The organism is Petrotoga sp. Shatin.DS.tank11.9.2.9.3, from assembly GCF_003665005.1.
GTDB classification, from domain to species: Bacteria; Thermotogota; Thermotogae; order Petrotogales; family Petrotogaceae; genus Petrotoga; species Petrotoga mobilis.
Map to the genome: position 1 here is coordinate 57,672 of NZ_JGVT01000007.1, position 57,671 is coordinate 115,342.

General features: G+C 32.5%; 58 protein-coding genes and 5 tRNA genes (2 of these 63 cut by a window edge). 40 read left to right on the forward strand and 23 right to left on the reverse strand.

Annotated elements, in window-relative coordinates:
• Both BZ25_RS08390 and BZ25_RS08395 read right to left on the reverse strand, forming a co-directional pair.
• On the reverse strand, positions 1 to 832 hold the 5' portion of the coding sequence (locus BZ25_RS08390) for a glycoside hydrolase family 57 protein (protein WP_233546318.1). It extends 761 nt beyond the left edge of the window; the window shows 832 of its 1,593 coding nt (coding positions 1-832); it begins with the start codon at positions 830 to 832; the stop codon falls past the left edge of the window.
• A 28-nt stretch (positions 833 to 860) separates the two neighbouring features.
• The gene (locus BZ25_RS08395) at positions 861 to 1,631 is read right to left on the reverse strand and encodes a DUF4912 domain-containing protein (protein WP_121514694.1); all 771 of its coding nucleotides are present in this window, start codon (positions 1,629 to 1,631) and stop codon (positions 861 to 863) included.
• A 175-nt stretch (positions 1,632 to 1,806) separates the two neighbouring features.
• Between BZ25_RS08395 and BZ25_RS08400 the strand changes: the two genes are divergently transcribed.
• The 4 genes from BZ25_RS08400 (at position 1,807) to BZ25_RS08415 (ending at position 2,130) form a co-directional block, all read left to right on the forward strand.
• Positions 1,807 to 1,882, forward strand: a tRNA-Pro gene (locus tag BZ25_RS08400).
• A 13-nt stretch (positions 1,883 to 1,895) separates the two neighbouring features.
• Positions 1,896 to 1,971, forward strand: a tRNA-Gly gene (locus BZ25_RS08405).
• A tRNA-Arg gene (locus BZ25_RS08410) sits at positions 1,972 to 2,047 on the forward strand.
• An 8-nt stretch (positions 2,048 to 2,055) separates the two neighbouring features.
• Positions 2,056 to 2,130, forward strand: a tRNA-His gene (locus tag BZ25_RS08415).
• Between the two features lie 16 nt (positions 2,131 to 2,146).
• Here BZ25_RS08415 and BZ25_RS08420 read toward each other — a convergent pair.
• Genes BZ25_RS08420 through BZ25_RS08460 form a run of 9 tightly spaced genes read right to left on the reverse strand, consistent with a single transcriptional unit; the run spans position 2,147 to position 9,933 of the window.
• Positions 2,147 to 3,355 (reverse strand): L,D-transpeptidase family protein, encoded by a 1,209-nt coding sequence (locus BZ25_RS08420; RefSeq protein ID WP_049755234.1) that lies wholly within the window; start codon positions 3,353 to 3,355, stop codon positions 2,147 to 2,149.
• Positions 3,288 to 4,487 (reverse strand): bifunctional phosphopantothenoylcysteine decarboxylase/phosphopantothenate--cysteine ligase CoaBC, encoded by a 1,200-nt coding sequence (gene coaBC, locus BZ25_RS08425; protein ID WP_012208429.1) that lies wholly within the window; start codon positions 4,485 to 4,487, stop codon positions 3,288 to 3,290. Before coaBC ends, BZ25_RS08420 begins: the two co-directional genes overlap by 68 nt.
• Before the next feature lie 7 nt (positions 4,488 to 4,494).
• Positions 4,495 to 5,898 carry a glutamate--tRNA ligase gene (gene gltX / locus BZ25_RS08430; RefSeq protein WP_012208430.1) on the reverse strand — a complete coding sequence of 468 codons (1,404 nt, stop codon included), beginning with the start codon at positions 5,896 to 5,898 and terminating at the stop codon, positions 4,495 to 4,497.
• Entirely contained in the window at positions 5,898 to 6,422 is a 525-nt protein-coding gene (locus BZ25_RS08435; RefSeq protein ID WP_012208431.1) for a TIGR00725 family protein, read from the reverse strand. Before BZ25_RS08435 ends, gltX begins: the two co-directional genes overlap by 1 nt.
• A 5-nt stretch (positions 6,423 to 6,427) precedes the next feature.
• The gene (gene lptB, locus BZ25_RS08440) at positions 6,428 to 7,138 is read right to left on the reverse strand and encodes an LPS export ABC transporter ATP-binding protein (protein ID WP_103065083.1); all 711 of its coding nucleotides are present in this window, start codon (positions 7,136 to 7,138) and stop codon (positions 6,428 to 6,430) included.
• Positions 7,139 to 7,149: 11 nt separating this feature from the next.
• Complete coding sequence (locus BZ25_RS08445) at positions 7,150 to 7,632, reverse strand: OmpH family outer membrane protein (RefSeq protein ID WP_012208433.1); 483 nt, start codon at positions 7,630 to 7,632, stop codon at positions 7,150 to 7,152.
• Between the two features lie 32 nt (positions 7,633 to 7,664).
• Positions 7,665 to 8,387, reverse strand: a complete 723-nt coding sequence (rlmB, locus tag BZ25_RS08450; protein ID WP_103065081.1) for a 23S rRNA (guanosine(2251)-2'-O)-methyltransferase RlmB — start codon at positions 8,385 to 8,387, stop codon at positions 7,665 to 7,667.
• Positions 8,360 to 8,779, reverse strand: a complete 420-nt coding sequence (locus tag BZ25_RS08455; protein ID WP_103065080.1) for a Mini-ribonuclease 3 — start codon at positions 8,777 to 8,779, stop codon at positions 8,360 to 8,362. The genes rlmB and BZ25_RS08455 overlap by 28 nt, the downstream gene beginning before the upstream one ends.
• Positions 8,776 to 9,933 (reverse strand): glycosyltransferase family 4 protein, encoded by a 1,158-nt coding sequence (locus BZ25_RS08460; protein WP_121514695.1) that lies wholly within the window; start codon positions 9,931 to 9,933, stop codon positions 8,776 to 8,778. Before BZ25_RS08460 ends, BZ25_RS08455 begins: the two co-directional genes overlap by 4 nt.
• A gap of 127 nt (positions 9,934 to 10,060) precedes the next feature.
• On the opposite strand from BZ25_RS08460, the gene mutL reads away from it, so the two are divergent.
• Entirely contained in the window at positions 10,061 to 11,926 is a 1,866-nt protein-coding gene (gene mutL, locus BZ25_RS08465; protein ID WP_121514696.1) for a DNA mismatch repair endonuclease MutL, read from the forward strand.
• A gap of 153 nt (positions 11,927 to 12,079) precedes the next feature.
• Here mutL and BZ25_RS08470 read toward each other — a convergent pair whose 3' ends face one another.
• The 3 genes from BZ25_RS08470 to BZ25_RS08480 all read right to left on the reverse strand — a co-directional run bounded on the left by BZ25_RS08470 (position 12,080) and on the right by BZ25_RS08480 (position 16,556).
• Positions 12,080 to 13,972 carry a 5'-nucleotidase C-terminal domain-containing protein gene (locus BZ25_RS08470; RefSeq protein WP_121514697.1) on the reverse strand — a complete coding sequence of 631 codons (1,893 nt, stop codon included), beginning with the start codon at positions 13,970 to 13,972 and terminating at the stop codon, positions 12,080 to 12,082.
• A 135-nt stretch (positions 13,973 to 14,107) separates the two neighbouring features.
• A complete protein-coding gene (locus BZ25_RS08475; protein WP_121514698.1) occupies positions 14,108 to 15,619 on the reverse strand; it encodes a bifunctional UDP-sugar hydrolase/5'-nucleotidase in 1,512 nt (503 codons plus the stop codon).
• A gap of 37 nt (positions 15,620 to 15,656) precedes the next feature.
• A complete protein-coding gene (locus BZ25_RS08480; RefSeq protein WP_121514699.1) occupies positions 15,657 to 16,556 on the reverse strand; it encodes a DUF89 domain-containing protein in 900 nt (299 codons plus the stop codon).
• 294 nt (positions 16,557 to 16,850) lie between these two features.
• Between BZ25_RS08480 and rpmH the strand changes: the two genes are divergently transcribed.
• From rpmH to BZ25_RS08510, 6 genes are read left to right on the forward strand one after another with little or no spacing between them, the layout of a single operon-like run.
• Positions 16,851 to 16,985 (forward strand): 50S ribosomal protein L34, encoded by a 135-nt coding sequence (rpmH, locus tag BZ25_RS08485; protein WP_012208441.1) that lies wholly within the window; start codon positions 16,851 to 16,853, stop codon positions 16,983 to 16,985.
• Complete coding sequence (gene rnpA / locus BZ25_RS08490) at positions 16,985 to 17,341, forward strand: ribonuclease P protein component (protein ID WP_121514700.1); 357 nt, start codon at positions 16,985 to 16,987, stop codon at positions 17,339 to 17,341. The genes rpmH and rnpA overlap by 1 nt, the downstream gene beginning before the upstream one ends.
• On the forward strand, positions 17,338 to 17,607 hold the full coding sequence (gene yidD / locus BZ25_RS08495; protein WP_012208443.1) for a membrane protein insertion efficiency factor YidD: 270 nt from the start codon (positions 17,338 to 17,340) through the stop codon (positions 17,605 to 17,607). Before rnpA ends, yidD begins: the two co-directional genes overlap by 4 nt.
• 1 nt (position 17,608) lies before the next feature.
• Positions 17,609 to 18,997, forward strand: coding sequence for a membrane protein insertase YidC (gene yidC, locus BZ25_RS08500; RefSeq protein ID WP_049755240.1), 1,389 nt, complete (start codon positions 17,609 to 17,611; stop codon positions 18,995 to 18,997).
• Between the two features lie 8 nt (positions 18,998 to 19,005).
• The gene (gene jag, locus BZ25_RS08505) at positions 19,006 to 19,659 is read left to right on the forward strand and encodes an RNA-binding cell elongation regulator Jag/EloR (RefSeq protein ID WP_121514701.1); all 654 of its coding nucleotides are present in this window, start codon (positions 19,006 to 19,008) and stop codon (positions 19,657 to 19,659) included.
• 58 nt (positions 19,660 to 19,717) lie between these two features.
• Positions 19,718 to 20,545: a hypothetical protein gene (locus BZ25_RS08510; RefSeq protein ID WP_121514702.1), complete on the forward strand. Its 828-nt coding sequence runs from the start codon at positions 19,718 to 19,720 to the stop codon at positions 20,543 to 20,545.
• Positions 20,546 to 20,653: 108 nt separating this feature from the next.
• Here BZ25_RS08510 and BZ25_RS08515 read toward each other — a convergent pair.
• Positions 20,654 to 20,728, reverse strand: a tRNA-Glu gene (locus tag BZ25_RS08515).
• 87 nt (positions 20,729 to 20,815) lie between these two features.
• Positions 20,816 to 22,096 carry a sigma-70 family RNA polymerase sigma factor gene (locus BZ25_RS08520; RefSeq protein ID WP_121514703.1) on the reverse strand — a complete coding sequence of 427 codons (1,281 nt, stop codon included), beginning with the start codon at positions 22,094 to 22,096 and terminating at the stop codon, positions 20,816 to 20,818.
• Positions 22,097 to 22,442: 346 nt separating this feature from the next.
• Between BZ25_RS08520 and rsxC the strand changes: the two genes are divergently transcribed.
• The 5 genes from rsxC to rsxA are packed head-to-tail and all read left to right on the forward strand — an operon-like array spanning position 22,443 to position 26,635.
• Positions 22,443 to 23,765: an electron transport complex subunit RsxC gene (gene rsxC / locus BZ25_RS08525; RefSeq protein ID WP_121514704.1), complete on the forward strand. Its 1,323-nt coding sequence runs from the start codon at positions 22,443 to 22,445 to the stop codon at positions 23,763 to 23,765.
• Position 23,766: 1 nt separating this feature from the next.
• Positions 23,767 to 24,747: an RnfABCDGE type electron transport complex subunit D gene (locus tag BZ25_RS08530; protein WP_012208449.1), complete on the forward strand. Its 981-nt coding sequence runs from the start codon at positions 23,767 to 23,769 to the stop codon at positions 24,745 to 24,747.
• Positions 24,740 to 25,438, forward strand: coding sequence for an RnfABCDGE type electron transport complex subunit G (locus BZ25_RS08535; RefSeq protein ID WP_103065067.1), 699 nt, complete (start codon positions 24,740 to 24,742; stop codon positions 25,436 to 25,438). Before BZ25_RS08530 ends, BZ25_RS08535 begins: the two co-directional genes overlap by 8 nt.
• A gap of 4 nt (positions 25,439 to 25,442) precedes the next feature.
• Positions 25,443 to 26,063 carry an electron transport complex subunit RsxE gene (gene rsxE, locus BZ25_RS08540; RefSeq protein WP_012208451.1) on the forward strand — a complete coding sequence of 207 codons (621 nt, stop codon included), beginning with the start codon at positions 25,443 to 25,445 and terminating at the stop codon, positions 26,061 to 26,063.
• Positions 26,060 to 26,635 carry an electron transport complex subunit RsxA gene (gene rsxA, locus BZ25_RS08545; protein WP_012208452.1) on the forward strand — a complete coding sequence of 192 codons (576 nt, stop codon included), beginning with the start codon at positions 26,060 to 26,062 and terminating at the stop codon, positions 26,633 to 26,635. Before rsxE ends, rsxA begins: the two co-directional genes overlap by 4 nt.
• Positions 26,636 to 26,656: 21 nt before the next feature.
• On the opposite strand, the gene BZ25_RS08550 is transcribed toward rsxA, so the two are convergent.
• Positions 26,657 to 28,699, reverse strand: coding sequence for a metallophosphoesterase (locus BZ25_RS08550; RefSeq protein ID WP_121514705.1), 2,043 nt, complete (start codon positions 28,697 to 28,699; stop codon positions 26,657 to 26,659).
• Positions 28,700 to 28,811: 112 nt separating this feature from the next.
• Here BZ25_RS08550 and frr point away from each other — a divergent pair, with 112 nt between their 5' ends.
• The 13 genes from frr (at position 28,812) to BZ25_RS08615 (ending at position 39,786) form a co-directional block, all read left to right on the forward strand.
• Positions 28,812 to 29,375 carry a ribosome recycling factor gene (gene frr, locus BZ25_RS08555; protein ID WP_012208454.1) on the forward strand — a complete coding sequence of 188 codons (564 nt, stop codon included), beginning with the start codon at positions 28,812 to 28,814 and terminating at the stop codon, positions 29,373 to 29,375.
• 17 nt (positions 29,376 to 29,392) lie between these two features.
• On the forward strand, positions 29,393 to 30,115 hold the full coding sequence (gene uppS / locus BZ25_RS08560; protein ID WP_369973674.1) for a polyprenyl diphosphate synthase: 723 nt from the start codon (positions 29,393 to 29,395) through the stop codon (positions 30,113 to 30,115).
• Positions 30,112 to 30,957 carry a phosphatidate cytidylyltransferase gene (locus BZ25_RS08565; protein WP_121514706.1) on the forward strand — a complete coding sequence of 282 codons (846 nt, stop codon included), beginning with the start codon at positions 30,112 to 30,114 and terminating at the stop codon, positions 30,955 to 30,957. The genes uppS and BZ25_RS08565 overlap by 4 nt, the downstream gene beginning before the upstream one ends.
• A 10-nt stretch (positions 30,958 to 30,967) precedes the next feature.
• Positions 30,968 to 31,363 (forward strand): type II secretion system protein, encoded by a 396-nt coding sequence (locus BZ25_RS08570; protein WP_121514707.1) that lies wholly within the window; start codon positions 30,968 to 30,970, stop codon positions 31,361 to 31,363.
• A 122-nt stretch (positions 31,364 to 31,485) separates the two neighbouring features.
• Entirely contained in the window at positions 31,486 to 34,116 is a 2,631-nt protein-coding gene (gene alaS, locus BZ25_RS08575) for an alanine--tRNA ligase (RefSeq protein WP_121514708.1), read from the forward strand.
• A 2-nt stretch (positions 34,117 to 34,118) separates the two neighbouring features.
• On the forward strand, positions 34,119 to 34,922 hold the full coding sequence (locus BZ25_RS08580; RefSeq protein WP_158584888.1) for a patatin-like phospholipase family protein: 804 nt from the start codon (positions 34,119 to 34,121) through the stop codon (positions 34,920 to 34,922).
• Positions 34,919 to 35,557 (forward strand): hypothetical protein, encoded by a 639-nt coding sequence (locus BZ25_RS08585; RefSeq protein WP_121514710.1) that lies wholly within the window; start codon positions 34,919 to 34,921, stop codon positions 35,555 to 35,557. Before BZ25_RS08580 ends, BZ25_RS08585 begins: the two co-directional genes overlap by 4 nt.
• A 13-nt stretch (positions 35,558 to 35,570) precedes the next feature.
• Positions 35,571 to 36,719, forward strand: coding sequence for a type II secretion system F family protein (locus BZ25_RS08590; RefSeq protein WP_121514711.1), 1,149 nt, complete (start codon positions 35,571 to 35,573; stop codon positions 36,717 to 36,719).
• Entirely contained in the window at positions 36,697 to 37,122 is a 426-nt protein-coding gene (locus BZ25_RS08595) for a hypothetical protein (protein ID WP_121514712.1), read from the forward strand. Before BZ25_RS08590 ends, BZ25_RS08595 begins: the two co-directional genes overlap by 23 nt.
• A 28-nt stretch (positions 37,123 to 37,150) precedes the next feature.
• Positions 37,151 to 37,600 carry a hypothetical protein gene (locus BZ25_RS08600; protein ID WP_103898320.1) on the forward strand — a complete coding sequence of 150 codons (450 nt, stop codon included), beginning with the start codon at positions 37,151 to 37,153 and terminating at the stop codon, positions 37,598 to 37,600.
• The gene (locus BZ25_RS08605; protein WP_012208464.1) at positions 37,581 to 37,991 is read left to right on the forward strand and encodes a hypothetical protein; all 411 of its coding nucleotides are present in this window, start codon (positions 37,581 to 37,583) and stop codon (positions 37,989 to 37,991) included. The genes BZ25_RS08600 and BZ25_RS08605 overlap by 20 nt, the downstream gene beginning before the upstream one ends.
• Positions 37,988 to 38,572 carry a hypothetical protein gene (locus tag BZ25_RS08610; protein WP_012208465.1) on the forward strand — a complete coding sequence of 195 codons (585 nt, stop codon included), beginning with the start codon at positions 37,988 to 37,990 and terminating at the stop codon, positions 38,570 to 38,572. The genes BZ25_RS08605 and BZ25_RS08610 overlap by 4 nt, the downstream gene beginning before the upstream one ends.
• A 230-nt stretch (positions 38,573 to 38,802) precedes the next feature.
• The gene (locus BZ25_RS08615) at positions 38,803 to 39,786 is read left to right on the forward strand and encodes an Rpn family recombination-promoting nuclease/putative transposase (RefSeq protein ID WP_121514713.1); all 984 of its coding nucleotides are present in this window, start codon (positions 38,803 to 38,805) and stop codon (positions 39,784 to 39,786) included.
• A gap of 50 nt (positions 39,787 to 39,836) precedes the next feature.
• Here the strand turns inward: BZ25_RS08615 and BZ25_RS10330 are convergent, their stop codons facing one another.
• On the reverse strand, positions 39,837 to 41,951 hold the full coding sequence (locus BZ25_RS10330; RefSeq protein WP_158584890.1) for a hypothetical protein: 2,115 nt from the start codon (positions 41,949 to 41,951) through the stop codon (positions 39,837 to 39,839).
• A gap of 696 nt (positions 41,952 to 42,647) precedes the next feature.
• Between BZ25_RS10330 and BZ25_RS08625 the strand changes: the two genes are divergently transcribed.
• Together BZ25_RS08625 and BZ25_RS10335 are read left to right on the forward strand one after the other, a co-directional pair.
• Complete coding sequence (locus BZ25_RS08625) at positions 42,648 to 44,810, forward strand: P-loop NTPase fold protein (protein WP_121514714.1); 2,163 nt, start codon at positions 42,648 to 42,650, stop codon at positions 44,808 to 44,810.
• Between the two features lie 540 nt (positions 44,811 to 45,350).
• Positions 45,351 to 45,518, forward strand: coding sequence for a hypothetical protein (locus BZ25_RS10335; protein ID WP_158584891.1), 168 nt, complete (start codon positions 45,351 to 45,353; stop codon positions 45,516 to 45,518).
• A 308-nt stretch (positions 45,519 to 45,826) separates the two neighbouring features.
• Here BZ25_RS10335 and BZ25_RS08630 read toward each other — a convergent pair whose 3' ends face one another.
• The 3 genes from BZ25_RS08630 to BZ25_RS08640 all read right to left on the reverse strand — a co-directional run bounded on the left by BZ25_RS08630 (position 45,827) and on the right by BZ25_RS08640 (position 51,017).
• Positions 45,827 to 48,397 carry a UvrD-helicase domain-containing protein gene (locus BZ25_RS08630; protein WP_121514715.1) on the reverse strand — a complete coding sequence of 857 codons (2,571 nt, stop codon included), beginning with the start codon at positions 48,395 to 48,397 and terminating at the stop codon, positions 45,827 to 45,829.
• A 76-nt stretch (positions 48,398 to 48,473) separates the two neighbouring features.
• Entirely contained in the window at positions 48,474 to 49,724 is a 1,251-nt protein-coding gene (locus tag BZ25_RS08635) for a hypothetical protein (RefSeq protein ID WP_121514716.1), read from the reverse strand.
• 114 nt (positions 49,725 to 49,838) lie between these two features.
• On the reverse strand, positions 49,839 to 51,017 hold the full coding sequence (locus BZ25_RS08640) for a hypothetical protein (protein WP_121514717.1): 1,179 nt from the start codon (positions 51,015 to 51,017) through the stop codon (positions 49,839 to 49,841).
• A gap of 177 nt (positions 51,018 to 51,194) precedes the next feature.
• Here BZ25_RS08640 and BZ25_RS08645 point away from each other — a divergent pair, with 177 nt between their 5' ends.
• The 6 genes from BZ25_RS08645 (at position 51,195) to BZ25_RS08665 (ending at position 55,095) form a co-directional block, all read left to right on the forward strand.
• A complete protein-coding gene (locus BZ25_RS08645) occupies positions 51,195 to 52,037 on the forward strand; it encodes a hypothetical protein (protein ID WP_121514718.1) in 843 nt (280 codons plus the stop codon).
• Between the two features lie 408 nt (positions 52,038 to 52,445).
• Positions 52,446 to 52,652: a hypothetical protein gene (locus tag BZ25_RS10385; RefSeq protein ID WP_199676878.1), complete on the forward strand. Its 207-nt coding sequence runs from the start codon at positions 52,446 to 52,448 to the stop codon at positions 52,650 to 52,652.
• Entirely contained in the window at positions 52,630 to 52,773 is a 144-nt protein-coding gene (locus tag BZ25_RS10690; protein ID WP_199676879.1) for a hypothetical protein, read from the forward strand. Before BZ25_RS10385 ends, BZ25_RS10690 begins: the two co-directional genes overlap by 23 nt.
• A 204-nt stretch (positions 52,774 to 52,977) precedes the next feature.
• The gene (locus tag BZ25_RS08655; protein WP_233546320.1) at positions 52,978 to 53,208 is read left to right on the forward strand and encodes a DUF4351 domain-containing protein; all 231 of its coding nucleotides are present in this window, start codon (positions 52,978 to 52,980) and stop codon (positions 53,206 to 53,208) included.
• Positions 53,209 to 53,419: 211 nt separating this feature from the next.
• Positions 53,420 to 54,292: an ABC transporter ATP-binding protein gene (locus BZ25_RS08660; protein ID WP_103065048.1), complete on the forward strand. Its 873-nt coding sequence runs from the start codon at positions 53,420 to 53,422 to the stop codon at positions 54,290 to 54,292.
• On the forward strand, positions 54,289 to 55,095 hold the full coding sequence (locus BZ25_RS08665; RefSeq protein WP_103065047.1) for an ABC transporter permease subunit: 807 nt from the start codon (positions 54,289 to 54,291) through the stop codon (positions 55,093 to 55,095). The genes BZ25_RS08660 and BZ25_RS08665 overlap by 4 nt, the downstream gene beginning before the upstream one ends.
• Positions 55,096 to 55,100: 5 nt before the next feature.
• Here the strand turns inward: BZ25_RS08665 and BZ25_RS08670 are convergent, their stop codons facing one another.
• A complete protein-coding gene (locus BZ25_RS08670; RefSeq protein ID WP_121514720.1) occupies positions 55,101 to 55,541 on the reverse strand; it encodes an IS3 family transposase in 441 nt (146 codons plus the stop codon).
• The gene (locus BZ25_RS08675; RefSeq protein WP_158584892.1) at positions 55,538 to 55,936 is read right to left on the reverse strand and encodes a transposase; all 399 of its coding nucleotides are present in this window, start codon (positions 55,934 to 55,936) and stop codon (positions 55,538 to 55,540) included. The genes BZ25_RS08670 and BZ25_RS08675 overlap by 4 nt, the downstream gene beginning before the upstream one ends.
• 241 nt (positions 55,937 to 56,177) lie before the next feature.
• Between BZ25_RS08675 and BZ25_RS08680 the strand changes: the two genes are divergently transcribed.
• The 3 genes in view from BZ25_RS08680 to BZ25_RS08690 are tightly spaced (at most 14 nt apart) and all read left to right on the forward strand, a layout consistent with a single transcriptional unit that may run on beyond the window.
• Positions 56,178 to 56,396 (forward strand): 2-oxoisovalerate dehydrogenase, encoded by a 219-nt coding sequence (locus BZ25_RS08680; protein ID WP_103065044.1) that lies wholly within the window; start codon positions 56,178 to 56,180, stop codon positions 56,394 to 56,396.
• Entirely contained in the window at positions 56,389 to 56,640 is a 252-nt protein-coding gene (locus BZ25_RS08685; protein ID WP_103065043.1) for a type II toxin-antitoxin system HicA family toxin, read from the forward strand. Before BZ25_RS08680 ends, BZ25_RS08685 begins: the two co-directional genes overlap by 8 nt.
• A gap of 14 nt (positions 56,641 to 56,654) precedes the next feature.
• Positions 56,655 to 57,671: the 5' portion of an aldose epimerase family protein gene (locus BZ25_RS08690; RefSeq protein ID WP_121567517.1), read on the forward strand. The gene runs 54 nt beyond the window's last position; the window shows 1,017 of its 1,071 coding nt (coding positions 1-1,017); its start codon is at positions 56,655 to 56,657; its stop codon lies off the right edge, out of view.

The following is a 57,671-nucleotide window of genomic DNA, read 5'->3' on the forward strand; positions in this document are numbered from 1 at the left end:
TGTATGGCTTAATGTAGTCATCTTCTCTGTCGTAACCTATATCTCTGTAAAATTCACGATATCTTGAATCGCCTGGATAACCAACTTCAGAACTCCATATCTGCTCGCTTGATTCAGGATCTCTGGCAAACACAAAAACTTTATTCGGGGTGATTATGGGTCTATACAAACCATACCTTGGCTGACTGTCTGCATAAGTAAAACCATGTGTACCCACAAAAAAGTATCGTATACCTTCGTCTGATAAATATTTGTCAAGGCCTTTAAAATAAGCACATTCCGCCAACCATATACCCATAGGATGCTCACCAAAGTATTTTTTGAAGGTTAACACGGCTGATTTTATTTGAGCTCTAATAGCCTCTGGATAATCCCGATAAAAAGGTAGATACCCATGAGTGCCATTAGATGTTATCACTTCAATGTAACCTTTATCTTTAAATTCCTTGAAAGCTTTTAATATATTTTGATTATATTCTTCACAAAAAATATCTAAATCTTCTATCAATTCTCGCCTATAATGTTGGGCGAGTTGGTGTATCCTAGGGTCTTCATCTTTTGTCCTAATTATCTCTTTTTCGGTTAATTCTATCAAATTTAATAAATACTTGTGATATTTTTCTCTTAAATCCTTTAAATTAAACATCTCCATCAAAGTTGGAGAAAGGCTTATTGTAAGCTTAAATGGAATTTTATCTTTTTCTAAAGATTTAAAAATTTTTATTAAAGGAATATATGTCTCAGTTAACGTCTCAAAAAGCCATCTTTCTTCCATAAAGTTTTCAAAGTCCGGATGGTGAACATACGGCAGATGAGCATGCAATATGAGCAAAATTTTTCCTTTTTTACTCTTAATAATTTCAATCACTTCCAAAATCGGTATCGTTTAATTTTCTTTTGTTTGTAAACATTGTTTCGCTACTCACCGAGTATTTTTCAACCTTCCAAAACGCAGGTTCTTCTTTTCTATCTTCTTTGATGATTTTTCCATCTTCTATCAAAAACCATTCTTCTTTATCTGAACTTTTAATGGATGAAGAGGGTGTTGTAATTTCATTAGATTCTATCAAAGGAGTAAACTTTCCCTTTTTATCTTCTACTCCAAGGAAAGCAATATAGGTGGAATTGTCTTTTGGGAGGTGGAAATAAGCATTGCCGTTTTGGTCTAATTTTAAATCTGTTTCAATAACTTTTTTTTCTACTTCTTGATCCTCTTTTGATTTTTTTATGACCCTGATTGTAATATTAGAGTTTTTTGATAATTTTTTTAGTTTTTTTCTGCTTTTTTCAGAAATGTTCCAGTAAACATATACCCAGCTGGGATTGACTGGCATTATTTTTAGTTTTTCCCTTTCGTACTTTTGAGGAAGCTCTTTTGATTCATTTGATTTTGGAAGTTTTTGTGGATTCTTTGGTAATTTTGTATAATCTGAAATCTCTTCAACTTTGTTATCTGAAGATTCCTCTAACCTTTTAATCTCTTTTCTAACCACTTTTAAAATCTCTTTTTTATTCATATTTCGTTTTAGTTTAACTCCTAAATTTTTTGCAATATTTCTCAATTCCTGTATTGTAGGTTCATCTGCCCTAAATGTATCTAACAATTTTTTATCCAATTTCTTTACTTTCATAAAACACCTCCCATCCTAATTGCTGCAACGTTTAAGAACGTCCCATTCCCCTTGATATAATTTTATCATAAAAAAATTGAATAGTAGAGATTTGATTTTTAGAAGAATTAAAAAGAAATTAAATATTGACAAAATAGATTCCTTGTGATATTATATATTTTGAAAAGTAAGGCAGCGGAGCGTAGCGCAGTTGGGAGCGCGCCGGTCTTGGGCACCGGAGGTCGCTGGTTCAAGCCCAGTCGCTCCGACCATTAATGTATTAATGCGGCCGTAGCTCAATTGGTAGAGTATTGGCCTTCCAAGCCAAGGGTTGCGGGTTCGACTCCCGTCGGCCGCTCCAGCGCCTGTAGCTCAACGGATAGAGCATTGGATTTCTAATCCAAGGGTTGAGGGTTCGATTCCCCCCAGGCGCACCAAATTTTTGGTGGCTGTAGTTCAGTGGAAGAACGCCTGACTGTGACTCAGGATGTCGTGGGTTCAAATCCCACCAGCCACCCCAGCCATAAGAATCCTATTCAGGATTCTTTTTTATTTTCTCCATTGTACACATAAACCTCGGTCCCTAAAGATGCCAAAAAGTCTATAACTTCCACATCAAAGTTGAACATCCTTATACATCCATGAGATATCCTTTTACCTATTTCCCATGGCTTTGTTGTGCCATGAATCCCATATTGAGGATTTGAAAGTTGTAACCATCTTGTTCCCATTCCATTCATTAAAGATCCAGGAGGTATATATTCATCGTACCAATACAACGCAGGATCTTTCTCTTTGTATGAAATTCGATAGTAACCCGGTGGTGTGTAATCACTCATACCAACCGCAACTATATAAGTTTTTAACAACTGATCATGAAAATATAAGTACATCTTATTTTGTGAAAGGTTTATTTCTAAGCGTAAAGGACTTTCTTCGTATTTTACTTTTCCTATTTTTAAAGCTTGCCCTGGATATATCAAAGAAGGATCTTTTAGATCGTTCATATTAACTAAATCTCCAGGAAGAACTTTGTATTTTTCAGCGATTTTGTATAAACTCTCACCTTTTTGTACGATATGGTAACCATATACTTCATATCTTTGCTTTGGTTTTAAAACGTTCTCAGTGGCAACAACATTCGCCACTTTCAAAAAGGTAACTTTTCGCTCAAAATGTATTCCATATCTATTTCTAAAAGTAAAAACAGAATCATGAAACCCCTCTTCAAAGTTACCCAGCAACCTTAAGAACTCATTCGGATCTTCAAAAACGGTATTTTCTACCTGTACTTTCACTAATTCCAAATTTTCTTCTGGATAATAATCCAAATAATATTGATACCCATTTTCCACAACAGAGGTAGTTATTTCAACTTCTATATTTGGAGCAAATAAGGCTTTTTCCAAAAAATTTGCAAAAAACTGTGACACATAACGCCCTTCTTTATCTGTAGAAGTTACTAAGAATGAATAATAATTGCCTTTAAAAGCATTTAAATTAACATAAAAGAAGAATTCACGGTCTTCTTTTTCATACAAAGTTAATTTCTTTCTATCTCCCCCATCATATATGTATACATTTGGTTTTTGCGTGATATTTATATAACTTTCTAAATTAATTTTCACAGTATTTTGAGTTTGATCATATTCAGCAGGATACAAATGAAAATAATCTTCAGAAAAAAGTACTGAAAATAAAGTCACAAATATTATTAGCGATAATCCTTTTGTGATTTTTCTCAAGTCGAAGCTCCTCCTTACTAGTAAAAATGGTCACCTCGTTTTCCTCTTTTTCAAACCCTATATCTTTTCTTGAAACGTCGTTCAAAATTATCATGTCCATCTTTTTTTCTTTTAATTTCTTTATGGCATTCTCTTTTAAGTTCTCTGTTTCTGCAGCAAATCCAACAAGTATTTGACCAACTCTTTTTTTCCTTCCTAATTCTTTTATTATATCAGGGTTTTTCTCAATCTCTAGATTAACTATTGTATCTTTTTTTAACTTTTGTTCAGAATAATTTTTTATTCTTAAATCACTTACTGCAGCTGTCATAACTATTATATCATTATCTTCAAAATCCTCTAATACCTTTTCTCTTAATTCTTCCGCACTTTCTATTCTTATGATTTTTTTTACAATAGATGGTGGTCTCAAGTTTGTGGGCCCCGATATTAACGTAACCTCAGCTCCTCTGTTTGCAAATTCTCTTGCCAATTCGTAACCCATTCTTCCGCTGGACCTGTTTGACAAAAACCTTACAGGATCAATATTTTCGACCGTGGGACCGGCTGTTACTAAAACTTTCTTATTCATGAAATCCTTTTTGGAAAGTAGGTATTCACTGTATTCTAATATTTCACTATTATCCGGATACCTTCCTTTACCAAATTCTCCGTCTGCTAAGTGACCTTCTTCTGGTTCTATTATAGACCAACCATTTTGTTTCAATATTTCTAAATTCTTTTTATTAACGGGATTTTCATACATCCTAACGTTCATTGCAGGGACAATTAGTTTAGGAGCTTTCGAATAAGCTAAAGCGGTACAAGAAAGTAGATCATCGGCAATTCCATGTGATATTTTGGCTATTATATTTGCGGTCGCAGGGGCGACGATAAACAGTTCTGCCCATCTAGAAAGCTCTGTATGGGGTATCCAACCGCTTTTAACATCGAAAGTTTCATAGTAAACCTCACAGTTACCTACTGCAGAAAAAATCTGGTCGGATATCCACCTTTGGGCATTTTTTGTCATGATAACTTTTGGATTACATTCAATCTGTCTCATCTTAGAAATTAGATCTACCGCTTTATAGATGGCGATTCCACTTGTTACACCGAGTAAAATATTTTTTCCTTTTAAGTAAGGATACACAGAGAATTCACCTTCTTGGATTAATATCCAAAGTATTTGAGAATTCCAAAGCTCTTTTTAACCTTTTAATGCTCTCATTTTTTCCTAAAATAATTATAGATTCGTACAAACCAGGAGTTACTAATCTTCCTAAAAGAGAGCCTCTTATTGTCTGAAAAACATTTTTTCTACTAGTTATATTTAGATCCGCTATTTCTTTTAAAGTATTTTCTACATTTGCAAGGTTGTACTCATCAATTTCTGAGAGTTTTCTTATCGTTGCCTCGATGACTTGCTTAAACCAAGGTTTTTTCATGTATTTTTCGATAAATTCCTCTTCGTATTCGAATTCTTCAACAAAGAAATTTTTGGAAAATTCATAAAGTTGTTTTAATGTTTGAACTTTAGCTCTGGAAGCTTCTATAATTTTTTTCACAAAAGAATCTTCATTGTCTATCTTGACGGTTGTATATTTAGCCCATTCAGTAAAACTTTTGTGTACTTCTTCAATTGGATCGTTTCTCAAATGTACTTCATTTGTCCATAGAAGTTTGGTGTAATCAAAAATGGAAGGATTTCTTGAAACTTTTTTCAGATCAAATTCCTGATATTTTTCCGTATAATCAAATATCTGTTCGTTGGCATTCCAACCTAACAAACTCAAGTAATTCAATATAGCTTTAGGAAGATACCCTTCTTCTCTAAAATAAGTTATAGAAACCTCTCCGTGCCTTTTAGACAAAGGAGACTTGTCTTCACCCAAAATCAAAGGCAAATGGGCAAATTTTGGAAGTTCAAAAGATAAAGCATTATATATTAAAATTTGTTTGGGTGTATTAGAGATGTGGTCTTCTCCCCTTATAACATGACTTATTTTCATCAGATAATCATCTATCACAACTGTGAAATTGTAAACAGGAATTCCGTTTGATCTTAGAATAACAAAATCATTTATATTGGATGTATCAAATTGTATGGTTCCTCTAACATCGTCCAAAAAAGATATTTTTTGATCATTATTAACCTTAAACTTTACAACCACAGAATAATCATTGTTTTTTTTATATTTGTCTAGAAGATTATTACCTTCAAAAATTATTTCATCGTTTTTAGTAACTGAAAAATAAGCCTTTTCTTCATTTAAAAGTTGATCTATATAATGTTTGTATATGTCTAGTCTTTCACTTTGTCTGTATGGCCCATATTCACCAGGTTTATCTACACCTTCATCGTAATCTAAGCCTACCCATTTCATTTCTTCTAAAATGGCATCCTCGTACTCTTTTTTGGAACGTTCCATATCGGTATCTTCAATTCTTAGAATAAACTTCCCATTATTTTTCTTGGCAAAGTACCAATTAAACAAGGCTGTTCTTAAACCCCCAACGTGTAGATGACCCGTGGGACTTGGAGCAAATCTTACTCTTATCATTAGTTGTTCACCTCTTCAATACCTTTCAAAATTCTTTCAAGTTCATCAATAGAAGATACTTGTTTTACCTCTACTAATTTTCTATTATCAAGAAACTTACCTTCTATCAAAACTTCAGTTATCCTATCTGTCCATCCGCCTGAATTTTTCATTAACAATATCGGTTTTTTGTACGAATAAGCCCCCAAAATTTCTATAGCCGTGCCGATTTCCCCTCCTATACTTACGACCACATCGACATTTTTTAACAAAACAAAAGAACGCATATTAAGATCAAGCCCTGTTTTTATAGGAAAGTCCAAATAACCGTTCCCTTCTTGTTCCCACGGTAAAAAACCAATAACATGCCCACCATTATTTTTTACGGCCTTTGAAACTAGTTGCATTATTCCATCACGTCCGCCGTTCACTAGAATCCAATTATTCTCTGCTATAATTCTACCGACATCATAACAAAGTGAAGCTAACGATTTAATTGGATCTTTAAAGATATTTCCAGAATACCCGATAACCCCTACATTCAAACCGATCACCAACCCAAATAACTTTCTTTGACCTTTGCGTTATTCAAAACATCTTTTGGAACACCACTAGCTATAACTTCACCTTTGTGTAAAACATAAAGTTCATCAACTACCTGAGCAATTTCATCGACACTGTGATCCGTAACAATTATTGAAATCCCACTTTTTGCAAGTTTTCTAATTATTTGTTGTATATCCTTAACTGTTATGGGATCTATACCAACAAAAGGCTCGTCCAAAAGGATTACTTTTGGATTCGTTATCAACGTTCTAGCAAACTCTAATTTTCTTTTTTCTCCACCGGATAAAGAATAAGACTTTTGGTGAATTAAAGTATCTAATCCAAAATCTTCCATTATACTCTTAATTTTTTGATTCGCATCTTCAATTTTAAGAAGATCGGCGATCATTTCAAGATTATCTCTTACAGATAAGTTCCTAAAAACAGACGGTTCTTGAGGTAGATAAGCCAATCCATTCAACGCTCTTTTGTGTATAGGAAGATGGGTTATATTTCTACCATCGAGGAAAACATCCCCAGAATTGGGAACAACTAACCCTAAAATTATCTTAAAAAGAGTTGTTTTCCCTGCACCATTTGGCCCAAGTAATCCTGTAATTAAACCGGCTTTTGATTGAAATTGAACATTATTCAATACCATCTTTTTTCCATATGTTTTGCTAATGTTTCTACAATCAATAATAACCCTTTCCATATTATTTATTTTTAATTCTCATTCAAATATTGAATAATTTTTTCCGTTAAATCTAATTCTGGATTGTAATAAACTACACCAATTTCATTTAAAATTAAATCGTACCCATTTTCTTTTGCATACTGAGCTATCTTCACTGTTACTTCCGAAGTGATATTTGCCATTTTCTGTTGATACTCATTTTGCAATTCCTGTTGATATTGATTTACACGAGTTTGTAATTGTTGAAGATTTTGTTGCAGGACTTCCTCAGTTGCCCCCGAACTCTGTAAATCCTTGAACTGTTGTTCCATTTCATTGATTTTTCCTTGATAATATTGTAGATCAATTTGATACATTGATTCCAAATCCTTCCATTTGTAATAACTTTCTACTGTCTTTTCAAAATTCACATAACCAATTTTGAGAGTTGAATCCGTTTGAGAAAATGAAATAACAGCAAACAGTATGCTAAATACCATCACAGTAAAAACTTTTCTTGTTGTATTACTCACAACATACACCTCCATAAAATTTTGAATTATAATTACATATTAAAAATTCTTTGTTTCTTCGCTTCAAAAAGTATAATTCCTGCACTAACCGATACATTTAAAGACTCAACGTTGTTAAACATCGGAATGCTTACTAATTCATCACAATGGTTTTTAACGTTTTTTCGAATGCCGTTTCCTTCATTTCCAAAAACCAAGCATATTTTTCCTTGCCAATCGATTTCATAATAAGGTTTACCCTCAACATCTGCTCCATAAACCCAAACATTTTCCTTCTTTAATGTCTCTATTGTATTTGAAAGATTGGTTACTTTAATTATCGGTATCTTAAATATTTGACCAGAAGATACTTTTATAACAACAGGGGTGACTTCAACAGCATTATCTTTTGGTATTATAATGGCGTCAACCCCCGCGGCCACCGAAGTCCTTACAATAGCTCCAAAATTATGCGGATCTTGAATCTGATCCAAGATTACTAAAAACAGTTTTTCCTTTCCTTCTATAATATCCAAATTTTCATATTTAAAATCGTTCCCCATATCAATTACGATTCCCTGATGTTTGTTTGTTAAAGCCATCTTTTCCAAAACTTCATTGGGGGAAAAACTGTAGGAATATCCTAAATTTGCAACATCTTCGACGATTTCTTTTAAAGATCCTCTTTCTGTTTTAGAACTACTGAAAAAAATATGCTTTACAGGGTAACGAGCTTCAATAATCTCTTTTAATATGTTTTTTCCGTATATATACAATTATCGATCACTCCCAATAATTCCTCGATTCTTGAGTAACTTTTAGTCAAAAAAAGATATCCAATGACCGCTTCAAATCCTGTAGATTTCCTATAATCATTATCGTTGCCTCTTTTCTTGGCACCGTTGGAATTTTCCGCACGCTTGTAATACTGCATTTCTATTGGAGTTAAATGATCTAACACAATATCAACAAACTTCGAATGAGCTTTTGCACTTAAAAAATCTTTTGTTTTTTCATAAAGGTCTCTTGTCTTTATCCTTCCATCCTTTAGCAATTTCACCTTGTAAATCAAACCTATAACAGCATCTCCAATATAGGAAAAGTTCTCGATAGGTATTTCACGCAGATCCGCAAGTTGGAGATTTATTATTTCCTCAAATTCTTTCATACACTTACTATCTCCCTTTTATATAGTTCCAAAATCATATCTACACACTTTTCGATGGAATAATTATCTTTCACAAAAATTTCAGCTTTCTTTTTTATTCCTTCGTATGACGATAAATCTCTTAATAGTTTAAGTATCTCATGAGAAAAATCATCTTCATTTAAATCTTTGATCATAATTCCACCTGCACCTTCTTGAGAAAGTATATCATAAACACCTAATTTACCCAAAGCCACTACCGGCGTACCAGCAGCCATAGATTCAAGAATAACTAATCCCTGTGTTTCCGTGTAAGAAGCAAAAATAAATAAATAAGCTTGTTTGTAGGCATCTATAACCTTTTCTCTTGGTTGTGGACCTGTAAAAATAACATTTTCAGTGATATTTAAGTCCATAGCTAACTTTTCCAACTCTTCTTTTTCAGGCCCTCCACCAACAATAACGAATTTTACCTTTGGTTCATCCAAAAGCACTTTCTTAAACACCTTCAAAAGAAAACTTATGTTCTTTTCCTTTCCCAACCTACCTACAAATAAAAGAATTCTGTCATCTTCTTTTATTTGTGGATATTCTTTTTTCAAATCCCAGTTAATAGGTTTATCAAAAGAAGCTAGGTCTATCCCAGTTGGGATAGTTACTATATGTTCGGAAGGTACACCATATTCAACAAGCGTCTCTTTTATATTCTCAGTAGGAGCGATTATTTTATCTGTTTTTAAACACCAATTTTTTATAAGTCTTTGAACAAATTCAGGTTGGGGTCTAACTATCAATGGTAGATAGTGCAAATAATAATCATACATGGTATGGTGTGTTGCTACGTGTTTTAACTTCAACATGCGTGAAACAACCCTTGCAAGAATTCCCATAGAAAAAGGATCATGAGAATGTATTATATCCAAGTTTAACTCTTTAATTTTAAAAATTTCTGGAGAAAATGGTAGTGCAATCCTCTGCTCTTTCTCAAAGAGGAATTTAACAGCCGGAAATTCAAAAATTTTATCATCGTTCCTTTTGTAGTCAAATTTATATTTTGGAACAAATAGATATACATTGTGTCCCCTTTTTTCCATTTCATCCTTATAGAGTTTTATAGCTGTGGCAACTCCATTTTTTTGCGGTAAATAAGTATCGGAAAACATTCCTATATTCAATTGCATTTCCCCCTTATAAAATTCCTATACGTATTTATTATAACAAAAATTCGCTATTTTTTGAGGTTGAGTTTTTAAAGATGATATAATAATATATGAACTGTTATACTTTGAAGAGGTGTTTTTTATGAGAATAAAAGTACTTAATCCTGAAGTGGTAATGAAAATAGCAGCTGGAGAAGTTGTATCCGGCCCAAGCTCAGTAGTAAAAGAATTGGTAGAAAATTCTTTAGATGCCCAAGCAGATAGTATAACTGTTGAAATACTTGATGGCGGCAAATCGTTAATAAAAGTCGATGATAACGGAATTGGGATGGAAGAAGAAGAATTAGAATTATCTATACTTCCTCATACCACAAGCAAAATTTTCTCTATTGAGGATCTTTATCAACTAAAAACATTTGGTTTTAGAGGTGAGGCCCTATCTTCAATTTCAAGGGTTTCTAGAATGAAAATGACCTCCAAACCACCTGAAAAAGAAGTTGGAACAATGTTAGAAATATTAGGTGGAAAAATAATAGAAAAAAAGAGGGTTAATTCATCAAATGGAACGAAAATAGAAATTATGGATCTTTTTTTTAACATTCCTGCACGTAGAAAATTTCTTAAAAGTGATTCTGCTGAAGGAAGATACGTTACAGAGATTATAGAAAAGTTTGCTTTCACCAACAACATTAACTTAACATACATAAGAGAAAACAAAGAAATCTACAAATTTTCTTCGGATATGGATCTAATTACAAAATGTTTAAAAATATATCCCGAGTTAAAAAGAGATGATCTCATAGAAATTGAACACAACGACTCATTATGCAAAATATCTGGAGTTATTTCACAACCCAAAGTTGGAAGAAATAACAGAACTGCCCAACATTTTTTTGTAAACAACAGATACATCAAGGCTGCCTCACTCTACTCCGTTTTAGAAACAGGTTACGGTGAAATGCTTGAAAAATCAGTTCATCCTTATGGAATAATATTCATAGAAATACCACCGGATATGGTTGATGTAAACGTTCATCCTCAAAAATTGGAAGTAAAATTCACTGACGAACAGATGATAGCTTCTTTACTTAAAAAAGTTGTAAGAGAGACCCTGAAGAAAAACATTCACTTTACGGTGGAATTTATAGGTAGTAACGATACAATTGATTCAAATAAAAAAACTTCTTCGTTTTCTGTTCAAAATTTATACAACAAGAACGAAAATTCTCAAAAAGTTGATTTTTCACAAAACAATACAAATAAAGATTATTTTGAAATTACAGACAAATTTTTTAATAACTCTGAAATAGAAGATCTTCAAGAAGAACATAATCATTTTGATAATAATTATAAACTTTATGAACCTTCAAAAACCTTTGATTTTAAAGGGTTTGAATATCAAAAGAGTCAGCCGTTTACTCCTGTTGAAAAAATTAATTCTTTAGAAAAGTTAAGAATTTTGGGCATAGTTGCTGAAAGATATCTCGTAGTTGAAGATGAAGACAAATTACTTTTAGTAGATTTTCATGCCGCACATGAACGTTATATATACGAAATTTTAAAGGAAAATCTATACGAAAAAGGTGGACTTACTTCCGACCTTCTACTTACCCCTGTTAAAATAACTCTAGATGAAGTAAGAAAAGGAATAATTTTAGAAAACAAAGATCACTTAGAAAAATTGGGTATAAAACTAGAAGAAGATGAAAAAGAAATTATTGTGAAAGGGCTCCCTTCACTTGTGAAAATTGATGATACCGAAAAATTGATATTCGAGATAGCCGATGATCTAAGAATATCAAATTTTGATCAGCAAACAAACATACTTGATAAGAACTTAGCTACTATGGCATGTAGAGCAGCTGTAAAAACTAAAGATAATCCTACGGGGATGGAAACACTTTTAAACAACATTTTTGAGAAAAAATTACTAACCTGTCCACATGGTAGACCGATAATGATCCAAATCACCTTTAAAACCTTAGATAAATACTTTGGAAGGACTTAAAAAGGGGTGTAGATTTTACTTACACCCCTTTTAGTATGATTACGTAATTAGATTACTCTTCTGAAACATTCTTTCCATTTATCTGGACGACTCATAAAGAAAACACAATTTATTTCATGAGCCTACTTGGTAATTATATTATGAAGTTAGGAGTTATAAAAATACTTCAATATCCTCTACTCTAACAGGTTCGTACGGGCTTACTTCCACGGTTCCTTCGTGGGATAATTCCTTAAGCTTATTATGCAATTCCTCACCCCAATCGGTACCCACTATTTTCCAATTTTCTTCATATTCTGGGGTAAGCATACCATTTTTTACTTCTATTATATACTTTTCTATGAGTTTTCTTAGATCTCCTCCGCTTATAGCTGAAAAGTCAGGATGATCTTCTGTTCTACCAAGAAGCTTTGGCAGTTGTTCTCCTTTTTCAAATATTGGACCATATGTCAAAAGTTGGGTATTTGCTCTATAATTGTTGACTGCCAACGTCAATACATCATTATCTTGAATAGGTGTACCATCTATTTTTCTTAAATTTACTATCCTCTGACCAACGGGTTTTGAAACATCGATCTCGTAATAAACCCCTTTAAACATATCATAATTATAACCCGGAATTTTTTGGTTGAAAGAAATAGTTAAATCTCCAGGTTGGTATTGATTGTAATAAGAAGCCGACCATTCCATATATTTCTTCAACTGCTTCCCCGTTATTTCTAGTACATACAAAGTATTGTCGTATCTATAAATTAAAGAAATATCCGATCTTTTTATAGGGCCTTCTTTTATATTTGCATCCGATCTAAAAGCTGCAGAAGCTGATACATCTATCTTTTCACCTATTAGTTGTTCTCCATAATACATTTGAACGGAATTTATCAAATCTATCATAGCGGTGGGCTGTATGTATACTTGTGGGATACCTTTTATTTCATCTGGAGGAACTAAAGATCCACCTTTTAATTCTCCTATTACCTCGTTAGCATAGTCTAAAGCCTTATAGTGAAAAGGTTGAAGCTTTTTCTCCAATTCACTGTCTGGTGGTACTGTTCCAGTAGCAGTTTTTACATCGTAATTGGCGGAACTTTTATCAACTATTACGTACTTATCCCCTTCCTTCTGTAGTTCCAATACCACTTGTGATAACGTCTGCCCCCATTTTCCGGGTTCCACAATTAAAGTTCCTTTGAGCTTCACTTCTTGCGTAATGTCATTTTTTTGATCATCGATAATCTTACCATTAACAGCTTTATACAACTTTCCATTATAATAGTAAGTTTCAGCAATTTTTTCATGGAAATGACCCGCAATAACAACATCTAAATCAGGTGTCTTTTCTAGAATATCTATGATTCCAGAACCATAGGTCCCATATTCTTCTTCGATTCCCATATGAAAAGCTCCCACAATCACGTCAACTTGTCCTTTTAGTTGTGCAACTGCTACTCTTACCTCATCCACAGGATCAACAACAATGTAATCCTGCAAATTTGCAGCGTCCCATTTTACTATGTTAGGAGTAACCATACCTATTATTCCAACTTTTACTCCATTCCCTGTGGTAACTATTTTATAAGGGGCAGCTAACCTTGTTCCATCGGGATTATAAACATTGCCACACAAAACACTGTTAGGATTATCATCCACTGGCATGAATTGTCTCATAATCTTTTTAAGTGTTGGGACCCCATAGTTAAACTCATGATTACCTAAAATCCATGCATCATAACCCATTTCATTCATAGCAAAAATCATGGGATGTATGGCATCTTCTAAAAAAATGTTTGAAAGGTTTTCTTGGATTGTATCTCCATTGTCAATCAATATAGTTCCGTCAGGATTTTCACTTCTCAACTCATTTATGATCGAATAGACTTGTGCAATACTTCCACTATAATTAGGTTGGTTTAAGGCATAATCATAAGGTAAAAAGCGTCCGTGCAAATCTGAAGTTGCTAAAATTTGGACTTCTATCGTCTCAGCAAAAAACAACGAGAACACACTCAAAAACAAAACAAACGATAAAATGCCTCTTTTTAACATAAAATCACCCCTTTGCTTTAAGTTTTTCGTCAAAAAAGAAGTTAAAAAAAAAGAAATACCAAACAAGAAGTAAAAGTGTTACTTAACATGAATCTAAAAGGGGTGTAGATTTTACTTACACCCCTTTTAGATTGTTTACTTAACTTGATCTAATTCTATCAATCTCTCTTGGGAAGTATAATCTTCTATAGTTCCCAAATGAGCAATATATTCACGTAAAGAATCCGCATCTCTAAAGTATGTATCGTAACCAGGTTTACCTGCAAGCATTGTGTATCCGTCTCCACCTGCAGCTACATAGTTGTTGGTAACAACTTTATAAGTTTTGTTCAAATCAATGGGTTTACCGTTTATTTTTACGTTTGTAGCTTTTCCACCTTTTATTTCTGCAGTTAACCCCGCAACATGTAACTTAGCTCCCTGACCATCAGGAATTGTAGCAGCATAATTTAAAACATCCATTATGTCTTTCCCAGTCAACTCTAAAACGTACAATGTGTTTCCAAAAGGCAAAACAGTCAAAATGTCTCTGTAGGTTATCTCTCCTGCTTCAATAGAGGCTCTTATCCCGCCACCGTTCATTAAAGCAACATCTGCACCTGTTTTCCAAATCATACCATCCGCTATAAGGTTGCTTAGATTCGTTTCGTCACTTCTAACGTGGGCTCGTTCCCCATCGAGATATACTTTTGTCACTCCAACAACCTCATTCAAAGCCTCCGATCCAAGTTGATAAAAAGCATCTGTAAACATTTTTATGAAAGGATCTTCAGGGATATCAGATGTTAGTGGAATTACTTCTCCTCTCCAATCTACTATCCTACCATCATCGATCCATAAATCTATCCTTCCTATATTCTCTGCGTTTTCTCCAGTTTGAGCTACTATAACATTATTGATTACCACAGGTGTTTCTAACAATGTGTGAGAATGTCCGTCTATTATAATATCTACTCCAGATACATTTTCAGCCAGCTCATCTGAGGTAGTGAACTCAACAGACAAGTTAGGCCTTCCTCCATCTGCATGATAGCCTAAGTGTCCGAGGACGATAACTACATCGGCTTTTTCTTGAACAATTGGGAGATATTTCTTCAAAGTCTCTTCTGCATCTACAATCGTATTCTCACCCAAATAAATTGGCTCTAAAACTTTTGTTTGTTCAGTAACAAGACCTATAATTCCAACTGAGAAATCACCATAGTCTTTTATAACGTATGGTTCAAAAACTGGTCCACCACGTTTCTCGTTGACAAAATTTGCCCCTAAAAAAGGAAACTGTGCTACTTCATACTGTTTCTCAAGCACTTCAAAAGGTTTGTCAAATTCATGATTGCCCAAAGTCATAGCATCCAAACCCATGTAATGCAACGCCAAGAAGTCAGGAACTGCATCCAATTGGTCGGATTCTGGAATCCCTGTGTTTACATCGCCGGCATGTAGAAAAAGAACTTCTCCACCTTCCTTAGCTACTTCTTCTCTTGCTTGATTTATCAGAGTAGCTGCTCTGGCAAATCCTCCACCATCTTCTGTTCCCCACACATGTCCGTGAGTATCGTTCATGTGGAAAATCACTAAGTGATTAGGCTCTGCAAAAACCGATAAAACCAATACGATAAAAACTAAAATACCTAAGAATCTTTTCATCTTGTTCCCCTCCTTTTGAGTTGGTTTCAATCACACATCAACTACCACTCATAACCCAGCTTCGCTTAAATATTAAATCTTCTTTGTTCACATCAAGATACTTCGCAATTTTTGAACACTTAACAATAAAAGAATAATAGATTGATTTTTTTGGATTTTCGTCAACCAAACTTTCAAAGTTAGATTGTCCTTTAGCTATTACAATATCTGCCTCATTGTAGATATTTTTGAATGATGGACTAACGAAGCTTAAATCGGTTCCTAAATATTTGGACCCGCTTTCAACAGGAATAGAAACTTCTTTTAAAAAAATTTGATCGGCATCTTTTTTAGTCGCACATTTGTAAACCGGACGAGATTTCAAAGCAGAGTGAACGATCAAGTTGGGGTATAATTCTTTTAATACTTTTATAAACAATTTATCAAAAACTATTTCACCAGCATAATTATGAATAAAAAGCAGGAGCCGGGCATTTTCTAGCTCTTTTTTAAATTTTTCTAAATCGTTTATTGCTTCTCCCTTTGTGTTAAAAAAATTTTGGATTTCTATCTCTAACTCACCAAAGGAATTTCCCGAATTGTGGCAAAAAAGCTCCCCCATCAGTGATAATTTGAAAGCAGTATAAAGAGGATCTTTGCTAGACAAACAAAAATCTAATAGATCATCGTAAACTTCTAAAAATAGTTGGTTTAGGTCAGCTTTTTCTGTATGAAAGTAATCATTTTCACCAAAAACATCATAAAAAGAATCATAAAATGTTTTTACTAAATAATAAGGTGTGTGGGTTGAAGTCGTATCCCCGAATGTTTTTAGAATTACCTCTTTGTAATTATCAAAAATGTTATGAGGAGAATCTGAAGAGTTAGTATTAACTTTAGACATTAACTCAGAAGAGTGGTTTAGAAGGCAATTAATACATTCATAATCTATATTCATCTTTGTTCACCCCACGAACTTATAAAATCCCTACAAAACTACTTTTAATTTTATCACTGTTTAATTAATTTAGTATTAGCTTTATTTAGTATTTTGTTAAGAAAAATTTGTCCAAAAAAATTGTTACTTCTCTTTCTTGACATTAAAACATTAAATCATTATAATATATTCGATAGTTTTAAAACCAATTATTTAGCTTCTATTGGTTGAATTTGTACTTAAAGAGGAATTAAGTAAGGAACAATCTTATTTTTAATAAAACCATTTAATTTAAAAGGATTTGGAGGTGAAGAGATGAAAAGAACATATCAACCATCTAGGATAAAGAGAAAAAGAACTCATGGCTTTTTAGCTAGAAAAAGAACATCAACTGGGAGAAATGTTTTGAGAAGAAGAAGAGCAAAAGGCAGAGAACGTTTAACAGTATAATGGAAGGGCAAACTTTCAAGAAAAAAGAACGTTTACGATTAAAAAGGAATTTCAAAAATGTTTTTGAAAAGGGCGGGCGCTTAATCGACAATAATTTTGTTATAATATATTTTCGAAATACTAAGGATTATAACAGAATCGCTATAATTGTGAACAAAAAATTTGGCAACGCAGTTATTAGAAATTTAATCAAAAGATACATCAGAGAGATATATAGAACTAACAAAACTTTTTTCCCACTAGGATACGATTTCGTATTCATTCCAAGAAAAGAGTTATCGAAAAATTTCAAAGGAATAGATTATTCTCAAATTAAAAACCAAATTTTAAAATTGGTGAGGAAGTTAGAAGCATGAAAAAGCTTGTTCTCAAGTCTATTGATTTTTATAGAAAACATATATCGCCTGCAACTCCTCCCAAATGTATCTACCTACCGACCTGCTCATCTTACACCTATGAAGCGGTGGAAAAGTTCGGGGTATTTAAAGGTTTGTATTTGGGATTTAGACGTTTTATCAGATGCAATCCACTACACAAAGGGGGCTACGATCCTGTCCCTGAAAAGTTTTCTTTTTTTGTTCATAAGCAAGGAAAAAATAAACAACACAGAAGGAGTGTATGACTTGAAAAAAGGATTGTTTTTTTTGACGTTACTAATGTTTTTAAATGTTATCGCCTTTGCAATTCCTGAGATAACAGTATCAGAGAGTTCATTGAATCAAGAAATTAACATTGAAATGAAATTGTATAGATTGAAGTTAGACCAAAATGGGCACATTTTAAATTTCGAACTCTACGATAGCAGAACGAAAAAATACAACTTAGTCTATGAATATACAGGTGATAGTTACGACATTTTAGATACTCAAAACATGACAGAAATATTACCAAGCAACTATAATATCAGATTGGCGGAAGATCAAAGTTATATTGAAGTAAATTACTTTTTCCCCAACGGAGGGCAAAAGATTTATAAGTTTTACAACGATCCAAACTATCATTTTGATGTTCAATTTAAAAATTTATATGGATACGTTGTTTTACCTAGTATATCCTTTTCTTCGGGAATAAGATACAGTGGTAATGTTTTTGTTTCATACATTGATAAATCCGTTTCAACAGGAGAAGCTTTAGATTCTACACTAGCCATCTATACGCCTGAAGAGATAGAATTCTCTCAAAACCAATACTTATTCCCATTAAATTATTCGGATCAAAAAATAATTTCTTATTTAGGTCCAACCAAAAAAATTTTTATAAAAGAAACGTTTGATGGTATAGAAGAAGGGATCGTTTACTCTACAGTAATCGATTTAATGCAGGATTTAGGAAAGTTTGGACCTTTCAATAATATTTTTTATTGGTTCGTTAACTTTTTCTGGTGGCTATTTAAAGTAACAGGGAATTTTGGTTGGGCTATAATACTCTTTACCCTCATTGTAAATGCAATATTATTCCCCGTATATGGCAGGCAAAAGAAATCCATGATCGAAATGAAACAGTTACAACCAGAACTTGAGAAAATAAGAAAAAAATATAAAAACCCTCAAAAACAGCAAGAAGAAACTCTGAAATTGTACAAGGAAAAAGGAGTGAACCCTGCCGGAGGATGTTTGACTTCTTTGATTCCTCTCCCCATTATGATCATACTGTGGCAAGTAATCTACTATTTTGAAGGTAGTTATGCATACAATCCCAGATTCCTTTTATGGACAGATCTTTCTCTAGGCGGTTTCCAAGCCAATTTTTTCCTACTATTACTAGCCATAATTGCTTCTTTAATCAATGCCCTTTTAATGTCGCAAGATGCCAGGAGCGCATGGACGTCGGTAATTATGTCTGTGGTGTTTCCTTTCATTTTGATTGGATTACCCGTCGGAGTATTCATTTATTATTCACTGAACACTGTAATACAAACCTTGTTGACATTTGTGTACAACAGGATTTACAATGTCAAAGGTATTACGTTTAGACAACTCGTTGGTTTGGGTCCAAAGCCTGTCAGGAGGTGAAATGATAAGTGTTTAAATTACAAGGTGAGACAAAATTTGAAGGAACTGATTTGGAATCGGTTTTAGAAAAAGCAAAATCAAATTTTAACGCATCATGTATCGATGAGATTTCTTATAAGATTATTCAAGAGCCTTCTAAGGGATTCTTTTTTGGAATAGGTAAAAAGCCCCTCATCATAGAAGCTTATCCCAACGAGAAATACCTTATCAATAAGGTAAAAAAATTCTTGAAAAATATCCTTTCTTATTTTGAAGAAGATGTTGATATCAATATTAATTATTACAATAAGACCTTGAAAGTTTTTTTAGAAGGAGAAAACTTGGGTAAAGTAATTGGCAAACAAGGGCGAAACCTTGGAGCACTACAGCATTTAACCATGATTTATGTCAATAGAATGACGGATACTAAATGTGATGTTAAATTGGATGTTGGGGATTACAGAAGAAATAGGAAAAAAAACCTAGAACTAATCGCTGACAATGCTGCTAAAAAAGCAATATCTACTAACGAAAAGGTGGAATTAGCCCCTATGTTTTCCTTTGAAAGAAAAATAATTCACAAGTATATAAATTATAATTATCCCAAATTACATACCGTTTCCATGGGTTTAGAACCTTATAGAAAAGTTGTGATTTATCCCTCAAAAAATGGTCACAATTAAATTAAAAATTACATTAGCACTAACCACAGTGTTTAAAAAATCGTGGGAGGAAACGTAATTGAAAACTGTTTACCAATATCAAGAGCAAGTTCTTTCCATAATTAGTAGAGAAAATCTTCCTGATATTGGTGTTTTAGGTGGCATAGAAATCGAACATATTATAAAAAAAATAAAAGATAATATCAAAATAACAACTGAGGTAGCGGGACCTGGTGGAAGAGTTGTTATTTATTTGAACGATTATTTTCATCTTAAACCATCGATATTTGATTTTTTAAGTCCTGATGAGTATATTGAATTCTTACTTAAAACTTTTCAAACAAAAGAAATTCCTATTATTTGGATTGAAAAACCTGGAGGAAATACGAGGAAAGTTAGGAATATAGAAGAAAGTACTGAATACCTTGATTATCGTGAAACAAACTTAAAAGTAGAACCTGAATTTATTACCGAATATCTCTATAATATAAAAAATCTTTTTATAGTGTATAACTCCTGGAACAAAAAGATAATCGATCTGACTAAGGCAAAAAGAAGATTATTTGTAGATTTACGGGAACCTTATACAGATGAAATTGATAAATTTACATGTGATTATCTTTTTTTAATTTCTAAAACGACATATAGAGAATTAGCAGAAAAAAGCAATAATTTGAAAGCTGATAATAAGCTAATTATAGCAAAAGATGCAATCTCTTTTGATAAAAAAATATATGAAGTAAAAGTTAAAGAAAAAAAGTATTTTGAAGAGGCTGTATCTGCTTTTGAGGCTAATTTTATCAGTAGTATCATAAAAGGTTACACGTTGAAATCTGCTTTTGAAAGTTCTTTTAATCTTTTCAATCACGTTTTTGAATGTGGAAGCATTCCCACAGAAAAATTGTGACTAAATTTTTCGATAAATCAAACTAGCTTCCCTTAAAAAAACAATAAAAATTTATCGGGTAGAAGGTTGATAATAATTCTTATCTATCTTCTACCCGATTATTAATTCTGGCAGCCCCACAGGGAATCGAACCCTGACTCTTGGACTGAGAATCCAATGGACTAGCCGTTATCCTATGGGGCCATTTGTATCGTTTCATTTTCAAATCCTTAGTTATTATATCAACCATAAATTACTTTGTCAATAGGCTTGAGACTTAAAATTTTCCCTTTAGTATTCCTGGATAATATTTTCTATCATCTTTTTTCTAGCCGGATGTTTTAACTTCCTGATAGATTTGGACTCTATCTGCCTTATTCTTTCCCTTGTTACGTTAAAAAATTCTCCGACCTCTTCGAGAGTTTTCTGTTTCCCATCTACGAAACCGTATCTCATTTTTAGTATCATAGCTTCCTTAGGTGAAAGTGTATCAATGATCATTTCCATTTTTTGACGAATAATCATCTTCCTTCCCTCTTCATCAGGGGTAGGTGAATCAGAATCAATAAAATCGAGTACCTCACTTTCTCCTTCAGCATCTACATCATTAGAAATCGGGGCATTTAAAGAGAATATATTTTTGGCACTAATTAATACCTCTTTCATCTTATCTACCGGCTTGTCCATCAAAACAGAGAGTTCTTCTAAATCAGGTACTTCTCCATTTTCTTGAATATACTTATTTACGACCCTATTCATTCTATTAATCGTTTCTACCAAATGTACTGGAATTCTTACAGTCCTTCCTTGATCAGCAATCGCTCTTGTTATAGCCTGGCGTATCCACCAATAAGAATAAGTAGAGAATTTGTAACCTTTTTTCCAATCAAATTTAGCAACGGCTTTCATTAAGCCAATATTTCCTTCTTGTATGAGATCCAAAAAGCCTAATCCATGACCAACATATCTTTTTGCGATGCTAATAACTAATCGCAGATTAGCTTTTATAAGTTCCTCTCTGGCTCTTTTATCTCCCATTTGTGCCCTTCTTGCTAATTTTCTTTCTCTTGAAGGGGTTAATAATTTGCTCTTACTAATCTCTTTAAGATATATTTTAATCGGATCTTGCAACGAAATATTATCACACATCTCAACTTCAACATCGGCAAAATCTTCGAAAATCTCATCGTATTCTTCAGGATCTTTAAAATCTTCATTGTTCTCTAAATCTTTTTCTTCTTCCTCTTCTTCTTCATAAAAATGATGTATTGAGCTATCCACTACAGAAATATTAGATTTTTTTAATTCATTGTAAAACTTTATTAAAAATTCTAATGTAAAATCTTCACGCATTTGGCTAGGTATAGACTCGTCAATTTCTTCAAAAGTTACTGTTTTCTCATCCTTCGATAGCTTTTTTTTGATTTTTCTTAAAATTTCATCGGTGATTGCATTAGGATTATTTTTAATAGTTAAAGACAAGGAATATTTTTTGACTTTTGAGCTTTTATCAGCTTGAGTGCAATCTGTGCTCTCCGATTCGAAGTCCTCGATTTTGTCTTTTTCTATCATGAAAACTCACCTTCTATTAAAAAATTAGAATAAAAAAAGAAGATATTATATGATAAAATCATAGAGAAGCATTTAAAAAAAGTAGACTAATTTAAAACAAACAGTTATATCTCTGTTAAGTATTATAGCGTGACAATATTAAATAAATATGAAAAAACAATTAATATACATAAATGTAATAATTTTTCTTAAAAACTTTAGAAGTTGTTGAAATTAGAACATTCTTTCGTGCTATAATAATTTTCGAACCGCTTTTGAACCCTTTAAAAAAGTTATAGAAGATTACCTAAAATTTATATAGGCTTTCAATTCTTAGTTTCTTAAAAAACAAAAAGGAGGTTTCTTTGTGCCAACATTAACTTTTAAAGGTGGTGTACATCCGCCTCAGAAGAAGCATTTTACAAAGGACAAACCTTTTGAAAAGTTACCTTTGCCCGATTTTGTATACCTATTCACAACTAACCATATAGGAGCTCCTGCAAAGCCAATCGTAAAAGAAGGCGATCAGGTAAAAACAGGTCAATTAATAGCAGAGGCTGCAGGCAATATTTCAGCAAACATACATGCTTCTGTTACAGGGGAAGTTGTTGGTATAGAATCATTTATAAATACCTCCACAGGAAGAAAGGATAACGCAATTGTAATAAAAAGAACTTCAGAAGATATTTGGGAGTATATTGAACACGATGAAAACTTTAAGAAGTTTTCAAAGGAAGAATTAATTAACATTGTTAAAAAAGCCGGTATAGTGGGATTAGGTGGTGCTATGTTCCCATCTCATGTAAAATTAAGTATACCCGCTGGCAAAAAAGTCGATTACTTAATAATCAATGGAGCAGAATGTGAACCTTACATAACTGTCGATGATATGATGATGAGAACATACACAGAAGAAATCATTAAAGGAATAAAAATAATAGAATATATAGTTAATCCGGGAAAAATTTATGTGGGCATCGAAGAAAACAAACCTGAAGCAATAAAAGCCATGAAAAACGCTTTAAAAAATGAAAATATCGAAGTTGCAATTCTAAAAACAAAATATCCTCAAGGTGCAGAAAAACAATTAATAAAATCTATCACAAAAAGGGAAGTCCCTTCAGGAGGATTACCTATTGACGCTGGGGCTTTAGTTTTTAACATTTCCACTACCTATGCAATTTATGATGCAGTAATCAATGGGAAACCCTTAGTTGAACGTGGTATCACTTTGAGTGGGGGTGTAAAAAAACCTGGTAACTATTGGTTCCGAATTGGAACTAAGGTTTCAGACCTTTTAAATCAAGTAGGACTCGTTGAAGAGGAAAAAATCGACAGAATAATCTATGGTGGACCAATGACAGGATTACCTTTACCAAATATTGATTTACCGACTTTCAAGGGAAACAATGCGATCACCGTATTAACAAAAGAAGAGATACCACAAAAGCATGAATATCCATGTATTAGATGTGCTTCTTGTGTTAAAGCATGCCCCATGGGACTTCAACCTTATTACCTAAAAAAACTTGCTGATGCTAGGAAAAACGACATCGCACAAGAAAATGGAATTATGGATTGTATAGAATGTGGTGCTTGTTCTTACATTTGTCCATCAAATATAGATCTAGTTAAAACATTCAAGACAACAAAAAAGGTTATAAAAGCCATTCAAAAAAGGAGGGTTTGAGTTGAATCTTAGCACTGAGGCAGCTCCCCATTTTAGAACTACCAATACCACTCGTAAAATTATGATCGATGTTTTGATATCATTGATACCTGCGGTTATTGCTTCAACGTGGATCTTTGGTTTTCGAGCACTTTTTATTATGTTATTTTCTATGGTTTTTGCAGAAATGTTGGATTTTTCGATCGTTCGTTTTATAAGAAAGCAAAAGGATCACATCCCTGATTTTTCCGCTTCTGTTACAGGGTTACTCTTAGGTATGAACCTTTCTTTAGCTGTTAACTGGTGGCAAATTATGTTAGGAGTGGTCATTGCGATAATTTTAGCGAAACAAGTATTTGGGGGGTTAGGTCAAAACTTTTTTAACCCTGCTTTAGTTGGAAGGGCTTTTATGTTGATATCTTTCCCTACAGCTATGACCACCTGGTATGTACCTTTTTATTACCAGAATCCTGATATTGTTACTTCTGCCTCCGTACTGGGAATAATTTCTGAAGAAGGAATGAGCACAGTACTCCAAAATTATACTTACTGGGATATGTTCATCGGAACAATTCCCGGTTCTATCGGAGAAGTTAGCGCTTTAGCTTTAATTATTGGTTTCATATACTTAGTCATTAAAGGTAGAATAAAATTGATGATCCCTGTATCCTATATAGGAACGGTTTTAATTTTTAGCTCTGTTTTTTACATGGTTGATCCTACCAAATTTGGAACTCCCTTGTTCCATCTTTTAGCAGGTGGCTTAATATTAGGTGCTTTGTTCATGGCAACGGATATGGTTACTTCTCCAATGACCAAAATGGGCCAGCTCGTTTTTGGTGTGGGAGCTGGTATTTTGACGATGATCATAAGATTTTTTGGTAGCTACCCCGAAGGTGTTTCCTTTTCAATTCTTATCATGAACGCTTTTGTCCCTTTGATAGATGATTGGCTAAAACCAAAAATTTATGGAACAACCAAAGGGGAGATAAAACATGCGTGAATATATAAAAACAGGTTTAATCTTAACCGCTTTTATGGTTGCTGCCGGTCTTTTAGTATCTATTGTGTATAATTTTGTCAATCCAATGATAGTACAATCAGAATTCAATAATACATTGTCAGCTATAGAAGAGGTATTAAAAGATGCAAATACTGGTGAATATTTAGTTTCTAATATTCCTACCAATGAAGAACAGTTAGAAAAAAATATATGGAAAGAAGATCAAGATGGTGTTTTATACGTAAGTCCAAAAAACGCAAAAGTTTTTTCCCCGGTTTATAAGTTCACGGAAAACAACACCGAAATTTATGTCATGACAGTTTCAGGAGTAGGTTACGGAGGAGATGTGGTTAGCGTTATTTCATTCATCAAAAAAGATGATGTCCAAATTACTTTGAATAAAATAGAAGTAATAAATTATTCACAAGAAACTCCAGGGCTTGGGGCCAAAATCTCTGAAGAACCCGTGAAAAAAAGATTTAGTTTGATCCCAGAATCAGGTTTAAATGTAGGTGTTAAAGTCGATAAAGACGCCGGCGTAACTGTCCCAACTAATTCAATAAATAGTTACAAAGAACAAGGTGTAGTGAAAACTAGCGATGTAATGACAGGAGCAACAATAACTCCAAGAGCCGTTGCTGATTCTATTAATGCAGCTGTAGAATTTTTAAAAGAGGAAGGGGTGATGTGAAAAGATGGCGGATCTGAAAAACTTTACCAACGGTTTGATAAAAAACAACCCAACTTTTGTTCAAGTGTTAGGAATGTGCCCTACTTTAGCTACAACTACAAGCGCAGAAAATGGTTTGGGTATGGGAATAGCTACTCTAGCTGTTTTAACAATGTCAAACATTGTAATCTCTTTGATCAGGAAAATAGTTCCTAAAAAGATAAGAATACCCATTTATATTGTTATTATAGCTTCTTTTGTAACAATGATAGATCTCATAATGCACGGACTAACATACGAATTATGGCAGACTTTGGGAATATTTATACCTTTGATAGTTGTGAACTGTATCATAATGGGAAGGGCAGAATCTTTCGCATCAAAAAACGGGGTATTAGATTCAATATTTGATGCCTTGGGAATCGGTTTAGGTTTTACAGGAGCACTCGTATTATTGGGATCAGTAAGAGAATTATTGGGTAACGGAACGATCTTTGGTTTTACGGTGTGGGGAGACGCCCTCAACTTATACCTTTTCATACTACCACCTGGCGCATTCATTACTTTAGGACTTTTACTTGGAATGTTCAATTCGATAGGTATAAGTAGAGAAAACAAAAAGAAGAAGGCAGGTGCTAAAAAATGAATCTTATCCTTCTCTTTATTTCAGCCGCTTTGGTAAACAATATTATTTTAACTAGATTTTTAGGTATTTGCCCTTTTTTAGGAGTTTCTAGAAGCAAAAGTTCCGCTGTTGGAATGTCTATCGCAGTAATTTTTGTCATGACGATAGCAGGAGTAATAACTTGGCTCTTAAATCAGATACTAATAATGCTTGGAGTAGAATTTTTAAGAACGATCGTGTTTATTTTGGTAATTGCTGTACTTGTTCAATTTGTTGAGTTCTTTATTAAGAAATCAAGTCCAGCCCTTTACGAAGCCTTGGGGATATACTTACCACTCATAACAACCAATTGTGCAATATTGGGGATCGCATTGTTAAACATACAAACTAATTACACCTTTATCGAAAGTTTGGTAAACTCTTTTGCCTCTGGATTGGGATTTTCGCTGGCATTAATAATATTTTCTTCAATAAGAGAAAAAATGCAACTAAACAATGTCCCAAAACCCTTCCAAGGTACCGCTTTAGCGCTAATAACGGCTGGACTTCTTTCAATGGCTTTTATGGGGTTTTCAGGTTTGGTGAAATTATGAAAAGGGAGAATAATCTCCCTTTCACTTTTTGTATATGTAGAATTCATCAATTATTTCGTCAATTGGAGTATATTGATTTGGGAAAAGAGGATTATCAACCCTCGCCACTGCTTTTACAGTAACTTTGATCGAATCTTCGTAAACATCAAAAATAATGTAATGGAGCTTTCCGAGAACGTGCTTTACATGCCAAGGCAGTGGATCCGCTCCATGATTTGTATTTAGCTTAGCACCCCCTCCACCACTGGTTATAAACATGATTCCATCCTTAAAATACCTTTCGTAAGCGTGTATATGTCCGTTTATCACAACATCAACACCGTACTTTTCGAAAATGGGCAACCAATTCTTTGTGTTGAAATGACCTTCGGGAAGATTTTCTTCCATATTACCATACTCCGTGGCTGTCGTCCAAAAAGGATGATGGAAAGCCACGAAGATAAATTTTTTATCATTATTGTTTTTAAGATCTTCTTCCAGCCACTTCATTTGTTTTTCATAAAGATCCGTAGATTCCAAAATATTAGAATCTAAGATAACAAAATGAGAGTTTCCATAATCAAAAGAGTACCATCTCTTGGAATAATCTCCACCACCACTTGGAAGCTCGAATGCCCTATAATAAAGTAAACTGTTTCTTTCGTGATTACCTAAAGCCATGTAATAGGGGATTTGAGAACTTAAAGGGTTTGCAGACTCAAAAAATTTACTCCAGCTCTTCTCTGATGTGCCTTCTTCCGTGTGATCTCCAGGCTTTAGAATGAATGCTGTATTTAGATCCGAATCTCCTACAATTCTATTAACAACGTAAGCGTGTCTTTCGTCATAGATTTGAGTATCTCCATAAACTATAAATCGAAAAGAATCAATATTTTCATCTAAAGGCTTGGTTTTAAAAGCCTTTTTTTCTGTCTTAACATCATTCAGAGTATAAGTATCTTCAACATTTATCACGTATTCATAGGAAGAATCAGGTTGCAAGCCAGAAAGTTCTATATAGTGATATTCCAAAGGAAACTCGTTTTGTATTTCTAACACCTTAGCTTCGCTACTTGAATCGTAAACTTCTACAGTTGACCTGGCAGGGACAGCCATCCTGAAATTGATAGTCACACCATCTTCCTCTTTGTTAGTGAGGAAAGGTTGGTAAAAAAAGTAATTTTCTCCAACTTCAACAAAAAGGTCTTCAGACTCTACAATAGAGACAGATTCACTCTTCAAATTTCCAAAATCTACTTTAACTTGGAAATTCCCATAATCTTCATCATTGGGAAGATAAAATTCTGCTTTTCCTTTTTCATCAACTAGTTGAACATCTTGAATGGTTCCCAATTCATCTTCTACAACAACTCTCATGCCCTTAGCAGACTTTTCATTGTTCAATATTATATTTTTTTCGATAGTTGTATAACCTATACCGAATTTATCATAATATCTTTTTTCTATTTCGCTAACGCTCTCACCAACGGTTATAACTCTCGTAAATTCAAGAACATCCTCAGGTTCAAGGGTAAAAAATGAGATACTTGTGGTCATCTCGTCGTTTGCTATAACCCTCTGAAATGTTTGATCATCAACCGGGAAATAGCCAAAGCTTCCAAAATCTTGCTGAAGAACTAATACATAGTTATTTAAGATCTTTGACTTTATAAAAAAAGGAAATGTGTCGGAGTAATCTATTATTTCATTCATTTGGACTCGTTTTTTTGTTTCCGTTTTGTTAGTTATCATAGTACTCAATAAGAGGTTTTGTTCTTGTAGGGTGTAAGTATTCAACACTTTGAAGTCGTTTTCATCATAAATGAAAGAAATCGAATCTTCCGAAGTTTCTACAATGCTGTTTTGGAGCTCTACACCTGAAATTAGAATTTTATGATTTGTGAAAAGACTTTTATTAACTTCATTACTTTTAAAAAGGGTTATATATCCATTTTCTTTAGAAATTCCTATTGTCAAATAGTTGTTGGATAATATATAATTATCCTGATAAGATGAAATTAGATCTGCTGAAAAAAAGAGTACAGACAAAATAGCAAAAAATGTTACGATAAGATACTTTTTCACATTAATGCCCCCTTTTCGTGTTTTTTCGCTCTTTCAATATTATATCATATAAGAAAAACCCTTTGGTGTGGTATAATATTTGCTGAATTAAATTTTATGCGGAGGTGAAGTCATGGCAAAGAGAAGTTCTTATGCGAAAGAAGCAGAAGAAAAAATGAAAAAAACTCTTGAACATTTCGAGGACGAATTAAAAAAAGTAAGAACCGGACGACCTACTACCGCTATTTTTGAGGATATAAAAGTCGATTATTATGGTATGCCTACTCCCATTAATCAGGTTGCAACCTTAAGTGTTGGAGAAGAAAGAACCGTTGTCATAACCCCATGGGATAAAAAGATGCTGGAACCCATAGAAAAAGCGATAAATTCTTCTAATTTTGGTTTTCACGCTATAAATGATGGTAACGTAGTGAGGGTATCTTTCCCAAATCCCACTATTGAAGAAAGAAGAAAACTGGTAAAAGCTATAAAAGAGATGCTAGAAGAAACAAAAGTGGCTTTAAGAAATATTAGAAGAGATGATATAAAAAAGGTTAAAGAAATAAAGAACGAGGGTTCAATAAGTGAAGACGAGGCAAAAAAATTCGAAGAAGAAATCCAAGAGATTTTAAAAGAAAATGAAGATGAAGCAGAAAAAATATTCCAAAGAAAAGAAAAAGAGATCATGGAGTCATAAATGTGGAAAATATAAGTATGAAACTTTCAAAAGTACCTGCCCATGTTGGTATAATTATGGATGGAAACGGAAGATGGGCAACTAAAAGTGGCTATGACAGAAACTATGGACATCAAAGGGGTGCTGAAACTGCCCTCAAAGTTATTGAGTGGTCTAAAGAAGTTGGAATTAATTATCTTACCTTATACACCTTTTCAGAAGAAAATTGGAAGAGACCACAAAATGAAATAGAATTTTTATTTGATTTACTCATAAGATACTTTGAAGATAACCTTAAACGTATCATAGAAAATGGGGTAAATGTTAGATTTTTAGGAAGAATCAATAAACTGCCAGAAAGTCTCATAAAGACTTGTAAAGAAATCGAGGACATAAGTAAAAATAACAAAGATTTCAATTTGATCTTCGCCTTGAATTACAGTGGAAGACAAGAGATTGTAGATGCAGTAAATAAAATCTTGAAAGAACAGAAGACAACAATAACAAAAGAAGATATTGACAGCAACCTTTATTTACCAGATGTTCCTTATCCTGATTTAATAATAAGAACAGCAGGTGAAGAAAGACTAAGTAACTTCTTACTTTGGCAATCTGCTTATTCTGAACTGTATTTTACAGAAACTCTATGGCCTGATTTTTCCTATGATGATTACTTCAACGCCCTTTTAGATTATTCTAAAAGAGAGAGACGATTCGGGGGTATAAGCAGTAAGTCTAAAGATATGGAGGAAAACCTTTGAATAAAAAAGAACTCTGGACAAGAGTAATATCAGGGGTAATTATTGGACCTATAGTTGTTTTTTCTTATTTAACGTATCCCACTCTTTTAGGATTGGTTACAACTATAGTGATGTTAGCTTCCTTTGAATTGATTGAACTATTTACAAGTGATGTCAAAAATAGTTTCATCAAGCTTTTGCTTACTTTTATTGTAGGAACATCCAGTCTTATATATGGATTCTCCTTGGAGGCTGAATATAGAGGAATTTTACCTTTTGAAAGTGAAGGAATATTTTTCTTAGCTTTCGTAGCGTCTGTATTTTCGATCATGCTCTTAGTTAAAGAAATAACGCACACAAAAAGGTTCATAGAATCTTCTGCATTAAGTATTATCTACGTATCTTTTTTCCTTTCAAACTTTTATTTGATTCATTTGAACTATGGACCAGGGATGGCGATTTTAGCATTAACTGCAGTATGGGCTTATGACGCCGGTGCATATTTTTTTGGATTGAGTTTCGGTAAGCATAAACTTTCTCCGCATTTTTCACCAAAAAAAAGTTGGGAGGGATTATTAGGTGGCATCTTTTTCACTTTTGCTTATATACTTATATTTGATTCCATTGGGATTTTATTTGGAGCTATTCAAAAAATAACCTTTTTGCAGGCCGTTATCTTAGCGTTAATGGTGGGTTTCTTTGATACCATTGGAGATCTAACAGAATCAATTATTAAAAGGTATTATAATGTAAAAGACTCAGGAGAAATTCTACCAGGTCATGGGGGAATGCTCGACAGAATTGATGGTTTGTTGATCGTAACCCCAATGTGGTATTTTTTGTTGAGAATACTGTGGATATAGGGGGAGAAAAATGAAAAACAAAAAATTTAAGGAAGGATTCACAGTAATTGAGGTTCTAATAGTCTTGGGGATCATTTCGATCCTTGCAAGTATCTCCATTCCATCGGTTAGAGGACTTATCAATCAAGCTAAAGCAACTAAAATAGTAACTGAAATGCAAAATGTTCAAGTTGCCGTAATGAACTATGGTATTTATAATCCCGACTTAAGTGGCTTGACATTTGAGAAACTTTTGTCTGATGAATACTTAACTTCTAAACCAGAAAATATAGTATTAAATGTGTCTAATCCATTAGAAGTCCGAATCGAATACAATGGTACAACTCTTTCCGCAACAGAGCTAAAAAAGATTAACAACAACATACTTGTCGATGGTGATACCGCTTATTTAGTAGTTAAATTTTAATTAAGCAAAAATAGAAAGCAGACACTTTAGTCAGGGCGGGCTGCGGGGCGAAGGGGAGCTAAAGTAGGTTTCAGATTTTTCAAAGTCAAGTATAATTTGAAAAAATTAGGAGGATTTAATATATGAAATACTTCACCTCTAATGAAATCAGAGAAAAGTTTTTGCATTTTTTTGAAAAAAAAGGTCATAAAAGGCTACCTAGTTCTTCTTTGATTCCAAACGATCCCCAATTGTTGTTTACGGTGGCTGGAATGGTCCCTTTTAAACCAATATTTTGGGGAAAAGTTGAACCCACGTATACGAGAATAACCACATGTCAAAAATGTTTAAGAACAAACGATATAGAAAATGTTGGAAGAACCCCCAGACATCACACCTTTTTTGAGATGTTAGGGAACTTTTCTTTTGGGGATTACTTCAAAAAAGAGGCTATAAAATGGGCCTGGGAATTTTTAACAGAAGAATTAGAACTTCCAGCTGAAAAATTATGGGCTTCTGTGTATGAAACTGATGATGAGGCTTTTAATATCTGGAAAGATGATATCAAGATACCTGAAAATAAAATACTAAGATTTGGTAAAGAAGAAAACTGGTGGGGACCTGCAGGCCCAACAGGTCCATGTGGCCCATGCTCAGAAATATACTTTGACACAGGGTATACCGAAAACTGTCCAGACCAAGAAAACTGTACTCCCGCCTGCGATTGTGGACGTTTTGTAGAGATTTGGAACATAGTTTTCACTGAATATTATTCCGATGAAAATGGAAAGCTTTCACCTTTGCCAAGAAAAAACATTGATACCGGTGCGGGTTTTGAAAGGATCTGCGCAGTGGCTCAAGGCAAATACGATAATTTTGACTCTGATCTATTCAAGGAAACAATAGAAGAAATACAACGAATCTTCGATGTAAAGTTTAGAGAAAATAAAAGCAAAGATGTATCAATAAAAGTAATAGCCGATCATTCAAGGGCGATTGCTTTTCTAATAACTGAAGGAATTATACCATCAAATGAAGGAAGAGGCTATGTTTTAAGAAGATTAATAAGAAGGGCTGTACGGCACGGAGCTTTGTTAGGAGCAAAAGAGCCTTTTTTAAACAGTATTCTTGAAAAAGTGATTAAAAAAATGAGTAATATCTATCCAGAACTCATCGAAAAAGAAGGTTTAATTAAAGATATTTCCTCTATGGAAGAAGAAAAGTTTTTTGAGACGATGGAAAAAGGTATGGAAAGGCTAAACAACATAATTCAAAACTTAAACAACGAAGCTACATTATCTGGAAAAATCGCCTTCGAACTTTACGACACATACGGGTTTCCTTTGGATCTCACAAAAGAGATATTATCCGAAAAAGGGATAGAAGTCGATGAAAAAGAATTCACAGAACTGATGAACAAACAAAGAGAACTGGCAAGAGCAGCTTCGGGTAAAGTAGAGTATGATACAGCCAAACAAATTTACAAAGAAATCGATAAATTTTTGACTCCAACAGAGTTTATTGGTTATGATAAACTAAGTTCTATCGAAGAAATCCAGCTTATAATCAAAGGAGAAAGTATTGTCCAACAAGCTCAAGATGGTGACGAAATTGAACTATTTTTCTCTAAAACACCTTTTTATGCTGAAAGAGGAGGGCAAATCTCCGATAACGGTATTATCTACAATGAAACATTCGAAGCTGAAGTTATACATGTCAAACCTATAAGAAATGGGATAATATCTCACCTAGTAAAAATAAAAAAAGGTAGTATAAAAAACGGAGAAAGAGTGTTTCTAAAAGTTGACGAAAAAAAGAGAAAAGCAACAGAGAAAAACCATACCGCCACCCATCTTTTACATTCTGCATTAAGAAAAGTAATTGGAGAGCATATAAGGCAGGCCGGTTCATATGTAGCTCCGGAAAGACTAAGATTTGATTTCACACATTATGAACCTTTGACACCAGATCAAATAAAGCAAATAGAATACCTCGTAAACGAACAAATACAAAAAGCTATCCCTGTTAATATATACCTAAAAAGCTTGGAAGAAGCGAAAAATATGGATGTTATAGCCTTATTTGAAGAAAAATACGGAGAAATGGTAAGAATTGTGGAAATAGACGATTTCTCAAGAGAGCTCTGTGGAGGCACGCATGTTTCCAACACAGGAGAAATAGGCCTGTTCAAAATTCTGGAGGAATCTTCCATCTCTTCAGGAGTTAGAAGAATAGAAGCTATTACTGGTCTTGAAAGTCTTAACTACGTTACAGAACTGGAAAGTATCATAATTAATTTATCCAAAATGTTGGACTCATCAAGGGATCAGATACCAGATAAAATCCAAGGCATCCTAAAAACTATCAAAAATCAAGAAAAAGAAATCAAACAACTTCAGTTTCAATTAGCCACAAAAAATATTGAAAGATTAGCCCAAACTCCACAAATCATTGAAGGCGAAAAGGTAGTAGTAGCTCAATTAGAAAACTTGGAAAAAGACGTTCATGCCAACACAGCTGATATCCTACTTCAAAAGTTGGGTAGAGGCGTTGTTATTCTTTTCAACAAGAATAACAACGATCAAGTGAGTTTGGTAGTCAAGGTATCTAAAGACATTTCTAAAAAATTCCACGCGGGAAACATTGCAAAAAAAATAGCCTCTTATTTAGGTGGCGGTGGCGGTGGCGGACCAACTTTCGCACAAGCCGGTGGAAAATATGTTAATAAGTTAAATGAAGTGATAGAACACATAAACAATTTTATGGAGGTTTAATATTGCTTGGGGTTGCTTTATCTGGAGGCGGGGCTAAAGGCGCTGCCCACGTTGGAGCACTGTTAGAACTTGAAAAAATGGGAATTAAATTTGATATGGTTGTTGGTACAAGTATTGGTGCACTTGTAGGTGCTGGGTATTCCATTTTAGGAGACTCCAAATTACTATATGAATATGCTTTAAGGTTACAAAAAGCTACATTTATAAAAAAAACACCAACATCACGTAAAATACCATCTGTTTTGACGTGCATAGGCGCAAACTTGCTACCATCAGCTTTACCTTCTTTCCTTTATTTTTATATATTAAAAAAGGTATTTAAAAATATCACTTTTGAAGATTTAAAAATTAAATTCTATTGCACTGCTGTAAAAATGGAAAGTGGAAATTTGGAAATTTTTGGTGAAGGACCTTTATTCCCAGCTTTAAAGGCTAGCATGGCGATGCCTGGTGCATTCAAGCCTTTTAAAATAAACGGTAACAAATACATAGATGGTGGATCCTTGGAAAAGCTACCTATCCTAACAGCTAAAAAAGTTGGTGCAGATAAAATTATCGCCCTAAAACTCTTATCAAAGAAGATAAAATACGAGGAAGTAAAAAATGCTTCCCAAGCTTTTGATAGGATGGATTCAATAAGAGAAAATATATACGATAATTTAACGGAAAAGTTTGCTAACGTACTTATCGAATTGCCCACAGAAGATTTCAATACTTTAGATTTCACACAAACAGAAGCTTTAATAGATACTGGAAGAAAAGCTGTTTTAGAAAGAAAAGAAGAAATCTTGGAGAAAATATCATGATTTTAGTAAGTGGAGGATTTGGATGGCAAGGAATTAAAGCAGCTGAAAACTTAAAAGATTTGGATCTATCCAGTTATGATAAAATCATCACCAACGGCATCACAGGATTTTGTATCGCCTGTTTCCAACTCAAAAAAGAAAAGATTCTTCATCAAAGTATAAAAAGCTTAAAACCCTACTTGAACACAATAGACAAAGATTACATCTTTTTTGGAAACATAAAAAATTGTCTCAAACTTTCTTCAAATTTAGGCAAGTATGAATATCAATTAGAAGAAGATGCTGAATTAAACATTCCCTTAGAAATCGAACTGATAAATTTAAAGACTGAAGAAATAACAGCTAAAAAGATCACCACCATTCAAGAAAGTTTTTTCTATTCTACCCTCTTACCTGGTATCAGACCACCATTTCAAGGATGGTACAATACCGCTTCATTTTCAAGAACACCTTGCTACTCATTATTAAAATACGAAGGTGAAGAAATAGAAATCTATGATTCACCATATAATTATCACAAATCTTCAACCATACAAAGGTTATACAAATCCATTCAAGTTATGAGAAGCAGATACTTTTACGAATTGGTCATGGATGAAGTCAAAACAAAAAATAAGGTACATTTCATAGGATAAAAGAAGGGAAAAAGTGAAAAAACTTTACAAGGTGGAAGTTGAGGAAAGATCATCAAATAAAAGATACGAATGTCTATTACTTGTAAAAGATAAAGAAGAAATTTATGATATTCTGTCTAACCTCAACATCAGAGTTATCAACATCAATGTTGATAACTTTTATTTCAACAGTAAAAAATTCAATATCGATCAAATGATCAGCCTTGTTGATAATCTGTACCTCCTTGTAAACTCGGGGTTGACCCTCTTCGAAGCTATGGAATTTTTAGTTTTCAACGAACAGGTTGATAAGTTCATAAGAGGTGTTGTTTTTAAAGGTTACTTCTTAGTAAAAAAAGGATTAGACTACAAAACCGCATTTGACTTTCCTGAAATAGATAACTACTTTAGGTATACAATAAATATCTCAAAGACAACGCTAATTTTAAGAGAAAACTTATCCAATTTAAAAGATTACTATAACAACGTCAAACTTTCCAGGTCTACCGCCGAAAAATCATTAATTTATCCACTACTAATTCTTTCATCAATTTTGGTTTTGCTTTTTCTTCTAAATTTTTGGGTTATTCCACAGTTTTCTACTCTTTTAGGATACGATATTAATCTTAACTTATCAACTTACATGTTGATAAGTATGTTGATATTTTTCTTCTTTGGGTTGATAACTTTCTGGATAGGCAAGGGAAACGATATTTTTTGGACAAAGATTCCGTTTTTAAAGTCCTTGTACAAGAATTACATACTTCACGAATTCACAAGGAACGTTAACTTACTTTTAAAAAGTGGTCTCACAATATACAACGCTTTAGAAATAGTCCTTTCTAATACAAATTCACAGTATATTTCATCTACTTTCTTAACTGCCTATTTGGATATAGAAAAAGGGAAAGATCTTACCGAAGTTTTTTCAAAAATAAAAGACGTTAAAGAATTTTCTTTAACAATGAGCGTCTCAAAAAGGAAAGGAAATTATAAAGAGGTATTTGACTTCTTAGAAAACTATTATTATTCGTCTTTTAAAACCGCTTCAGATAAGATTATGAAAATGATCGAACCTGTACTTATAATATTTTTATCTGTAATAATTTTGAGTTTAGCATTTGAAATTTACTCCAATGTCTACTTAGGGGGGATAAAATTTGAAATGGGGGGTACATTCTAAATCTCATAAGGAAGGCTTTTTACTTATGGAAGTGCTAGTTTCTTTGGGTATCGAATTAATCTTGTTCTCGTCTATAGTTTTTTTCACTGTATATCCACTTCAAAAATACTTTTCATCTCTTACGGAAAGATTCATAGCTTCAGAGGTGGTGTATAAAACACGAAGCGCCTCTACCCATTACGGAGAGGATAACAACTTAAACGGAATCCTACGCTCTCAAATAGTACAGGGAAAATTAAAAATCGTGACTTATGATATAAGATACAGAATAGAAGATCAAAGTAGCCAAGATCTATTATGGAGCTTTGGAAAAATAGCAGGAAGGGGAGGCAGAATTGTAAACAGCGAAGGAAAAACCATATTCAACGTCGTTCCAGTCACGGGAGCGCTCACCAATCCATGATCTATCTTCAAGCCTTTGGAGGAAAATTATGATTAAGTTCAAATACAAAGGGAAAAAAGTATGTATAAATCATATTGATTGTTTTATTAAACCATTTGAAAATGAATTTCAACTGAGAAAAATATACATCCAAGAAATAACGGATAAAAAAATCGCTTTTAAAAAGATTCATTCTTCTGATAAAGAATATTTCTTGGTAATCGATGCTATCGACTACAAAAAATCAAAAAGATCTTTATTCTTTGACACTATTCTACCGATTCAATCCATTCTTTTGAGAAAAGTCTTAGAATTCAAAGAGGGTAGATACGTTTTAGGTACAGATTTTTTCAATTATGAATTTATTAGAAACAAAGAATTCGCATTTTCAGGATTAATAGTTGACGAAAAACCAACATACTTTTTTAATAATCAAGAATTGAAGGAATTAGCAATAAAATATTTGGAGGATAAAAGAATTGTTCCTGTTAGAATCTAACGTTAGAAAATTTCTGAAATACACACTAATAACAATAATAATTATACTTTTCGTTCTTCTAGTTTTTGAAAGTTATGAGAAATATCAAGAATATCTGAATATCAAAAGGATACAAAACAACTTAAATTATACTTACAACAACTACCTTTACAAAGTTGCCAACCAAAGGATGGTCGTAGAAGAATTTTTTGATTTCCTAACAGATAACAACTTCTTTCTAATAGAATTCAACTACTCCTTGACCGATGGACTAACAGCAAAAGTTGCAACCTTTATGGAACCAACTCAGAAAATAAAGAGCAAGTACTCCATATCAGAAGTCTCTAAAATAAACATGGGATCCAATTATTACGTGGTTCTTGAAATTAAAGAACAAGGAGTCAACCAATGAAACGCTATCTATTTATTATTCTTTTGTTGATTATAACTTTAGTGTATATAAAAAATTATGAAATTGAATCACCGAACCTAAAATTCTCTCTCCATACCATATCAGAAGTAGAAAGCAACTTCTTATCAGAGCCTCTACAAAAAGAGTTAGAAAATATTTTATCTTCTGATCTTTTGTTGGAAAGTATGATTATAAAAAGAAATAACGATTCTTTTCTTGAACTTGGGGATAATTTTGACATCGCCGTATCCTTTTCATATCCTAATTTTGAGTACACTCCAACGGATGTTATTAATAATAAAAAATTATACATAAAAAGCTCAAACATTTTCAAGCCTTTAAAAATTGACTTATTAGATCTATGGTCACAAAAAGATAACTTGCCTAAATATCAAAAAGAAGGGGTAGAATTCTCAGGTTTTTTCATAGATTCAGAAGGAAGAAATACAGGGTTTGTTTATTTCTTCGATGAACTTATAAAGCTTTCCGCAGGCGATACATTGGGGGAAGATTTAGTATTGGCAATTTTCAATGATGGAATTTTAATTCTAACTGAAGATAAAAAACTATGTGTTCTCTAGTCAATTCAAATTTCTTTAATTTTCCCATCTCCACTAATAGTATCTGCAAGAAAAATTAACTTCATGTGAATTTTTATTTACTCTTTCGTTATTTTTTATCCCTCTAAGAATATTCGAATTTCTTCAATCTCTCGCTTACGTATAATATGGCCTAATGCATGTTTTATAGATTTTTCAAAATATGGTATAATTAAATTGACAAACAAAATCTAAAAAAAGAGAGGCCAGACATGAATGAATTAGTGCACAATCCTCATGATCTATTCTTCAAACGAATTTTCAGTGACATAAGGATAGCTCGAGATTTCTTATGGAACTATCTCCCTCAAGAAGCTGTAGAAATAGTAGACCTAGATTATTTAATTCCTGAAAACAACAGTCATGTTGATGAAAACCTAAGAGAAAGCCTCTCGGATATGTTGTACAAAACAAAGATAAAAGGACAAGATGGCTACATATACATTCTGATGGAACACAAAAGCTACATTGAAGGGAAAGTAATCTTTCAACTGTTGAGATATATTACGAGCATCTGGGAAGAAAAATACGATCCCAAAACAAAAAAGGTACCAATAATAATACCGATGGTAATATACCATGGAAGAGAAATCTGGAACGTAGAAACGAATTTATTAAATATGGTGCAAGGGATAGAAGATTTACCAAATGAACTAAAAACATACTTACCTACATACCGATATGAAATATGTGATTTCTCGATCAAAAGGAAAAAAAGGATAATAGGATTAACAGCGATGAAAGTTGCAATAGAAGCAATGAGAGCAGGAACGGCAATGACCAAAGAAGAATTTAAAGAAAGATTAAGAAGGGTATTTGAATACATAAAACAACTACCAGAAGAAGAGGTACATGAATGGTTTGAAGAGTGTATGATCTACTTACTAAACGTAAGGGAAGATGTAACGATAGAGGAGATATTAAAAGTACAAAAAGAAATAATGCCTGGAAGGGGTGAGATAGTTATGACGATAGCTGAAAAGTTGAGAAACGAAGGTAAATTAGAAGGAGAAAGAGAAGGGAAACTTGAAGAAAGAAGGGAAGTAGCTATAAAGTTATTAAATAAACGATTTGGAAAAGAATTTACACAAGAGATGAAAGAAAAGATAAAAGAAGCTGAAGAAAGAAGAATAAACCAAATAATTGACAACATATTTGAAATAACCATAGAAGAGCTAAAAGAGTTGTTGAAATAATGGGGTAGGAGGTAGATTAATTAATTTATCTACCTCCTTCCCGATTTTAGCTACATGTTTTTCATGGCATTATATACTATAGCGCAGAAATCAGAGAATGTCAGCAAATCATAGGGTTTGAATTCTCCATCTTTTACATCCATTACCTCTAACGCAGTTACTATCGCTATGCTGTTTTTAGCTTCCTTATCAAGGTCATTGATATCTTTTGCCGGTAATATAAAGCATATATCCGAGTCTACAAGTTTACCATAACCCGCAGCTCTCGAAAGCCATAGGGCAATCTGGGCTCTTGTAACGGCATCGGATGGTTTTACATCCTCTTTTATCACACCTTGTTTCATTAAAGCTTTCAAGGCGATTCCTTCAGGCGTGGTTTCTACAGCCCCTTCCTCTGTTCTGGGCTCTGGCGTTGAATAATAATTTGGAATAAATGCCCTAGTAAGTATTAATGCAGCCTGGCCTACCGTCATATTTTCACTAATCTCTGGTACCGGTTGAGGCATAATACCCGTATCAATGAAAATCTTTAAGATCTTCTCATTCTTATCTCCGATTACTCCAGTATAAGGGTCGAACTTTCCTCCTGGCATAGGCAAGGTTGATTCACCATATCCTACAAACTCACCCGTCTTGGCGTCTATCCCAAAGCCGTTGATATCGGAGAGTTGATAAACAGGAATCGGTTCCCCCACAGGATCTCCTGTATACTGATCTCTCGGTAAAGCAAAGGAGAGCTGAAGTTTTTGATACTGAGACAGCTTTACCTCGGCTTCTTCAATGTTAATAATTCCAGTAGTATCGATCTTCTCGATGTCACTGTAATTAATATTAAATCGAACTACCTTACCCTCGTTATCAACATTGACATTAACCGTATTAACGGGGTATAAGACTCCCTCCTGATACATTATGAAGTTTACTGTGTAGTTGTAATCCTTTCCGGACACCACCAGCATGTTTTCAAAAGGAAGCCTTGCCTTGGATAAATAATCCTTTGCAATTTCCACTGCCTTTTCTATTCCTATACCATTATCAGCATCAGGGAAAGTCGGCTGATTTAGCCATTCGCCATAATTAATGCTTATTATCTTCCCTGTCTCCACCTCAATTACTGAGTTAAAATCGATGTTTCTATCTTTATCACCATGATTAGCAAAAATATTATATACCTTTATATTTTGATCGTTATAGTTTTCATTTATGTTGATGTTTAGAGTGAATTTTTCCGGGTCATTACCCATGCTCTTCAGATATTCTTCAGCAAAAAACTTTGCCTTCTTTTCATCCATCTTCCCCAGGGGAGACATTTTATTTACATTGGTTACTTTATACTCTTCCCTTTCGCCAATCTCAAAAGTCTGACCGGTGTAGTTTACGGGTTCCTCCGTTCTAGCATCAATCCCCATTGGCAAAGGATATAAGCCAGCGCTCTTGGCCGGAGTATACAAGAGCTTATTTTCGGGAGGGGAGTACTCTCTCCATATATCCTTCTGAACAAGGAAGGTACCCATTATTTGATCCATTTTCTCTAAAGCTTCATCTTCGCTCAGTAACCCATCGATGTCAACCTTAGATATGTCTGTCCAGTTAATGTAATAATTTGATACCTTTCCGGTTGTGGCATCAATACTTATATCTATCCCTTGGTTGATATCTATCCCGTCGTTGATACCACTTAGCTGTTCAACGTTTCTCTTGAAATGATAGGTATAATTTGTCTGCCCGCCTTTATAATAATAAAAACCATATTGAAAATCAGGGGCTTTGTCTATCTGGTCATACTTGTCGGGTGCGTATCTCTTTATGAAGTTTAAAGCATTGTCTTTGAGCTCATCCCTTGTGTAGTTTGGCACATTGCTATCTTCGCTGCCCGGATAATTGTTTTTGTAGTACCAATAGCTCACCAACTCACCGGTGGAGGCATCCACCATAGCATTGACATTTATTTCTTGATCCCAATAGTGAATATTCCATGCTTGAGATGGTACATCGTACCTATAACTCAGGTCGGCATTAAACTTTGCCGCATCAATACCTGAGATCTCTGATACTAAGTTTTTAGCCTGCTGGGAAGAATACGTCGGCTCGACAGCAAAGACGCCCACCGCCAACATGCTTATGAACATAACAGTTGTAAGAACAACTGATAAAATATTTTTCATTGTTTACCATCTCCTCATATTTGCCTTCACTCCGAAGAGGATTCAAAGAAATAAATCTTCTTGTGGATAAATTATACAACATTCAAATAACAAAAAGTAAATCAAGTTCAAAGACAATAATTACTATCTAGCCATTATCCTATTTCGAGGACAATTAATTATGATCTAATATTGGTTAAAAACATTCACAAAATCCACTTGCATTTCAAAAAATTTTTTCTTCCCAATAGTAGTATCTGCAAAAAAAAATCAAAAAAAATAAATTTTCAAAAAAACAAAAAATCCTCTAAGAATGATGCTCATCATAAAAAAGAAATCCTCTAGGGGTGGTGGGCGGGAAAAGATAATAAGAAAAATAAAATATGAACAAATGGTTAAATAATCTGGTATCATTTAGAAGAACTCAGAATATACTAGAAGAGTGATAGTAGATGAGAAAAGAACTACTCAAATTCTTTGAACAGATATTAAATAAAACAAAGTTGCTATTTACTAATTAAACCTGATGAAACTAAAAATAAAATGGGTTTAAACAACGAACAAAAAACAAGGTCAAGAATCGTAAAATTGCTATACATTTAAGAAATACTAAAACAGTCATTATAATAGTTTTGTATTGTTTAAGAATTAAAGTATGTGTTGGGGTTATGAGTGAACGGCCATATAAAATTCTGGGGCAAAAAAGAGGTGAAAAGCATGTTTAAAACCGATCAACCGATCAGATCATCTAAAGATGATATTTTAGGCAGAGCTTCGTTTTCCCAAGCCTTAGGGGAAGCTATTCTTAGCTATAAAGAAAAAGACAGTGTAGTAATTGGGCTTTTCGGTGCTTGGGGGTCAGGAAAAACCTCTATAATCAACATGGCTTTAGAGCATATGGAACTTATTTCAAAAGACAGAAGTGATTATGAGAAACCAATTGTCGTAAGATTTAACCCCTGGAATTATTCTGACCAAAACCAACTTATTACACAATTTTTCAGAGAGTTATCAGTAACGCTCGGACGTCACGATTATGCAGGTCATGGTAAGGATATAGGGGAGAAACTGCAAACATATGCTAAAATCGTTGAGCCACTTGCACTAATACCGATGATTGGATCTTTTGTAAAGATATTTTCTGATACAGCTAAAAGTGCTGGAAGTGCTATTGAAAGTTTGAGCGATCTTAAAGCAAACGATTTAAACACTATCAAAGCAGAAATAAATAAACTACTAGGTGAACAGCATCATAAAATTATTGTTGTCATCGATGATATAGATCGCCTTAATGATACTGAAATTAGACAGATGTTTCAATTAGTCAAATCCTTAGGAGATTTTAAAAATACGATATATCTGCTTGCCTTTGATAAGAATGTCGTTATAAATGCATTGGAAAATGTTCAAAAGGGTTTTGGTTTAGAGTATTTAGAGAAAGTTGTTCAAATACCTTTCGAAGTTCCACTCATTTCTAAGCACGAAGTAGAACATTTATTGAATAGCGAACTTAATAAATTAATCAAGGATGTACCAGAAACCAAATGGGATCAAGGATATTGGTACGATATATACAATAGCGGATTTATGTATTTCTTTCAAAATATTAGGCACGTTACTCGTTATCTGAACACACTACGATTCAGTCTTGAATTGGTAAAGAATGAGGTAAATGTAGTAGACTTTCTTGCTATTACAGCAATTCAGGTTTTCATCCCAGATGTTTACTATGGGATAAGAGACAATAAAGATATTTTCACGGGGGTATACTCTAATTCTAAAAGAAGCGAGGCAATAAAAGAGCAAGCCAAAAAACGTTGCGATGAGATAATTAGTAGAGGAAAAGATCTTCCTCCAGAAGTTTTAAAAACTTTCTTGATAAAGTTATTTCCAAAACTTGAATCTATTTACGGCAATAATAACTTTGGCCACGAAGAGTTGAGAAATTGGAGAAGAGATCGTCGAATCTGTAGCCCCGATATTTTCGACATGTTCTTTAGGCTTTCTCTTCCAAAAGAAGAAATCTCCCAAAGAGAAATTGAAGAAATATTATCCCTAGGAAATAATTCTGAATCGTTTGCCCAAGCATTTTTAAATCTTGAAGGTGGAAAAGTATCAAAGTTTCTTGATAGGTTCGAGGATTATGCCCTAAGTGACAATGATATTCCTACGGGAAATATAGAACCTATTATTAATGCCCTGATGGATATAGGTGATTTGTTATCTGAAGGTGATTTAGACGATTTAAATTTATTAGACCCAAATATACATAAAAAATTACACCATCTATTCTATAAGCTCAGTCATCGTTTTGAAAGCTACGATGAGAGATTCAACATTTTCAAACGTGCAATTGAGAAAAGTACAAGGAGCTTATATACGATTGTTTATGAGATAAGCCAACAGGAAAAACTGCACGCCCAATCTGGTTTGAAAGAAGAACCAACTGTTAATTCGAAACAACTTGAAGAATTGAAAAAACTTGCCTGCAACAAAATTCAAAGCTGGGCTAAAGATGGTCAATTAGCAAAGCACAAACAACTGGCATATATTCTTCTAAAGTGGAAAGAGTGGGGGCAACAAGAAGAAGTCAATAACTTCGTGAACGATATGATAAAGAATGATGAGGGATTGATTGATTTTATTACCGGTTTTTTAGATAAGATCGTTATTTACAGTAGTTTGGATTATATTGAAAAAGTACATTTGCATAAAGTACTTTGGATTATTGATAAAAACATTGGAAAACTTGTAGACCTAAAAAAACTAGAACCACGAATAAGAAAGATATTCAATTCTCCAGACTTTGCTCAATTGGACGATCAAAAGAAACTTGCAATTGAAACGTTCTTAAATGGAAAAATAAAAGATACCTTTTAGATGCAGAGTTGAAACATCGTATAATCCAGTATAAACGCTATTGATTTATCTCCGTTGAACTCCCATAAGGGCGTTTTCTGGTTAGTTCTATATCGAATGACTCTATTTTTTTCTTGTCTCCTTTCAAAAAGAGTCAAGGATATAATATCATTTCAAAGACATCGAATTATGATCTTCCCCGCTTTTTGTAGTTTTATATAAAAATATATATTATATTAATTAATTTAAGCTAAGCAACACACGTCTTCTTACCAATATTGGATATACGATTTCTTACTGCAACAAAAATTAAGAATAATAAGATTAGCAAAATGAAATCGGTATTACACAAGACTAGATTGGTAAGATTGACGATAGAAGAAAAGTTTAACTAAGAATTACTAAAAGCATTTAAATTCCTTAATGAGGTTACCAACGAAACGACGTTTAATTGATAATTTGAATCGTGTATGTTGTACCTTATGTATAAAGGAACGATATAAAATAAAAAAGGTTAAGTAAATAGTAAAAAAGGCAATGGATGGAAGGGGTGAAATAGTAATGACAATAGCTGAAAAGTTAAGAAACGAAGGTAAAGTTGAAGGAAAACTTGAAGGCGAAAGAGAGTTCGCAGTTAGAATATTAAGCAAAAGATTTGGTAACCAACTAACTGAAGAAATAAAAGACAAGATAAGTGCACTTACTAAACGAAAAGTGTACCAAAAATAAGAGTCGGCTAAACGAAAAGTGGTTCTTTCTACTGATAGTTGAATTCTATTTATATTTTTCAAGAACTTTATATCCCAACATCTCACGTTGTTTCCCGCATCTCCTTTATTCTTTTTAAAGTGGTTTCTGTCGATTATATTGCCCAAGGCCAATTAAGTCAATCGTTGATGGAAAGAGCCAGTATTCAGTTAGCCATAGCACAATGTTGAAGAACGCTGAAAAACTTGAAGATGGGTGAATAATAGGTTATGATTTTGTTCCCCGTTCTAAAGGAAATAATGATATATTCTACCTTCATATATTTTAAGTCAATAAAGCGAATTTATTTCCAACAATTCTTGTTTTAATCTATCGCTATTTTTCAAGGGTTTGCTTTTTTTGTAATAATTATTAGCATTTTTAAAATCATTTTTTAAAAAATAGATATTTGCTATATTTATATAATCTTCATTAGATAATTTTTCAGATTTTAAATAGTATCTTAATGCTGAATCATAATTTTGATTTTCTTTTTCAAGAATTGCTATTTGTTTGAAATGATTTCCTTTTTGGAGTATTTTAATTTTTTCATCGTGGTTATCTTCATAATATGATGCATTCAAATAGTTTTTTGTTTTTAAATAGGCATTTTTCACTTTTTCTTTAATTTGATCAATATTATCACTATCTTTTAAATTAGATTCGAAAATTTCAATAGCCTTTTCATAATTTTTTAAATAATCATAATATATTTCAAATGTTTCCATATACAATTTATTCTTTTCACTTACCTTTAAAGCTTTATCATATTCTTCGATTTTAATAAAAGTATCGATTGCACTTTTATATTTTCCTAATTCAACCATAGCGTTTGCATAAACATTAAATAATTCGTATTCTATTAATTTAGATAAATATTCTTTTAGGGTTTTTTCATTGCCTTTGCCTTGCTTATATTTTTTAAAGAATTTATTGAATCTATTTAAAAACATTACTCTAAATGAATAATTGGTAATTATATTACTTCTATTAGAATAAAATTCATTAAAAGCATTTTCAAATTTTTTTTCATATAAATAAAGATCATCTTTTGAAATATGTTTTGAGAAATAATCATAATCTTCTTTTGTGTTTATTATTAAAATATTATTTTGAGCTCTACTTAGCATTACATTAAGATTATTCCATTCCTCTTTTTTCAGCTTTTTTTTATTTTTAAAAGGTCTATAAATTATTATAGAATCTGTTTCCAAACCTTTTACATCTTTTGAAGAAACTACCATAAATTTTTCCGTTTCATTTTCAATTTCATCTAATAATTCTTTATCTTTTTCATCACTAAAAATCATTATTTGTCCTACCAAATTCTTTTGATCTTTTGAAATTTCTAATAAAGAACGAACAAATTTGTTTTCATCAACTATTGTCATTATAGGTTTGATACCTTTTACTTTGTTTATCACCTCTATTTTATCTAATGCTCCGTCTTTTATACCCTTTTCTTGAGGAAGCTTTTTTAATACTTCTTCTCTAAATTTTTTTATATTATTTGAAAACCTATAACTTTTTTTTAATTCTACAAACAACTTATTACCATGAGATTCTTCTAAAAAAAGATCTTCCCAGTTAAATGTTGATTTTGTGACTTTTTGATGTATATCACCAGCTACAAATAACTTTAGTTCATTGTTTGGATTAAGTTCAGATAAACGTTTAATGATTTCAAGTTGGACCTCTGAAAAATCTTGGCTTTCATCAACAAAAAATTTAAGATTGTTATTGTTTGTTTTTATATTATGACTTTTTAAATACTTAAGTATTTCTAAATCTCTATCTAACTGATCATTTTGAATTTCTGAAAGATATTTTTTTAAATGATTATTTAAATTATCAAAAACCTGTTTTTTCATATTAAAATTATTTTCTTTAAGATAATCATCAAAATCATTGTCATATGTATAAGAAAAGTTTTTTTTACTTTTTTTGTTGTTTATATAATCTAATACTATCCTCTTTTCATCTGTATTTAAATTATTTTTCAAAAAGTTATTTCGTTCTACTTTATTTTTTACAGCAACTTCTAACGTCTTATAGTTTTCAAATTGTAAATTATTAAAAAGTCCTTCAGATTTTAAATTATATATTAATGAATTAAAAGAAAAACTAAAATTGTTGAATTTTTTATCATCTTTTTTTTCATTCCTAATTGATTTCGTATACTTATTTAATATAGAATTGTACAAGTCCCTTAATTCTTCGGATAAGGTAACTATTTTTATATTGTTTATATTAATACCATTTTGTTTAGAAATAGTTAAAAAAGCCTTTCTCAATACCAATGTAGTTTTTCCTGTACCAGGTCCACCTTTTACCAGAACCAATTTTTTATAATTTTCATTGACTACTTTTTCTTGCTCTCTATCCAAACATAAGTAAGGGTCTATATTTTTTAAAGCTTCTTCTATTTCATTCAGAGGAACTTTCAAATAACCTTCCTCAGGAATTAAATCAACTACAATTTCTTGCTTTTTTACAGAATTAATATGTTTTTCTATTTCTATTTTTTCTAATTCAAAGTTCCATTCAGGATAATATTTTCTTTTGTACTTTTCATATATATCTTTTCTAAATCCTATATATTTAATAATCGGAATTAAACCTTTATCCTTTTTAATATAACTAAATATTAATCTTATATCGTCATTAATTCTAATTCTATAAGTTGGTTCTTCGATATTTTTAAACATTTTAATATTTGATCCTATATAAAAACCTTTATCTTTATTAAAATATTTCTCCAAATGCTGTTTTATAATTTTAAGAGTTTTTTTATTTTGTTCATTTAATTCATTTAAAAAAGATAACGATTCTTTGCTAATTAAAAAATCTATCTTTACCACCTCGCATATATAGATGTGAACTTCAACCCTTTTACCAACGTAATTTTGTTGGTGGGTGCCATATCAATATGGGCTTTTATTTAAATATTAGAAATAGAAGAAAACTTATAAAAAATATTATGTTAACAATAGTTAGATATATATTTTTATTTTTAATAATTCCATTTTGCTTTAAAATACTCATGTTTTCAGATTTAATTTTAAAAAATTCGTTTTTTTCATTTTCTAAAATTTCAAGAAAGTTATTTTCGGATAAGTTTATTTCGTGAATGATATTTGAAATCTTTTCATTTTGTTTTTCAAAAGAAATTTCCAATTCTTTTTCTTTTTTCCCTAATATACTTTCAAAGTTTTTTAGAGCATCATTTTTTATAGTTATTAAAGAGCTTGTTTTTTCTTCTAAGCTTTTTATTTGGTATTCAATGTTTTTTGAGATCTTTTTAATAGTTTCTTCTTTAGATCTTAGATCATCATAAGTAGAATTCAAATCAATTTTTAGTTTGTTTATGGAACTATCTTCATTTAAATAATTGTTATCTAATTCATCTTTTAATTTTGCTAAAGAGTGATGCAAATTAATAACGATGCTGTATTTTTCTTCGAACTTTTCTAAAGAATTATTAAAAGAAACTAATTCTTTATCTATCAAATCTTTGTTAGTGTTGATATGTTTTATAAACTCATCTTGTAGTTTTTCAATTTTATCATTAGTAATAGATAAAATTTTTGTAAATTCGTCTTCTTGTTGTTTTTTGAAATCAGTTATGCTTTGCTCAAAATTTTTTGAAAAAGAGTTGACTCTTTTTATGTTATTCTCCAAACTATCGTTTAATTCTTCTTGCTTTTGTTGTATATAGTGATGCAAATTAATAACGATTTTGTATTTTTCTTCGAATTTTTCTAAAGAATTATTAAAAGAAACTAGTTTTTTATCTATCAAATCTTTGTTAGTGTTGATATGTTTTATAAACTCATCATTTAGTTTTTCAATTTTATCATTAGTAATAGATAAAATTTTTATAAATTCGTCTTCTTGTTGTTTTTTGAAATCAGTTATGCTTTGCTCAAAATTTTTCGAAAAAGAGTTAAAATTTTTTATTTTATTCTCCAAACTTTCGTTTAATTTCTCTTGTTTTTTTTGTATATTTGGTATTTCTTTTTTTATAGTTTCAAAAAATTCAGAGTTTTTCTTTAAAATCTCATCGTATAATAAATTTATAGGTTTAATATCTTCTTGTAAAGACTGTTTGATGTTATTTATATCAGTTTCCAATTTTAATAATATTTTTTGAAGCTTTTGATCTTCTGCATTCATATCTGCAGCCATAGAATTTTTTCACCTCTCTAATAGTCTAAAATATTATAACATAAAATAGATTGTATAAATCCGTGTTAGATCATAATTAAGTGTCATCAAAATAGGGTAATGGTTAGATAGTAATTATATCTTTGAACTTGATTTGCTTTTTGTCAGTTGAATGTTGTATAATTTATCCACAAGAAGATTTATTTCTTCTCTTAATTTTACCATGTTTAAACTTTCGTATGTTTTCTTTAGTTGAGATTTAGTTTTTTCGTTAACAGTGTTGCTTTCAAGCAACCGTTGGTATGGAGTCTTAGGTTTCTCGTATTCTTTTTTTACTGTTTTCCCCTTGTCGTTCTTTACTTTGTTTTTTAGTTTAAAGTTGGGTATGAAGAAGTTATCTAGTAAGTCTGCTTTGCTGTAAATCTCGTTGAGCAGACTTACCTCTTCTTCACTCTCATACCTGAAATACCCTACCAATTTTCTTACCTTATCCCCGTTCTTTTGTTCCACGTGAGCGTTATCGTTTTTCTTGTAAGGCCTACTCCTTGAAAGATTAACTTTGTTATTCCCTTTTACCTTTTCAAAAAGTACTTTAAGTATAGTTTTATCGTTATCAGGATGATAATGTAAGACATCAACAGGCAGCTTTGTATGAGCAAGAAGATCCATCTTCTCAACGCTCATTTGGTTTTTACCAAGTCCTGCAGCTCTTGATATCCATTGTGAATAAAGATCCGTATATACAGCTGTCACAGCAAAGGGCCCTGCACTAGATCCTCCATTATGTTCTACAAAATCAACTTCAACATATCCTACCTTTTCAAAGGCATGTCTTCCAAAGTTTGCTGAAATTGGTACCTTTTGATATATGAACGCATTACCTTTATGCTTCTTCGTGGATACCTTAGGGAATTTACTTACCATTCTTTTCAATGTACCTAAGGATACCTTCTTTGCTTCTTCTGTCTTTGAAAGTTCATACAGTGAAAATCTGTTATTCTTTTTCAATTCCTCGATGTATACTTCCAACATTGGATGAAGTTTTTCAGCACAAACACATCCAGATAATCCCCAACATTTCCACAAAATCACTTCATGAATAGATTCATATTTCTTCTTTGGTCTTCTTCTCTTTTTTGAATTCTTTTGAGCATCTCTTCCTTGAAATAAATACCTATTCCTATACCTTTTAAATCTTTTTACATCTGTAGCTCTTTTTACTTTTGTGAGATCACAATACTTCAAAATAATCTCTGACTTCTCTTTTTTACTTGATTTCAAATATTTTTCTATCAACCTTTTGGTTAATTCCATATCCGAATGCCTTCATTTTTTCCTAGCCTTTCTCCAAAAGAGTCAAGGATATGATATCATTTCAAAGACATCGAATTATGATCTAACCAATCTTTTTCATCGACAGCTAATATAATCTAATGCGGAATGTTATATGAAATTGAATTTCTAGTATAACAAAAATCGGAGATGATAAAAATGGCAAAATATTGTCAAAGGTGTGGTAAGAAACTACCCTTTTTTGCGAGGGGCCCGCTTTGCAAAGATTGTGAAAGGGCTCTCAGAGCCGAACTTGCCAGGGCAAAATCTGAACTGTCTGCTGAATTAGATAAAACAGAAAAAGAGATATTAGCAACAAAGAGCTTTACAGAACAGCAAATGAAACTTCTTAAAAAGCAGGACAAACGATCATTGATTGAGTTGTATTCTAGAATATACGACCAATTTGAAGCTGACAAAGAACTTGAAGAAGAAGAAATAGAAACCTTACGAAAGATGCAAGAGGCGTTCGGTTTAACAAACGAAGATATTGAATTTGACGATCGTATCAGGCCCTACATTTATGTGAATGCAATAAGAAAAGAAGAAAAGTTGCCGTCTGTAGACTTGCATATAGAAGGTGGTACTCAGGTGATTTTAAAGAAAAAGGAAATTGTACATTTTGCGGATAGAGCCACCCTTTATGAAATGAAATCAATTAACTTGGGTTATAGTGGAGGGTCGCATGGCGTAAGTTTTCAGATTGCAAAAGGGGTTCGTTATAGAGTGGGTGCTCATAGAGGACATATAGTAAAAGAGGACCGACTTGTTAAAACATCGGCGGGGGTTCTTATTATCACCAATCAGAGACTTTTTCTGCATCCTTTCACTGGTTATAAACCGTTAAGCATCCCCCTAAATAAGATTTTATCTTACCATAGCTACAATAATGGGATTGAAGTATATAAGGAGGGTAGAGAAAAAGGCTATTTCCTTTCTATGGACAAAAGCGGCTCAGTTGAGGTGTTTGGACTGTGCCTCGGATATTTATTAGGACAGTGAAACAGTGTAAATGCTCTTTCGTTAACAGCGTATAACACAGCATAAAAGGGTTATACCTAACGGCATTTATTAAAATTTTTGCTTTGCAAAAATTTCTTGGTTTTCTTCCAAAAAGTGTGAGCAGAAAAAATAAAATATGAACAAATGAATAAATAAACTGGTTTCATGTAAGAAAACACAAAATATACTAGAAGTGATACCAGAAGAGAAAAGAGTTATTGAATTTCTTTGAATAGATAGTGAATAAAACAAAGCCAGCCTAGATAACGAAATTAATATTTGACAAATTCCATGTGATTAAATGTATCAAGTGACTGATTTATCATGTGAGATTCACTGAGAGAAAGAATAACATCATTTTCGTGAGAGAATCGAAAAAACTATCTTTCAAAAAAAGGGTTGGAAGAGATGAAAAAACTAAAAATATTTTTATTGGTGGGGTTATCGATTCTTTTAGCTTCGTTGTATTTAGCACAATTAGAAAACATAATAGTTGCCGTAGGAACAGAAGGGCCCGACATATTCGATGTAAGTGATCCAACTAAATCTAAAGCATCTGTCGCATCTTTATTTAACAGATGTCGAACAAGGTGTGGGTGTTTATGTAAAAGATAATTACGCTTACGCGGCAAATTATTTGAATGGCTTGGTGATAGTAGACGTAAGTAATCCTGAAAATCCCATTCTTGCAGCTGATATGCCTAGTTTTACATTTATTGTTATTAGCGGGAACTAATTTTTTTAAACATATGTACCAAAATTTTATAAAAAATAAAATGAGTAATTAATAAACCAAAAAACTGTCCCCAAAGCTTTTGTTTTTCCCTATTTATCATGGATAGGTTTTTAAAAAAGAAGCGGTAATAGGATCGTTATTATGGTTCTCAGACAATTATGAAAGGGAAGAGTATATAAACAAAGTGAAAGGGGTGAGATAGTTATGACAATAGCCGAAAAGTTGAGAAACGAAGGTAAATTGGAAGGTAAAGTTGAAGGCAAACTTGAAGGCGAAAGAGAGTTCGCAGTTAGAATATTAAGCAAAAGATTTGGTAACCAACTAACTGAAGAGATAAAAGACAAGATAAGAAAAGCGGATGAGAAGACAATAGATTACATAGGAGACAATTTATTAGAAATAACTATAGAAGAACTAAAAGAATTACTGAAATAATTTCTGAAAAAGCGCCCTCCATTTCTTGAATCTTCGATTTTTAAATTTCTTCTTCGATTAGTAAGATCAATATAAAATCTTAATTTTCAAAGGAACGTTCCCTTCTCTATTTTTATATTCTAGAAACATAATTCTCTATATTCTGGCAACATAATTTTGTTAAAATTTGCATCAATTATATAAAATTAATTCAAGGTAGGAGGCCCCAGATTTGATCAAAGTAGAGAATATCAAAAAATACTATGGAAAATACCTCGGAGTAGAGGACATTAGCTTTAAAATAAAAAAAGGTGAAATATACGGCCTTATAGGACCTAATGGTGCTGGGAAAACAACGACTATAAGAGCTATGATGGGTATGATTTCAATTGATGAAGGGCGAATTACAATTGGGGATAAAAACATCCCACACGACTTGAAGCATATAAAAAATAAAATAGGATACCTCCCTGGAGAAGTCAATTTTTATGAAAATATGAGAGTAAAAGATTTTTTTGATTTTAACGATAGATTTTATAAAAATATTGATAAGAAATATGAAAAAGAGCTAATAGATCTATTAGAACTTGAAACAAACAAAAAGTTCAAAGAACTTTCAATGGGAAACAAGAAAAAAGTTGGAATAATACAAGCCATTGTACACAGACCCGAGTACATAATTTTTGATGAACCTACCAACGGTTTAGACCCTCTTTTGCAGCATAAATTATATAATATTTTAGAAAAAGAAAAAGAAAGAGGCGCTACAATTCTTTTTTCATCACATATTTTATCGGAAGTTGAAAAAATTTGTGATAAAGTAGGGATAGTAAAAAAAGGAAAAATAATAAAAGAAAGTGATATTGAAGAGATATCTAAAGTATCAAAAAAAACAATTACGATCTACAAACTCAAAGAAAGAAATAAATTCAATGATTTTGAAATAGAAGAACAGACGGATTCTTTTATAACTTATCTAGTAAAAAATGATGATTTAAATAGTTTTTTTGAAATTTTATCTAAATGTTCATATGAAGACATTGAAATTAAAAGACCGTCTCTCGAAGAAATATTTATCGATTATTACAGGAGTGATGAAGAATGAACTTCAATTTATTAAAAAAAGAGCTTAAATTCACATATAAAAATACAATATTATGGTCACTGTTGTTTGTTTTATTTACCGGTATGTATATACCTATGAGTAATCAAATCCTTTCCCAGTCTAATAATGTATTAGAACTAATTAATAATATGCCCAAATTTTTACTCGAATCTTTCAACTTTAGCGAACAAATATTTACTAAACCAGAAGGCATATTCGGGTCAGAAGGTATGAGCTTTGTTTATTTATTGGGAGCTGTTTTTTCAGCGATGCTTGTGGGGAAAGTTTTTGCAGATGAATATGAAAAAGGAACCATAGAATATTTGAGCGTAAAACCAATAAGTAGATCAACTTTATACATAACTAAATTCACGAATATAATGATAAATATATTATTTTTAAACATTATTTTTACCCTTTCAGTTGTTTCTATGTACGCTATTTTTATGGAATATGAATATAATCCAGAAATATTGTTGGCTTTTGGAATATATTCGCTCACAGTACAAATATTTTTCTCTTCAATTTCTGTAATAATAAGCATACTCACCCAAAACAATTCTTCAAACTTGGGTATCTCGCTTAGTATACTAATTTTCATGTATTTTGGAGATACTATGGCAAAGACTATAGAGGCAACAAGTTGGATAAAATACTTCAGCATATTTAATTATATTCCTTTGATGGAAACCGTTTTAGAAGAAAAAATCTTTTGGGTAAATTCATTAATAATTTTACTAATATCTTTTGGAATATATTATTTTTCTTATTACCTATTCAAAAATAAAGATATTAATGTATGAAAATTTCAATGTTTTGTATATTTTCCAACCAAACCAACTTCGTGTTTCAAACGTCTCATCTTTTTATGATTGATTATTATTCCATATTTTTCCTTAAAATACTCACACAGCTTAGTAGAACCAAGAGTTTTCAAATAAGGCTTTGAGACATACATATTGAGATGTTCCTTGATTTGCTTTAATTCTGAAATTACAAATTCATCTGGAACCTTATCACCATTCACAGTATAGCAAAAACCTCGAGTTTTAGAATTAGTATGCTTTTTCTTTGACAAAGAACTGGTATCCAAGAAGAACCTCGTTTTATAATGATAAGTGCTGGAGTTTACGTTGAAAGCTTCAAAAAGATAAGAAAGAGAAACGCCGTACTCTCTATGTAGTCTATTGATATATAGGATATCCAAAATGGGTGTAGATTTAATATCAACATGTTTATTTTCCATCATTTTCTCTGATTCAAATTTTTTTTTACAAACTCAACTTGTTCTCTAAGAACTCTGATCTCCATATCCTTTTCGATCACCAAATCTTTCAAACTCTGAAGAGTCTGAGCGAGATCGGGGTATTCCATACAAAGCCGAGAAATCTCATCCAAATCGACACCGGAATTCTCGTATACCACAGGAGGAACCTTAGAACCACGAGAAACGATGGAATTTTTATTGAAAGAGCCATTGAAAAAGCAAGAATAATTCTCACCAGAATCTCTAAACTTCTTAACCCATTTTTGGATATTTCTGACAGGGATGTTGTGAGTTTTGCTAAGTTGAGAACAAGAAACGCCTTTTTCGACATGCTCTTTAACAACGTTGGCCTTTAACTCTGGAGGGTAAGACTTCACAAAAATCACCTCTTTTAAGAATTTATATTTATATCTATTTTACTACCATGCCCCTCAAATTTCCAAATTTCCTAAGAACCACTTGTGGGCGTTTTTCAATTAAAAATTACTGCTAATTTTGATAAACTCTTCTCTTTCTCCCCTTCAAAAACATAAAAAGAAAGAATGGATGGCTTTCTGACAATTTATTCCCGTATGATATAATATTACTAGAAACCAGAAAATAAAGGGGATGAATCTAATGAAAGTCAAAGAAATTATATTTTTAGTAGAAGAAGACCCGGAAAGCGGATATAACGCTAGGGCTTTGGGAGAATCAATATTTACAGAAGGATCGACCTTAGATGAGTTGAAAGAAAATATTAAAGATGCTATAAAATGTCACTTTGATAAAGAAGAAGATATTCCCAATATTATAAGGTTGCATATTGTAAAAGAAGAGACATTCACATATGTCTAAAGTTCCAAGAAATATCTCAGGGAAAGAATTAGCAGATCTACTCGGAAAATATAATTATAAAATTTTAAGAAAGACAGGAAGCCATTTAAGATTGAATTCTGACTATATGGGGTATTCGCATAACATAACCATACCTGATCATAAATTTCTTAAAATAGGAACGTTAAATAGCATATTAAGAGATGTTTCAGAATACTTAAAAATCACAAAAGAGCAGATGGTAGAAGAAATTTTCAAAAAATAAAAGGGGGATATTGAGTGTCAATTTTAGAGCATATTGAAAAAAATCAATGGGGATACACAGTAGAAGGCATTCCAGTAACTTTATTCACATTAAGAAACGAAAACGGGGTTACAGTACAAGTAACCAATTATGGTGCTACTTTGGTTTCTTTGTACTTACCTGACAAAAAAGGAGAACTCGAAGACATAATTTTAGGATTCGATACCGTTTCAGATTATGAAAAACCCACTCCACAGAATCCTTTTTTTGGCGCTACAATAGGACGACATGCAAACAGAATAAAAAACGGGCAATTCTCACTTGAAGGTAAAAATTACACCTTGGCTCAAAACAATAATTCAAACCATCTTCATGGGGGAATAAAGGGGTTTCAAAAACAGATATTTCAAGCGACAGCTTTTACAACCGTTGAAGGTCCTTCTGTTCGGTTCAAACGTTTAAGCCATGATGGTGAAGAAGGGTATCCAGGGAACTTACGTGTAAGCGTTACTTACACCTTAACCAACGATAATGAATTAAAGATTTCTTATACCGCAACTACTGATAAAACCACTATTATAAATTTGACAAATCACAGTTATTTTAATTTAGCAGGAGAAGGTAGAGGAAATATTTTTGATCACCAGTTAGAACTTTTTGCTAATCATTATACACCTGTAGATGAAACGCTAATACCCACAGGAGAAATAAAAAGTGTCAAAAACACACCCTTTGATTTTACAGTCCCAAAAATTCTTGGAGAGGTACTCAAAGATTTGAAAGATTCTCCGTTAGAAGGAATAGATCATAATTTCGTATTAAACAAAGAAAATAGCAAAATATCCTTAGCCGCAAGGTTGGTTGAACCCACAAGTGGAAGAGTGATGAAGATATACACAACAGAGCCTGGAATTCAAGTTTATACAGGTAATTTTGTTGATACTTATGGAAAAGAAGGAAAACACTATGGAAAATATTCTGGAATAGCCTTGGAAACACAGCATTTTCCAAACTCTCCAAACCAGAAAAACTTTCCTTCCACAATTTTAAGA

Bases quoted from the DNA above. Each gene is read 5' to 3' on its own strand.
- BZ25_RS08395 (WP_121514694.1), bottom strand. From the start codon at position 1,631: ATGAAAGTAAAGAAATTGGATAAAAAATTGTTAGATACATTTAGGGCA.
- gltX (WP_012208430.1), bottom strand. From the start codon at position 5,898: ATGATAAGAGTAAGATTTGCTCCAAGTCCCACGGGTCATCTACACGTT.
- lptB (WP_103065083.1), bottom strand. From the start codon at position 7,138: ATGGAAAGGGTTATTATTGATTGTAGAAACATTAGCAAAACATATGGA.
- BZ25_RS08455 (WP_103065080.1), bottom strand. From the start codon at position 8,779: ATGAAAGAATTTGAGGAAATAATAAATCTCCAACTTGCGGATCTGCGT.
- mutL (WP_121514696.1), top strand. From the start codon at position 10,061: ATGAGAATAAAAGTACTTAATCCTGAAGTGGTAATGAAAATAGCAGCT.
- BZ25_RS08470 (WP_121514697.1), bottom strand. From the start codon at position 13,972: ATGTTAAAAAGAGGCATTTTATCGTTTGTTTTGTTTTTGAGTGTGTTC.
- BZ25_RS08475 (WP_121514698.1), bottom strand. From the start codon at position 15,619: ATGAAAAGATTCTTAGGTATTTTAGTTTTTATCGTATTGGTTTTATCG.
- BZ25_RS08480 (WP_121514699.1), bottom strand. From the start codon at position 16,556: ATGAATATAGATTATGAATGTATTAATTGCCTTCTAAACCACTCTTCT.
- rpmH (WP_012208441.1), top strand. From the start codon at position 16,851: ATGAAAAGAACATATCAACCATCTAGGATAAAGAGAAAAAGAACTCAT.
- rnpA (WP_121514700.1), top strand. From the start codon at position 16,985: ATGGAAGGGCAAACTTTCAAGAAAAAAGAACGTTTACGATTAAAAAGG.
- yidD (WP_012208443.1), top strand. From the start codon at position 17,338: ATGAAAAAGCTTGTTCTCAAGTCTATTGATTTTTATAGAAAACATATA.
- BZ25_RS08520 (WP_121514703.1), bottom strand. From the start codon at position 22,096: ATGATAGAAAAAGACAAAATCGAGGACTTCGAATCGGAGAGCACAGAT.
- BZ25_RS08535 (WP_103065067.1), top strand. From the start codon at position 24,740: ATGCGTGAATATATAAAAACAGGTTTAATCTTAACCGCTTTTATGGTT.
- rsxE (WP_012208451.1), top strand. From the start codon at position 25,443: ATGGCGGATCTGAAAAACTTTACCAACGGTTTGATAAAAAACAACCCA.
- rsxA (WP_012208452.1), top strand. From the start codon at position 26,060: ATGAATCTTATCCTTCTCTTTATTTCAGCCGCTTTGGTAAACAATATT.
- frr (WP_012208454.1), top strand. From the start codon at position 28,812: ATGGCAAAGAGAAGTTCTTATGCGAAAGAAGCAGAAGAAAAAATGAAA.
- uppS (WP_369973674.1), top strand. From the start codon at position 29,393: ATGAAACTTTCAAAAGTACCTGCCCATGTTGGTATAATTATGGATGGA.
- BZ25_RS08570 (WP_121514707.1), top strand. From the start codon at position 30,968: ATGAAAAACAAAAAATTTAAGGAAGGATTCACAGTAATTGAGGTTCTA.
- alaS (WP_121514708.1), top strand. From the start codon at position 31,486: ATGAAATACTTCACCTCTAATGAAATCAGAGAAAAGTTTTTGCATTTT.
- BZ25_RS08585 (WP_121514710.1), top strand. From the start codon at position 34,919: ATGATTTTAGTAAGTGGAGGATTTGGATGGCAAGGAATTAAAGCAGCT.
- BZ25_RS08600 (WP_103898320.1), top strand. From the start codon at position 37,151: ATGATTAAGTTCAAATACAAAGGGAAAAAAGTATGTATAAATCATATT.
- BZ25_RS08610 (WP_012208465.1), top strand. From the start codon at position 37,988: ATGAAACGCTATCTATTTATTATTCTTTTGTTGATTATAACTTTAGTG.
- BZ25_RS08615 (WP_121514713.1), top strand. From the start codon at position 38,803: ATGAATGAATTAGTGCACAATCCTCATGATCTATTCTTCAAACGAATT.
- BZ25_RS10330 (WP_158584890.1), bottom strand. From the start codon at position 41,951: ATGAAAAATATTTTATCAGTTGTTCTTACAACTGTTATGTTCATAAGC.
- BZ25_RS08625 (WP_121514714.1), top strand. From the start codon at position 42,648: ATGTTTAAAACCGATCAACCGATCAGATCATCTAAAGATGATATTTTA.
- BZ25_RS10335 (WP_158584891.1), top strand. From the start codon at position 45,351: ATGACAATAGCTGAAAAGTTAAGAAACGAAGGTAAAGTTGAAGGAAAA.
- BZ25_RS08635 (WP_121514716.1), bottom strand. From the start codon at position 49,724: ATGGCTGCAGATATGAATGCAGAAGATCAAAAGCTTCAAAAAATATTA.
- BZ25_RS08640 (WP_121514717.1), bottom strand. From the start codon at position 51,017: ATGGAATTAACCAAAAGGTTGATAGAAAAATATTTGAAATCAAGTAAA.
- BZ25_RS08645 (WP_121514718.1), top strand. From the start codon at position 51,195: ATGGCAAAATATTGTCAAAGGTGTGGTAAGAAACTACCCTTTTTTGCG.
- BZ25_RS10385 (WP_199676878.1), top strand. From the start codon at position 52,446: ATGAAAAAACTAAAAATATTTTTATTGGTGGGGTTATCGATTCTTTTA.
- BZ25_RS08655 (WP_233546320.1), top strand. From the start codon at position 52,978: ATGACAATAGCCGAAAAGTTGAGAAACGAAGGTAAATTGGAAGGTAAA.
- BZ25_RS08665 (WP_103065047.1), top strand. From the start codon at position 54,289: ATGAACTTCAATTTATTAAAAAAAGAGCTTAAATTCACATATAAAAAT.
- BZ25_RS08670 (WP_121514720.1), bottom strand. From the start codon at position 55,541: ATGATGGAAAATAAACATGTTGATATTAAATCTACACCCATTTTGGAT.
- BZ25_RS08680 (WP_103065044.1), top strand. From the start codon at position 56,178: ATGAAAGTCAAAGAAATTATATTTTTAGTAGAAGAAGACCCGGAAAGC.
- BZ25_RS08685 (WP_103065043.1), top strand. From the start codon at position 56,389: ATGTCTAAAGTTCCAAGAAATATCTCAGGGAAAGAATTAGCAGATCTA.